The organism is Labrys sedimenti, from assembly GCF_034424805.1.
Classification (GTDB): Bacteria; Pseudomonadota; Alphaproteobacteria; order Rhizobiales; family Labraceae; genus Labrys; species Labrys sedimenti.
Map to the genome: position 1 here is coordinate 1 of NZ_JAXOUF010000019.1, position 55,787 is coordinate 55,787.

General features: G+C 62.3%; 58 protein-coding genes (1 of these 58 running past the window's edge). 29 read left to right on the forward strand and 29 right to left on the reverse strand.

All coding sequences use genetic code 11. From position 1 onward, the window contains the following. Window positions 1-288: 288 nt before the first annotated feature. Complete coding sequence (locus U1R88_RS29240) at window positions 289-1,215, reverse strand: sugar-binding transcriptional regulator (protein ID WP_322434448.1); 927 nt, start codon at window positions 1,213-1,215, stop codon at window positions 289-291. Window positions 1,216-1,445: 230 nt separating this feature from the next. Between U1R88_RS29240 and U1R88_RS29245 the strand changes: the two genes are divergently transcribed. From U1R88_RS29245 to U1R88_RS29255, 3 genes are read left to right on the forward strand one after another with little or no spacing between them, the layout of a single operon-like run. Further along, window positions 1,446-2,360: a tagatose-bisphosphate aldolase gene (locus U1R88_RS29245; protein WP_068290256.1), complete on the forward strand. Its 915-nt coding sequence runs from the start codon at window positions 1,446-1,448 to the stop codon at window positions 2,358-2,360. 14 nt (window positions 2,361-2,374) lie between these two features. Beyond that, on the forward strand, window positions 2,375-3,262 hold the full coding sequence (locus tag U1R88_RS29250) for an ROK family protein (RefSeq protein WP_322434449.1): 888 nt from the start codon (window positions 2,375-2,377) through the stop codon (window positions 3,260-3,262). Next, entirely contained in the window at window positions 3,259-3,789 is a 531-nt protein-coding gene (locus tag U1R88_RS29255) for a P-loop nucleotide/nucleoside kinase family protein (protein ID WP_322434450.1), read from the forward strand. The genes U1R88_RS29250 and U1R88_RS29255 overlap by 4 nt, the downstream gene beginning before the upstream one ends. Before the next feature lie 4 nt (window positions 3,790-3,793). On the opposite strand, the gene U1R88_RS29260 is transcribed toward U1R88_RS29255, so the two are convergent. From U1R88_RS29260 to U1R88_RS29280, 5 genes are all read right to left on the reverse strand, one after another. Continuing rightward, window positions 3,794-4,567, reverse strand: coding sequence for an SDR family NAD(P)-dependent oxidoreductase (locus tag U1R88_RS29260; protein WP_322434451.1), 774 nt, complete (start codon window positions 4,565-4,567; stop codon window positions 3,794-3,796). Window positions 4,568-4,604: 37 nt separating this feature from the next. Further along, the gene (locus U1R88_RS29265; protein ID WP_322434452.1) at window positions 4,605-5,708 is read right to left on the reverse strand and encodes an ABC transporter ATP-binding protein; all 1,104 of its coding nucleotides are present in this window, start codon (window positions 5,706-5,708) and stop codon (window positions 4,605-4,607) included. Window positions 5,709-5,737: 29 nt separating this feature from the next. After that, window positions 5,738-6,562 (reverse strand): carbohydrate ABC transporter permease, encoded by an 825-nt coding sequence (locus tag U1R88_RS29270; protein ID WP_322434453.1) that lies wholly within the window; start codon window positions 6,560-6,562, stop codon window positions 5,738-5,740. A gap of 2 nt (window positions 6,563-6,564) precedes the next feature. Further along, a complete protein-coding gene (locus tag U1R88_RS29275) occupies window positions 6,565-7,446 on the reverse strand; it encodes a carbohydrate ABC transporter permease (protein ID WP_322434454.1) in 882 nt (293 codons plus the stop codon). Between the two features lie 84 nt (window positions 7,447-7,530). Beyond that, window positions 7,531-8,841, reverse strand: coding sequence for an ABC transporter substrate-binding protein (locus U1R88_RS29280; protein WP_322434455.1), 1,311 nt, complete (start codon window positions 8,839-8,841; stop codon window positions 7,531-7,533). A 738-nt stretch (window positions 8,842-9,579) separates the two neighbouring features. On the opposite strand from U1R88_RS29280, the gene U1R88_RS29285 reads away from it, so the two are divergent. Then, window positions 9,580-10,308 carry an SDR family oxidoreductase gene (locus tag U1R88_RS29285; RefSeq protein WP_322434456.1) on the forward strand — a complete coding sequence of 243 codons (729 nt, stop codon included), beginning with the start codon at window positions 9,580-9,582 and terminating at the stop codon, window positions 10,306-10,308. A 271-nt stretch (window positions 10,309-10,579) separates the two neighbouring features. Here the strand turns inward: U1R88_RS29285 and U1R88_RS29290 are convergent, their stop codons facing one another. Beyond that, on the reverse strand, window positions 10,580-11,170 hold the full coding sequence (locus tag U1R88_RS29290; protein ID WP_322434457.1) for an amino acid synthesis family protein: 591 nt from the start codon (window positions 11,168-11,170) through the stop codon (window positions 10,580-10,582). A gap of 193 nt (window positions 11,171-11,363) precedes the next feature. Here U1R88_RS29290 and U1R88_RS29295 point away from each other — a divergent pair, with 193 nt between their 5' ends. The 7 genes from U1R88_RS29295 to U1R88_RS29325 all read left to right on the forward strand — a co-directional run bounded on the left by U1R88_RS29295 (window position 11,364) and on the right by U1R88_RS29325 (window position 18,482). Beyond that, window positions 11,364-13,169, forward strand: a complete 1,806-nt coding sequence (locus tag U1R88_RS29295; protein WP_322434458.1) for a helix-turn-helix domain-containing protein — start codon at window positions 11,364-11,366, stop codon at window positions 13,167-13,169. 109 nt (window positions 13,170-13,278) lie between these two features. Beyond that, window positions 13,279-14,292, forward strand: coding sequence for a flavin reductase (locus tag U1R88_RS29300; RefSeq protein WP_322434459.1), 1,014 nt, complete (start codon window positions 13,279-13,281; stop codon window positions 14,290-14,292). A gap of 4 nt (window positions 14,293-14,296) precedes the next feature. Beyond that, complete coding sequence (locus tag U1R88_RS29305) at window positions 14,297-15,808, forward strand: aldehyde dehydrogenase (protein WP_322434460.1); 1,512 nt, start codon at window positions 14,297-14,299, stop codon at window positions 15,806-15,808. Window positions 15,809-15,857: 49 nt separating this feature from the next. Beyond that, a complete protein-coding gene (locus U1R88_RS29310) occupies window positions 15,858-16,940 on the forward strand; it encodes an LLM class flavin-dependent oxidoreductase (RefSeq protein ID WP_322434461.1) in 1,083 nt (360 codons plus the stop codon). Next, the gene (locus U1R88_RS29315) at window positions 16,940-17,749 is read left to right on the forward strand and encodes an alpha/beta fold hydrolase (protein ID WP_322434462.1); all 810 of its coding nucleotides are present in this window, start codon (window positions 16,940-16,942) and stop codon (window positions 17,747-17,749) included. The genes U1R88_RS29310 and U1R88_RS29315 overlap by 1 nt, the downstream gene beginning before the upstream one ends. Window positions 17,750-17,766: 17 nt before the next feature. Beyond that, window positions 17,767-18,171 carry a carboxymuconolactone decarboxylase family protein gene (locus U1R88_RS29320; protein ID WP_322434463.1) on the forward strand — a complete coding sequence of 135 codons (405 nt, stop codon included), beginning with the start codon at window positions 17,767-17,769 and terminating at the stop codon, window positions 18,169-18,171. Further along, window positions 18,168-18,482, forward strand: a complete 315-nt coding sequence (locus tag U1R88_RS29325; protein WP_322434464.1) for an NIPSNAP family protein — start codon at window positions 18,168-18,170, stop codon at window positions 18,480-18,482. The genes U1R88_RS29320 and U1R88_RS29325 overlap by 4 nt, the downstream gene beginning before the upstream one ends. Window positions 18,483-18,499: 17 nt before the next feature. Here the strand turns inward: U1R88_RS29325 and U1R88_RS29330 are convergent, their stop codons facing one another. Then, entirely contained in the window at window positions 18,500-19,135 is a 636-nt protein-coding gene (locus tag U1R88_RS29330) for a cysteine hydrolase family protein (RefSeq protein WP_322434465.1), read from the reverse strand. Window positions 19,136-19,335: 200 nt separating this feature from the next. Here U1R88_RS29330 and U1R88_RS29335 point away from each other — a divergent pair, with 200 nt between their 5' ends. The 3 genes from U1R88_RS29335 to proX are packed head-to-tail and all read left to right on the forward strand — an operon-like array spanning window position 19,336 to window position 22,563. Beyond that, window positions 19,336-20,532, forward strand: coding sequence for a quaternary amine ABC transporter ATP-binding protein (locus tag U1R88_RS29335; RefSeq protein ID WP_322434466.1), 1,197 nt, complete (start codon window positions 19,336-19,338; stop codon window positions 20,530-20,532). Between the two features lie 4 nt (window positions 20,533-20,536). Continuing rightward, on the forward strand, window positions 20,537-21,529 hold the full coding sequence (locus U1R88_RS29340) for an ABC transporter permease (protein WP_322434467.1): 993 nt from the start codon (window positions 20,537-20,539) through the stop codon (window positions 21,527-21,529). Continuing rightward, the gene (proX, locus tag U1R88_RS29345) at window positions 21,526-22,563 is read left to right on the forward strand and encodes a glycine betaine/L-proline ABC transporter substrate-binding protein ProX (protein WP_322434468.1); all 1,038 of its coding nucleotides are present in this window, start codon (window positions 21,526-21,528) and stop codon (window positions 22,561-22,563) included. Before U1R88_RS29340 ends, proX begins: the two co-directional genes overlap by 4 nt. Window positions 22,564-22,842: 279 nt before the next feature. Here proX and U1R88_RS29350 read toward each other — a convergent pair whose 3' ends face one another. Next, window positions 22,843-23,646, reverse strand: coding sequence for an IclR family transcriptional regulator (locus tag U1R88_RS29350; protein WP_322434469.1), 804 nt, complete (start codon window positions 23,644-23,646; stop codon window positions 22,843-22,845). Window positions 23,647-23,836: 190 nt separating this feature from the next. Between U1R88_RS29350 and U1R88_RS29355 the strand changes: the two genes are divergently transcribed. The 9 genes from U1R88_RS29355 (at window position 23,837) to U1R88_RS29395 (ending at window position 35,412) form a co-directional block, all read left to right on the forward strand. Then, on the forward strand, window positions 23,837-24,859 hold the full coding sequence (locus tag U1R88_RS29355; protein ID WP_322434471.1) for a succinylglutamate desuccinylase/aspartoacylase family protein: 1,023 nt from the start codon (window positions 23,837-23,839) through the stop codon (window positions 24,857-24,859). Next, window positions 24,849-25,787 carry a threonine ammonia-lyase gene (locus U1R88_RS29360; protein ID WP_322434472.1) on the forward strand — a complete coding sequence of 313 codons (939 nt, stop codon included), beginning with the start codon at window positions 24,849-24,851 and terminating at the stop codon, window positions 25,785-25,787. Before U1R88_RS29355 ends, U1R88_RS29360 begins: the two co-directional genes overlap by 11 nt. Before the next feature lie 156 nt (window positions 25,788-25,943). Further along, window positions 25,944-26,969 (forward strand): sugar ABC transporter substrate-binding protein, encoded by a 1,026-nt coding sequence (locus U1R88_RS29365; protein WP_322434473.1) that lies wholly within the window; start codon window positions 25,944-25,946, stop codon window positions 26,967-26,969. 164 nt (window positions 26,970-27,133) lie between these two features. Then, window positions 27,134-29,629 (forward strand): ATP-binding cassette domain-containing protein, encoded by a 2,496-nt coding sequence (locus tag U1R88_RS29370; protein ID WP_322434474.1) that lies wholly within the window; start codon window positions 27,134-27,136, stop codon window positions 29,627-29,629. A 9-nt stretch (window positions 29,630-29,638) separates the two neighbouring features. Further along, window positions 29,639-30,616 carry an ABC transporter permease gene (locus U1R88_RS29375; RefSeq protein ID WP_322434475.1) on the forward strand — a complete coding sequence of 326 codons (978 nt, stop codon included), beginning with the start codon at window positions 29,639-29,641 and terminating at the stop codon, window positions 30,614-30,616. Then, window positions 30,613-31,422: a creatininase family protein gene (locus U1R88_RS29380; protein WP_322434476.1), complete on the forward strand. Its 810-nt coding sequence runs from the start codon at window positions 30,613-30,615 to the stop codon at window positions 31,420-31,422. Before U1R88_RS29375 ends, U1R88_RS29380 begins: the two co-directional genes overlap by 4 nt. Further along, the gene (locus U1R88_RS29385; protein ID WP_322434477.1) at window positions 31,419-32,945 is read left to right on the forward strand and encodes an aldehyde dehydrogenase family protein; all 1,527 of its coding nucleotides are present in this window, start codon (window positions 31,419-31,421) and stop codon (window positions 32,943-32,945) included. Before U1R88_RS29380 ends, U1R88_RS29385 begins: the two co-directional genes overlap by 4 nt. Before the next feature lie 36 nt (window positions 32,946-32,981). Further along, a complete protein-coding gene (locus U1R88_RS29390) occupies window positions 32,982-34,697 on the forward strand; it encodes a GMC family oxidoreductase (RefSeq protein WP_322434478.1) in 1,716 nt (571 codons plus the stop codon). 115 nt (window positions 34,698-34,812) lie between these two features. Beyond that, on the forward strand, window positions 34,813-35,412 hold the full coding sequence (locus tag U1R88_RS29395; RefSeq protein ID WP_322434479.1) for a YidB family protein: 600 nt from the start codon (window positions 34,813-34,815) through the stop codon (window positions 35,410-35,412). Between the two features lie 346 nt (window positions 35,413-35,758). Here the strand turns inward: U1R88_RS29395 and U1R88_RS29400 are convergent, their stop codons facing one another. Beyond that, the gene (locus U1R88_RS29400; protein WP_322434480.1) at window positions 35,759-37,075 is read right to left on the reverse strand and encodes an Nramp family divalent metal transporter; all 1,317 of its coding nucleotides are present in this window, start codon (window positions 37,073-37,075) and stop codon (window positions 35,759-35,761) included. Between the two features lie 287 nt (window positions 37,076-37,362). Here U1R88_RS29400 and U1R88_RS29405 point away from each other — a divergent pair, with 287 nt between their 5' ends. Beyond that, complete coding sequence (locus tag U1R88_RS29405; RefSeq protein WP_322434481.1) at window positions 37,363-37,848, forward strand: YciE/YciF ferroxidase family protein; 486 nt, start codon at window positions 37,363-37,365, stop codon at window positions 37,846-37,848. A 161-nt stretch (window positions 37,849-38,009) separates the two neighbouring features. Here the strand turns inward: U1R88_RS29405 and U1R88_RS29410 are convergent, their stop codons facing one another. From U1R88_RS29410 to treY, 5 genes are all read right to left on the reverse strand, one after another. Beyond that, window positions 38,010-38,258 carry a hypothetical protein gene (locus tag U1R88_RS29410; RefSeq protein ID WP_322434482.1) on the reverse strand — a complete coding sequence of 83 codons (249 nt, stop codon included), beginning with the start codon at window positions 38,256-38,258 and terminating at the stop codon, window positions 38,010-38,012. A gap of 193 nt (window positions 38,259-38,451) precedes the next feature. Further along, window positions 38,452-38,670: a hypothetical protein gene (locus U1R88_RS29415; protein WP_322434483.1), complete on the reverse strand. Its 219-nt coding sequence runs from the start codon at window positions 38,668-38,670 to the stop codon at window positions 38,452-38,454. A 366-nt stretch (window positions 38,671-39,036) separates the two neighbouring features. Continuing rightward, a complete protein-coding gene (locus U1R88_RS29420) occupies window positions 39,037-39,270 on the reverse strand; it encodes a hypothetical protein (RefSeq protein WP_322434484.1) in 234 nt (77 codons plus the stop codon). A 155-nt stretch (window positions 39,271-39,425) separates the two neighbouring features. Then, window positions 39,426-41,234: a malto-oligosyltrehalose trehalohydrolase gene (gene treZ / locus U1R88_RS29425; protein WP_322434485.1), complete on the reverse strand. Its 1,809-nt coding sequence runs from the start codon at window positions 41,232-41,234 to the stop codon at window positions 39,426-39,428. Continuing rightward, window positions 41,231-43,942, reverse strand: a complete 2,712-nt coding sequence (treY, locus tag U1R88_RS29430; RefSeq protein WP_322434486.1) for a malto-oligosyltrehalose synthase — start codon at window positions 43,940-43,942, stop codon at window positions 41,231-41,233. The genes treZ and treY overlap by 4 nt, the downstream gene beginning before the upstream one ends. A 56-nt stretch (window positions 43,943-43,998) precedes the next feature. Here treY and U1R88_RS29435 point away from each other — a divergent pair, with 56 nt between their 5' ends. Together U1R88_RS29435 and U1R88_RS29440 are read left to right on the forward strand one after the other, a co-directional pair. Continuing rightward, window positions 43,999-44,298, forward strand: a complete 300-nt coding sequence (locus U1R88_RS29435; RefSeq protein ID WP_322434487.1) for a hypothetical protein — start codon at window positions 43,999-44,001, stop codon at window positions 44,296-44,298. 77 nt (window positions 44,299-44,375) lie between these two features. Beyond that, on the forward strand, window positions 44,376-44,663 hold the full coding sequence (locus U1R88_RS29440; protein ID WP_322434488.1) for a hypothetical protein: 288 nt from the start codon (window positions 44,376-44,378) through the stop codon (window positions 44,661-44,663). Between the two features lie 1,012 nt (window positions 44,664-45,675). On the opposite strand, the gene U1R88_RS29445 is transcribed toward U1R88_RS29440, so the two are convergent. The 5 genes from U1R88_RS29445 to U1R88_RS29465 all read right to left on the reverse strand — a co-directional run bounded on the left by U1R88_RS29445 (window position 45,676) and on the right by U1R88_RS29465 (window position 48,206). Then, window positions 45,676-45,921 (reverse strand): DUF982 domain-containing protein, encoded by a 246-nt coding sequence (locus tag U1R88_RS29445; protein ID WP_322434489.1) that lies wholly within the window; start codon window positions 45,919-45,921, stop codon window positions 45,676-45,678. A gap of 75 nt (window positions 45,922-45,996) precedes the next feature. Further along, window positions 45,997-46,239 carry a DUF982 domain-containing protein gene (locus U1R88_RS29450; RefSeq protein ID WP_322434490.1) on the reverse strand — a complete coding sequence of 81 codons (243 nt, stop codon included), beginning with the start codon at window positions 46,237-46,239 and terminating at the stop codon, window positions 45,997-45,999. Between the two features lie 60 nt (window positions 46,240-46,299). Beyond that, window positions 46,300-46,527, reverse strand: a complete 228-nt coding sequence (locus tag U1R88_RS29455) for a DUF982 domain-containing protein (protein WP_322434491.1) — start codon at window positions 46,525-46,527, stop codon at window positions 46,300-46,302. Window positions 46,528-46,635: 108 nt separating this feature from the next. Continuing rightward, window positions 46,636-47,610, reverse strand: a complete 975-nt coding sequence (locus U1R88_RS29460) for an ABC transporter ATP-binding protein (RefSeq protein WP_322434492.1) — start codon at window positions 47,608-47,610, stop codon at window positions 46,636-46,638. A gap of 293 nt (window positions 47,611-47,903) precedes the next feature. Then, window positions 47,904-48,206 (reverse strand): YMGG-like glycine zipper-containing protein, encoded by a 303-nt coding sequence (locus tag U1R88_RS29465; RefSeq protein ID WP_322434493.1) that lies wholly within the window; start codon window positions 48,204-48,206, stop codon window positions 47,904-47,906. Window positions 48,207-48,512: 306 nt separating this feature from the next. Between U1R88_RS29465 and U1R88_RS29470 the strand changes: the two genes are divergently transcribed. Beyond that, the gene (locus tag U1R88_RS29470) at window positions 48,513-48,674 is read left to right on the forward strand and encodes a DUF1328 family protein (protein WP_068290184.1); all 162 of its coding nucleotides are present in this window, start codon (window positions 48,513-48,515) and stop codon (window positions 48,672-48,674) included. Between the two features lie 740 nt (window positions 48,675-49,414). After that, the gene (locus U1R88_RS29475) at window positions 49,415-49,648 is read left to right on the forward strand and encodes a cold-shock protein (protein ID WP_322434494.1); all 234 of its coding nucleotides are present in this window, start codon (window positions 49,415-49,417) and stop codon (window positions 49,646-49,648) included. Window positions 49,649-49,681: 33 nt separating this feature from the next. Here the strand turns inward: U1R88_RS29475 and U1R88_RS29480 are convergent, their stop codons facing one another. The 9 genes from U1R88_RS29480 to U1R88_RS29520 all read right to left on the reverse strand — a co-directional run bounded on the left by U1R88_RS29480 (window position 49,682) and on the right by U1R88_RS29520 (window position 55,027). Then, window positions 49,682-50,044 carry a hypothetical protein gene (locus U1R88_RS29480; RefSeq protein ID WP_322434495.1) on the reverse strand — a complete coding sequence of 121 codons (363 nt, stop codon included), beginning with the start codon at window positions 50,042-50,044 and terminating at the stop codon, window positions 49,682-49,684. Between the two features lie 118 nt (window positions 50,045-50,162). Continuing rightward, the gene (locus tag U1R88_RS29485) at window positions 50,163-51,482 is read right to left on the reverse strand and encodes a S41 family peptidase (RefSeq protein ID WP_322434496.1); all 1,320 of its coding nucleotides are present in this window, start codon (window positions 51,480-51,482) and stop codon (window positions 50,163-50,165) included. Between the two features lie 148 nt (window positions 51,483-51,630). After that, complete coding sequence (locus U1R88_RS29490) at window positions 51,631-51,930, reverse strand: hypothetical protein (protein ID WP_322434497.1); 300 nt, start codon at window positions 51,928-51,930, stop codon at window positions 51,631-51,633. 296 nt (window positions 51,931-52,226) lie between these two features. Next, window positions 52,227-52,439 (reverse strand): hypothetical protein, encoded by a 213-nt coding sequence (locus tag U1R88_RS29495; protein WP_068290175.1) that lies wholly within the window; start codon window positions 52,437-52,439, stop codon window positions 52,227-52,229. A 229-nt stretch (window positions 52,440-52,668) separates the two neighbouring features. Then, a complete protein-coding gene (locus tag U1R88_RS29500) occupies window positions 52,669-52,815 on the reverse strand; it encodes a hypothetical protein (protein WP_156771566.1) in 147 nt (48 codons plus the stop codon). A gap of 120 nt (window positions 52,816-52,935) precedes the next feature. Continuing rightward, a complete protein-coding gene (locus tag U1R88_RS29505) occupies window positions 52,936-53,538 on the reverse strand; it encodes a response regulator (protein ID WP_322434498.1) in 603 nt (200 codons plus the stop codon). 196 nt (window positions 53,539-53,734) lie between these two features. Then, on the reverse strand, window positions 53,735-54,124 hold the full coding sequence (locus tag U1R88_RS29510; RefSeq protein WP_322434499.1) for a response regulator: 390 nt from the start codon (window positions 54,122-54,124) through the stop codon (window positions 53,735-53,737). 164 nt (window positions 54,125-54,288) lie between these two features. Then, entirely contained in the window at window positions 54,289-54,726 is a 438-nt protein-coding gene (locus U1R88_RS29515) for a CBS domain-containing protein (RefSeq protein ID WP_068290168.1), read from the reverse strand. A gap of 34 nt (window positions 54,727-54,760) precedes the next feature. Continuing rightward, on the reverse strand, window positions 54,761-55,027 hold the full coding sequence (locus U1R88_RS29520) for a hypothetical protein (RefSeq protein WP_322434500.1): 267 nt from the start codon (window positions 55,025-55,027) through the stop codon (window positions 54,761-54,763). A 256-nt stretch (window positions 55,028-55,283) separates the two neighbouring features. On the opposite strand from U1R88_RS29520, the gene U1R88_RS29525 reads away from it, so the two are divergent. Further along, window positions 55,284-55,787: the beginning of an ROK family protein gene (locus tag U1R88_RS29525; RefSeq protein WP_322434501.1), read on the forward strand. Its footprint extends 576 nt past the window's final position; the window shows 504 of its 1,080 coding nt (coding positions 1-504); the start codon lies at window positions 55,284-55,286; its stop codon lies off the right edge, out of view.

Below are 55,787 nucleotides of genomic sequence, written 5' to 3' on the forward strand. Positions count from 1 at the left end.
TTCAGTAGAGCCTTCCGTCGAATTTCTGGCGTGACGCCTCGTCAGTTTCGGAAGCAATCGCGGCTAGGATAATCGCGATTCCGGACACTGTGGCGTAAGCCTTGGTTGTGGGTCCCCCGCAACCAATTTTCGTCTTCATATAGGAACAGGACCGGAAATCGACCCCGGCGTTCCCTGGACCTGGCGGTGAGAGAAGCGGAACCGATGGCTCTGACCCATCGTCAAGAAAAAAGAATCCGATCTTCCGCTGCAATGGCATCCTTCACGGCTCGAAGGGTTTCGTCGCCTTCATGCTTGCAGTTCGCCAAGGATGGCTTCGGCGGTGGCCACATCTGTCACGACTGCATTGATCAGTTTTGCTCTGACCGCGCCGATGATTGCCTTCGCCTTCGCCGGTGATACGGCTACGCCGATGACGAGTGGCACGGCCCGCATTTGAGCCGGCGAAACGGCGATCAGGCTGTTATTGCCATCCCATGGCAATATGGTGCCGTCTTCGTCGAAATAATGCCGGATGACATCCCCCGCGACATGGGTGAGGGCCCGTTCGCTAGACGTAACGGTGCCGGCATGGATGGGGTCGACGGTATGCGGCAGTCCAACCCCCACCAGCGCAACGTCGATATGGTCCCAAAGGGTAATGAGTTCGTGGACGGCAGGATCGCTCACAAAGGCATCGCGATACTGAGGGGCCGGCAAATAGGGCGCAAAGATGAATTTTGGTTCGCCACCCAGCTGTTCGGCCGCCTGGCGCACGAACTCGTTGATCTGGAAATGTGGCGCCGCTTGCTGGATGCCGCCCGTTGCGGGCACCGTGATCACCCCGGGAATACGCGGCAGGCCGGCGCGGATCACGCCGCGCACGGCTCGGCCCCAGCCGATGGCGAGAACGGAGCCATCCTTCAGCCCCGCTTCCTTGAGAAGTGTTCCGACCGGCTGGGCAAGTGAATCCAGCAAGCCAACTTCAACAGTATCCACCACGGCGGCCTGCTTTAGGCCGAGAGCGTTTATCAAGTCGCGCCTGATCTCATCTGGCGCAACAAAGTCGCGAATCTCGATGCGCACGATCCCTTCCTCGCGCGCTCTCCGAAGCAAGCGGGAGATGGTGGCGGTCGAGAGTTGCAGGCGCCGTGCGATCTCGACTTGAGAGAGATCCGATTCATAGTGCAGGCGCGCCACCAGATGCAGTGTCTTACGCGTGGCCGACCCATCCATGGAAGCATTCTCAGACAGGTTGCAATTCCTTTCAGAAATATGTTACACGTCGCTTTGTGAAACAAGAGGCATCGCGTTCTTTCAGACAGGACACGAGCCGTGCAGCATATTTGCGTCTTGTTCAACGCAAATCGATCAGAGCCGCAGGCCTCTACGTCGTTGCAAGCGTAAGGGCATGGTCAAACATGTCCGGCGCTCGGCCGTGGGCATAGATATTAGGAGAGGGTCTCATGACCAGGATGACGACGTCGGAGCTTCGCGGTTACCAGCAGATCTGCGCCCCCAATGGGATGATGATGGTTATTGCATGCGACCAGCGTGGCGGTATGCGCTCTTTGCTGGCGAGCGACCCGGTCGAACAGGCCAAGATCAGTGACGCGACGCTTGGCGAAACCAAGTCCGACATCGTCCAATATCTGGCGAGTGCTGCCTCCTGCGTGCTGCTCGATCCGATCTGTGCCGTGCCCAAGGTGGTGGATGACGGCGTACTTGCCCGCGATGTGGCCCTCCTGATCGGCCTCGATGCGTCCGGGTTCGACAAGACGCCGGAAGGCTATCGCTTGTCGCGCCTGGTTCCGGGGATCGATGCCCGCCATGTGCGCGCGATGGGGGGCACGGGCGGCAAGATCATGGTGTATCTTCGTGCGGATCGGCCCGAGGCCAATATCCATAACATCGACATTCTGCGCCGTTGCATCGAGGACTTCGCCCGTGAAGATCTCCTGCTGGTGGTTGAATTCCTGACCTATGAACTGCCGGGTGAAAGTCGCGAGGACTATGTCGCCAAAGTGCCGGAACTGGTTCTGGAGGGAACCAGGATCTGTCTGGACTGCGGCTCGAAGGTCTTGAAGCTGCCCTATCCGGGCACGGCGGAAGCTTGTGCTGGCGTTACTCGTCTCGCCGGGGCGGTACCGTGGGCAGTCTTGTCGGCGGGTGTCGATCATTCGACCTTCCTTGGTCAAGTCGAGACGGCCATGAGAAACGGAGCTTCGGGAGTCATTGCCGGTCGTGCCCTGTGGAAGGACTGCATCTCGCTCGACCGCAACGAAACGGCCAACCGCCTCTCGACGATTGCGGTCCCGCGCCTGCGCGAAATTCAGGCTGTGGTCGCTCGCCACGCCGGCAAAGCCGCGCAAGCGGCCTGACGAGCCAGTTTGCCATGCATAAGCCCCCTTTGGCGATCGGCATCGATATTGGCGGGACCAATGTGCGGGCTGCTTGCATCGATGCATCCGGGCTGATCCTGGAGCGCCTCGTTGAAAGGACATTGCGAGATCCGGCGGCGCTGACGTCCCGCCTCATTGCCCTGATCAAGGCCCTCGACAGGCCCGGCATTACAGCGGTTGGCATCGGCGTCCCTGGGCGGGTCGATGCTCGCCGCAATCAGGTGCTCTCGGGCGGATATGTCGACCTGTCTACCATACAGCTTGCCGAAGCGATCGGGCACGAGACCGGCAAAAGCGTCTTCATCGACAATGATTGCAACATGGCGCTTGTCGGCGAGATTGTGGCGGGCGCTGCCCGCGACTGTCGCCATGTGGCGATGCTGACAATTGGCACCGGTATCGGCGGTGCGGTGGTGCTGGACGGGGCCGTGATGCGGGGGCAGCGCAGCGCCGGCCAACTTGGCCATGTGACAGTCGATCTTGGCGGCACCGTCTGCAATTGTGGCCGGATCGGTTGCGTCGAGACCACCAGTTCCGGCACGGCTCTTGGCCGCCATATCGCCGCCGCCGGACTTGCGGTTGGAACGAGCGCGGACGAGATTCTTGCTCTCGCACGCAGCGGAGACGCAAGGGCAACAAGGGTGATCAAGGCCTGGGCGGTGCCGCTCAGGGCTGCGATCGACAGTATTGTCGCCAGCGTGGATCCCGAGCTCTTCTTGCTCGGCGGCGGGTTGGGCGCAACGGCATGCGCGGCATTGGAATGGGCCCCGGCCCTGTCGCCATGGTATCAATGCCCGGTCAGGCCTGCCGTTTTGGGCGATGACGCCGGTGTCATTGGTGCAGCGTTGGCTGGAATGAAGGATGATCTGGTTTCGCCATGAAGAAGGCTATCCTGGTCAATGGCGTGCCGGCGACCGGCAAGAGTAGCGTTGCCCGCTTTATAGCGGACGCCCGCAGATGGCCGATCCTTGCGCTGGATAGCGTGAAGGAGCCTTTTTTTGACCATCTCGGCGTTGGGGATCGCGAATTCAATCGCAAGTTGGGACGAGCGAGCTATCAGGCGATATGGTCGATCGTGAGGGACGCTCCCGATGGCATGATCTTCATCGTCGATGCCTGGTTCGGCTTTCAGCCACGCGATGTGCTGGAGGCCCATCTTGTTCGCGCAGGGGTCGGCAGCACGGCGGAAGTATGGTGCCATGCACCGCCGGAAGTCCTCGTCGAACGCTATCGCCAGCGGCTCAATATGCGCCATGCGGGGCATCCGGGCGAAGCCTTCCTGCCCGAGCTCGATGCGCTTGCCAGGCGGGCGGAGCCATTGCGGCGCGGCCCGATCTTCGATGTCGATACCACGCAGCCGCTCGATCACGAACGGCTGCTTGGCTGGATTGACGAAGTAGTCCGGTGAAGCATCACCAGATCGTGTAGCCGCAGTCCACCACGAGCGTCGTTCCCGTGATCGCACTGGAGGCTTCCGAAGCAAGAAACAGGATGGCCGAGGCGATTTCGTCCGGTCTTGCCACGCGCTTCATCGGCGTCATTTCCATCCAGGTCGGAAAGCGCTCGGGGTCGGTGAAGCTGGTATTCGACATCGGCGTGTCGACATAAGTTGGTGCAACGGAATTCACGCGTACGCCCCGCTCGGCCCATTCACCGCCAAGGGACTTGGATAGATGATGCACGGCCGCTTTGGCTGCGTTGTAGTGAGCTTGGCGCTGGGGCTTGTTGGAGATCAGGCCCGACATCGAGCCCAGCGTGACGATCGAGCCAAAGCCCCGCTCGAGCATCGGCTTGGCGAATTCCCGGCATGACCAGTAGACACCATTGAGATCGACGTCGATGATCCGGTTCCAGATCTCGTCCGGAATGGCTTCGCCGGGCGTATCGGGCCAGGCAATGCCTGCATTGGCGATGAGAATGTCGACCGCGCCATGCTTGGCATTTGCCTCGGCGGCCGCGCGGGCGACCTGGTCCGGCTTGGTCACGTCGAGGATCACGCTGTCGATTCTGTGGCCGGCTGTCGCAAGATGGTCCCGGGCGCTTGCGAGCAATTCCTCATTGTAGTCGGAGATCACCACCTTGGCGCCTGCTTCGAGCAAGGCTTCAGCCGAAGCCAGGCCAATGCCGCGGCCGCCGCCGGTGATGAAAGCCGTCCGGCCCTCGAGCCTGAATTTATCAAGATACATCCGTACATTCCTAACAGGGGCGTGACGACGACCCGCCTCATGCGGCGAGGGGATTTCTTTTCATTGCCGGCAGGGAGGTTCCGTCTTGCCGGAAGAGATGAGCGGCAGCGGGCGGGAAGGCGACTGCGATGCGATCATGCACCTTCGAGCTATCCGCACCTTCGGCCTGAACGATGAAGAGATTGTCCGGCGTGACTTGGACATACAGGAAGGTCTGGCCGCCGAGGCGCTCGACAACCATCACTTCGCCGGAAAGCTGCCCGTCCGATGCTCTCGTCAGATGCTCGGGCCTGACGCCGAGCGTCAGCCTGTCGCCAACGGCAATCCCGCCGCCGGAGGCCGGCGCCGTCAGGGTCGCACCGCCTGGCAGTTCCACGGTGACGCCGTCTCCCGAGATGCCTCGGGCCGTCGCCTCGATGAAGTTCATGGTGGGCGAGCCAATGAAGCCGGCAACGAAGCGGTTGTGCGGATGGTGGTAGAGTTCCAGTGGGGTACCCACCTGCTCGATGACGCCATCGCGCAGCACCACGATCTTGTCGGCCAGCGTCATGGCCTCGACCTGGTCATGCGTCACATAGATCATGGTGACGCCGAGATCCTCGTGCAGGCGTGCCAGTTCGATACGCATCTGCACGCGAAGAGCCGCATCGAGGTTCGAGAGCGGTTCGTCGAACAGGAAGACCCTGGGCTGGCGCACCATGGCGCGGCCGATGGCGACACGCTGGCGCTGACCGCCGGAGAGCTGGCGGGGCTTGCGGTCGAGGAGATGGTCGAGATGCAGGAGGCGGGCCACGGCAAGGACCTTGGCGTCCCGCTCGGCCTTGGCGACGCCGGCAAGGCGCAGCGCAAAGTCCATGTTCTCGCGAACATTCATGTGGGGATAGAGGGCGTAGGTCTGGAAGACCATGGCAAGGCCGCGCTCATCCGGCGGCACGTCGTTGACGCGCGCGCCGTCGATGGACAGGTCGCCGGTGGAGATCTCCTCCAGCCCGGCAATCAGACGGAGCAGGGTTGACTTGCCGCACCCGGACGGCCCGACGAAGACGCAGAATTCCTTGTCGGCGATATGAAGGTCGACGCCCTTGATGACGTCGACGGCGCCGAAGGACTTGCGGATGCCCTTGAGGTGGAGCTCTGCCATGTCGTGTCCTCACAAAGGGAAATAGGGGGTCATTTCACGGCGCCGAAGGTGAGGCCGCGAACAAGCTGGCGCTGCGTCATCCAGCCGAAGATCAGAATTGGCGCCACCGCCAGGGTCGAGGCTGCCGACAGCTTGGCCCAGAACAGGCCTTCAGGGCTGGAGAAGGAGGCGATGAAGGCGGTCAGTGGCCCCGCCTGCGAGGCGGTAAGATTGAGGCTCCAGAACGCCTCGTTCCAGCACAGGATGATCGAGAGAAGAGCGGTTGAAGCAATGCCCGGCAAGGTCAGCGGTAGAAGGAGATGGCGGATTTGCGCGCCGACGCGGGCGCCGTCCATGCGACCGGCCTCGAGGATCTCATGCGGCACGTCCTTGAAGAAGGAATAGAGCATCCACACCACGATGGGCAGGTTCGACAGGGTGAAGAGGATGACGAGACCTATGCGGGTATCGAGCAGGCCGGTGTCGCGAAAGAGCAGGTACATCGGCACCAGCACGCCGACCGCGGGCATCATTTTCGTCGACAGCATCCAGAGCAGGAGGTCCTTGGTCCGACTGGTTGGAAAGAAGGCGGCGGCATAGGCTGCCGGTACGGCGAGGGCGAGGGAAATTGCCGTGGCCCCTAGCGATTCCAGGATGCTGTTGAGCGCGTAGGAGAAATAATTCGCGCGTGCATTGACCTCGGCGAAATTCTCGAGCGTCGGACGGAAGAACAATTCGGGTGGGCCGACGGCGTCGATCTCCGTCTTGAAGGCCGCCAGCAGCATCCAGAAGATCGGGAAGAACATCACGAGCGCCCCGAGCCAGCCGACGATGCCGGCCAGCACCACCCGCCTTCTTGATCCACGCATTGCCATGCTCAGGTCTCCAGGTTGCGGGCGACGGTGCGCACCAGGAAGGCGGCGACGATGTTGGCCAGTACGATGGCGATGACGCCACCGGCGGAGGCGCCACCCACATCCCATTGCAGCAAGGCCTTGAGATAGATGAAGTAGGTCAGATTGGTGGTCGCGTTGCCCGGCCCGCCCGAGGTGGTGACCAGGATTTCGGCGAAGACGGACAGCAGGAAGATCGTCTCGATCATCACCACCACCGAGATCGGTCTCAAAAGATGCGGCAGGACGATGAACCAGAACATCGTGGGGCCCTTGGCCCCGTCCATCCGCGCTGCTTCCATCTGTTCGCGATCGAGCGACTGCATGGCTGTGATGAGGATGAGGGTGGCAAAGGGGATCCACTGCCAGGCCACGATCATGATGACGGACAGCATCGGGACCTGGCTGAACCAGTCCACCACGCCGAGGCCGAGTGATCGCGTGATCCAGGCGAACAACCCGTTGACGGGATGCATCAGCAGGTTTTTCCAGATCAGTGCCGCCACGGTTGGCATGACGAAGAAGGGGGCGATGACCAGGAGGCGGGCGATATTGCGCCCCGGGAACTCGACGTCATAGACGACGGCGAAAAGCACGCCGAAGATCACGGTCAACGCCAGCACCGAGCCGACCAGGATGATCGTGTTGATGATCGAGATCCAAAGCGTCTTGTTCAGCAACAGGAACTTGTAGTTGTTGATACCGGCAAAGCCTGTGATCAGCGGGTTTTGCAGGTTGTAGCGCTGGAAGGAAAACCACAGCGTCATCACCAGCGGGACGATCATCCAGAGCAGCAGGACACTGACTGCCGGAGCCAGGAGAGGGCCGGTGCGCACAGCCCGCCGGCTTGTGGAAGTCTGGAACATGGGCCCTCGTGGTTTTGGTTGAAGGCATGCCGATAGAAGGGCTCCGGGCGGGGAGAACGCCCGGAGCCCTGGCAGGACAGGCGGCTATTGGATGTAGCCGGCCTGCTGCATGGTTTGTGTGACCTCGTCCTGTGCTGCACCCAGGGCGGCATCTTCCGTCTGCTGTCCGGCGAGGACGGACGCGATGGCCTGGCCGACCGAGGTGCCGATGGCCTGGAACTCGGGGATCGCAACGAACTGGATTCCCTTGTACGGAACCGGATCCTTGGTGGCATTCGTGGGATCGGCGGTCAGGATCGCCTTGAGGACCATGCCAGCGAAGGGCGCAGCCTTCTTGTACTCCGGATTGTCGTAGGTCGACTGGCGGGTGCCGGGCGGTGCGGCAACCCAGCCGGCGGTCTCGCCGACCCGCTTCACATACTCCTTGGACGTGGCCCACTTCACGAAGGATTTGGCCGTGTCGAGGTTCTTGGTGGAAGAAGGAACGGCCAACGACCAGGCCCAGAACCAGCCATTGCCTTTTGGCGATACGTTGACGGGAGGTTGAGCGAAGGCCAGGACATCACCGACCTTGGATGTCGCCTTGTTGTAGAGCCGTCCGGCCGCTGACGTCGCATCGACCCAGATCGCACATTTTCCGCTTGCGAACAGGGCCTGGTTCTCGTTGAAGCCATTGGATGTCGCACCGGGCGGGCCGTCACGCTTGAGGAGATCGACATAGAAGCTGATCGCCTTCTTCCACGGATCGGATGTCAGCTGCGGCTTCCACTCCATGTCGAACCAGCGGCCGCCAAAGGTGTTCACGATCGTCGTGATCAGGCCCATGTTTTCGCCCCAGCCGGGTTTGCCGCGAAGGCAAATACCGTACTGCTCCTTCGACTTGTCGGTGAGCTTGTCGGCGAACTGCGCGATCTGGTCCCAGGTCGGCTGCTCGGGCATCGTCAGCCCGGCCTTTTCGAACAGGTCCTTGCGGTAGAGTGTGAAAGAACTCTCCGCATAGAAGGGCAGGGCGTAAAGCTTGCCGTCGACCGACAAGCCATTGCGCAACGGCTCGAAGACATCCTTGTAATCGTAGTCGTCGCCAAGATCGTTCAGCGATGCGAGCCAGCCGGCCTTGCCCCAGATCGGCGTCTCATAGGCACCGATGGTAACGATATCGAATTGGCCAGCCTTGGTGGCGATGTCCGTGGTCACGCGCTGGCGCAGTACGTTTTCTTCCAGCACAACCCAGTTGACCTTGTTGCCTGTCGCTTTCTCCCATTCAGACGACAGCTTTTGCATGATGATCATGTCGTCATTGTTGACGGTTGCAACCGTGATGGTTTCAGCCCGCGCGGCAACACCCGCCAGCAAGAGCGCTGTTAGCGACAGGCCGACCTTGGCCAAGAATCTCATGGGTTCCTCCATTGGCGACAATCTGTTTGATTGTTGTTGTCGTGTGGCGCGCGTCGGGCCTCTCGGTCGGCGTCGGTCGCGCCACTACGATCACGTCCGAGCGTGATGGCCCCGTTTTGGGACATCACGGCTTGCACTGCGTTCGCGGCTGAGCGGTCGCCGTGAACGCAAGGTATGTAACATATTTCCGAAATAAATTGCAACGAACAAGATTCATAAGATCTCCTTCGATGGCGTCCGCGTGACAACCTGGCTCTGACCCGCCACCCGCGCTCTCGGAAAAGCCAACCGAGCGAGCCGATGCTGCCTGTTGGCGTTTGCCCAGCGGGCGGTCAGGGCGGCAACCGGTCTAAATCAACGCTCCAGGCAAGCTCGTGCTTCCCCAACGCAGGTGAGAGGTGTAATGTGTTGCTGAAACAAATTTCATATACTATTTGGACTTTGGAAGGCCTTTTGATCGTCGTCCAGGACCCGTCCCGATGCGGATTGCAGGATCGAATTGATCCGTCACGTAGCTAGGAGCTTCAATTATGAAGGGCTTGGATAAAGAGCGCGCTTTTCGTTGCCGGCGCCAAAATAATTGCAACGGAGTACAATATAGAGTGAATAAAATAGATGCCCTCTTCGACTGAATGTCGAATGTTTCCCTTCGATCTGATCTTCATGAAGTGATGAATTGCATCGGGTAAATGTCCAAAGCTTCTTAAAAATAAACTATATGCTCTCCAGGAGGTAACATTGTCTATTGAACTGCAAGGAAAAACGGCTGTCGTCACTGGTGCTGCTTCGGGCATTGGACTGGCAACATGCGAAGCTCTGATGAAGGCGGGCGTCACAGTGGTCATGGTCGATCGCAACGCCGCAGCGCTGGATGAGTTGGTGGCAAGTTCGAATGGAAAGGCCGTTGCTCAGGTAACCGATCTTCTGGATGCCACCAGCTGTGCTGCGATGATTCCGGAAGTCATTGCCAAAGTTGGCAGGATCGACATCCTCTATTGCAATGCAGGTACCTATATCGGTGGCGATCTGGTGGACACCGATGCATTGACCATCGACAGAATGCTCAATCTGAACGTGAATGCAGTGATGAAGAACGTTCACGCTGTCCTGCCGCATATGATCGAGCAGGGCGGTGGCGATATCATTGTGACGTCGTCCCTGGCGGGGCACTCCGCGATCAAGCACGAGCCGGTCTATTCGGCCTCCAAATGGGCAATCACATGCTTTACCCAGACCGTGCGCCGACAGGTCAACAAGCACGGCATTCGGGTATCGCAGGTTTCGCCAGGGCCGGTGATCTCGGCATTGCTGTCGGATTGGGAACCGGATCGGTTGCAGGCCGCAAAAGACGCCGGTGCGTTGATCGAGCCTTCCGAAGTGGCAGAGGCGGTCGTCTATATACTCAGCCGCCCCCGCAACGTCACAATTCATGACATGATAGTGTTGCCGACAAACGTTGATGCCTAGAGCGTTTTGCGATTTGGCGGAATCGCTAAGAATCGCAAAGACGCGTCGAACCAAAGAGCTAGAGCAAAATAGCGTTTCCGGCTAAACGCGCTTTGCTCTAGGTATCCAAGGCTAGATTTGCGGCAGGGCCCTTTCGGTGGGCCGTGCCGGCACGGCCCCGGGCAGATCTTTCAAACCGGCCAGCAACCGATTGCTTCGATGGACCTGTGAGCTCGACCGGTGACTTGTTGCCGGATCGAGCCGTGGGCCCGAACTCCGCGACATCGCACCTCTACGACTTCGGTGGCGTGATCCCCATCTCCTCCATGTCCTTGAAGCGGTCTCCGATCCGCGGGTGCATGCGGCCGCTGTCGGCGGCGCCGATCGCAATCAGGATCTCGCCGCGGTCCGGCGCGTCGCTGACCGAGAAATTCAGGGTGATGAAGTGCGAGCGCTGGCCCACAATTGTCTTGTGCGTCATGGGCAGGGACACTTGGGCGCCGGCCGGCCCGCGCGTGTTGGTGAAGCTCAGATAGCTGGTCCCTCCGGCCGCTTCACGGAACACGTTGCCGAAGCGCAGCGTATGGATCAGGGCCGAGCCATGCTCGATCTCACCGGCGAGGCCGACGATGGCCGACTTGCCATAGGCCTCGATCCGGTCCTTGGGGCACAATTCGAGCAGGCGAGGGACCAGCACGCCCGCCAGCTTCGGTGCCACGTCGAGGACCACCGGGCGCAGATCCTCCACGAATCCAAGCCCTTCCCAGGGATTCTTGATGATGGCTGCCACCGCGCTCGCCAATATCGGCCTGGGGCCGGTCTTGCCACCCTCGATGAACACCTCTTCGGCGTGGCGAACGATCTTTCGGATTTCCAGACTCATGATATTCCTTCGTCATTCAGATCCGGCCAGAGGGCTTCACACCGAAGCGGCCTGCTTCCGGCATCGCACCGGACACTAGGGGCCTGCTCAAGCGCTCTCCTCCTACGAAGCGTAGGAGGATGCCGTGTTGAAATCCTTCGACAGTGATGATGGGGTCCGCTAGTTGAGCCTCAACGGAACTCGGGAGGGTCTGATGAACGTCATCGATCGGCCGCTGTCGCGCACGCTCAGGGATATCGCCAGCCTGATCAATTCCGGCGGTGATCTCGGCACCACGTTGCTGCATCTCGTCAAGGCAGGGTGCTACAATACCGTCTGGTCCATGGGCGGCGTCATGAGTATCGACGAAGGCAGTGGCGATGCCGTTGTCCTGGCCCGGCATGATCCCAATCGGCTCGGCACTCTCTATCGCGACCGCTGGACCCTCGCCACCAGCCCCTCCCTCATCGCACTGACCACCAACGAGCCCGTGATCATCCGTGATGCGCAGGTGGCATCGGAGTTTCCGGGATATCAGGAGGAGGCCATCGAGCGTGGCTACCATACCGTCGTGGTGCTGCCGCTCGGCTGCCGCGACATGGAAGGACGGGCCATGGTCCTGTCGGTCAAGTCGCGCAGCATCGTCGAGCCGTCGGATGCGGACCTCGCCTTTCTGGAAACGATTGCCCATCTCGGTGCCATCGCCGTCGATCGATCAAACCGGCTGCAGGCCGAGCGCCTCGCCGCTGAACGTCTGCAGAATGTGCTCGCCGCCCATTCTGCCCTGATGCAGAAGGTCCTGTCGGACGGTTCGGTTGCTTCGGCGGCCGCTCTGGTCGAGACCTTCATGCATCATCCCACCGTCGTGGTCGACCTGACGGCAAATCTCGTCGTCACGGGGCGTTCGCCCAAGCCCGAGACATTCGACGACGAACGGTGGCGCGAGGAGGTGAATGCCGGGGTCAATCGCCAGTTCCTGCGTATCGCCCGCGAAGTGGCCGGCAACACACGCTCCGAACATGCCAAGCTTTATCTCAGCGTCTGCGGACAGCATCTCAACCTGCCGGCCATGGTCGAGCCGCTCAGGGTCGATGAAAGAATGGTCGGAGCGCTGGTCGTCTTTTCTCGCGGTGCCGATTTCGGCGATCTCGATCATCTGCTGCTCGAGAGTGCCAAATCGGCCTTGAGCGTGCAGATGATGCGCAGCCATCTACGCTTCCAGACGGAGTCGAAGACGGCCAGCGAACTGTTCGCCGAGATCGTCTCCGGCGACTGGCGCAATCCGGATGATCTGGTTGCTCGCGCCCGCCGCCTCGATATCGACATGGCAGCGCCGGCCAGGCTCATCGCCATCGGTCTGCCCCGCCAAGCCGGCATGGACGACAACGCGTTGGAGGAATTGCATCGCTCCATCGGCAGGCTGGCAGCGCAACAGGGCCAAACCGCCACGGCCGCCAATCTTGACGGCATCATCCTGTGCCGCGTGCCGGGCGGATCACGCGACAGTGAGAACACCGCCAAGCTGCTGGTGCGCAAGGTCATCGATGAAACCCAGTGGCTGCTGGGCTGCAAGCCGATCGTGGTGATCGGCAAGACCTGCAGCGGCCTGCAGGAACATCGGCAGATCTGGCAGGAATGCGCGCGCATGATCCGGCTCGGGATACGGTTCAACCGCACCGGTCTGCTGGCCTCCCAGGATTTTGGCCCCTTCCCGCTGCTGCTCTCGGCCGCCGACACCGACGAGGTTCGCGCATTTCTCAATGTCACCATCGGTGCCGTATCCCGCCATGATGCCGAGCATGGCACCGGATACATCCCGACCCTGGCTGCCTATCTGGAGAGTGGCTGCCGCAGCCAGGCATGCGCGGATGCGATGGGGCTTCACGTGACCACGCTGCGCTACCGCCTCGGCCGCATCCAGGAACTGTTCGGGATCGAGATCGACACGCCCGAGCGGCGGTTCGCGCTGGAACTGGCCCTGCGGCTGAACGAAACCCTGTCGCAGGATGCGCTCGTGTGACCCGCTGCTTCTTCACCTAGGAGGATGAGGGAACTCTCTCCTGCGGAACGCAGGAAGAAGCCCCCGCCTGCCGTCCCTATCCTTTCCGGAAGCTGGAAAGGCAGGGCGCATGGTGACCGCGACTGAACAAGAGCAAAGCCCGATCGATCCCGTCGAATTGCGCAGGGCATTCGGCACTTTCGTGACCGGGGTAACGGTCGTGACGACGCGCGAGGCGGACGGAACGCCGCGCGGCATGACCGCCAACTCCTTCACCTCGGTGTCGCTCGATCCGCCGCTCTTGCTCGTATGCATAGGAAAGAAGGCGAGCAGCTTTCCCGTCTTCAGCGCCGCCGAGCACTTCGCCGTCAACGTGCTGCATGAGCACCAGAAAGATGTCGCGGGCGTCTTCGCATCGAAGTCGACGACCAAATTCGATGCGATCAACCACGACACCGTCCACACCGGCACGCCGGTTCTCACCGATAGCCTCACCTGGTTCGATTGCACCGTTCACGACCGTGTCGATGCGGGCGACCACATCATCCTGATCGGGCATGTGCGCGCTTTCGGCACCAGCCCGGTCGCGCCGCTTGGCTTTTGCCGGGGCAGCTATGTCACGGTCGAGCACCCGATGCCCCAGGGCTGGACACCCTCGCATCGCATGATGATCGGCTATCTCGTCGAGCATGAGGGGCGCATTCTGCTGCGCGATGACGGCAGGGGTGGCTGGGAACTCCCGACGGCCCGGTACCGCAAGCCCGGCAACGAAGTCGCCCTCGACGACAAGGGCGCCGTCGCCCTGCTGACCGAGGAGGCGTTTCTCTATTCGGTGTTCGACGTTGCCGACCGCGAGCCGGGATACATCGTCTACCGGGGTGAATTGGCTGCCACGCTGCGGGCGCTGCCCGAAATGCCCCAGTCGCTGGCGTTCTTTGCTGCGGAAGACCTCCCCTGGGATCACATTCCGGTGCGGCAGATCAGGGCCATGCTGCGCCGCTATCTGCAGGAGCGCAGCGAGGCCCGTTTCGGCATCTATGTCGACTCCAGCGCCGGGGGCCGTGTGGCGATGATCGATGGCGCGCCGCGCCCCTGGCGTGCGCCGAACGGCGTGACCGCCGATACCGTGATCACGAAAGGCTGATACGATGGAACTGACGCTGAAGGCGATCGAAGGGTCGCGCCAGGACCTGTATATCGCAGGCGAGCGCGTGGCGCCGAACTCGGGCCGCTATCTACCAAGCTATGATCCGACCACGGCCGAGCCCTGGTACATGGCCGCCGACGGCAACGCCGAGGATGTCGACGCCGCGGTTCAGGCGGCGAAGAGGGCCTTCAGGGATCCGGCCTGGCGCCGCATCACCCAAACCGAGCGCGGCAGGATGCTGCGCAGGCTCGCCGATCTCATCGCCGAGAACGCCGACGAACTGGCGGCGATCGAGATGCGCGATAATGGCAAGCTGCTCAAGGAAATGCGCGCCCAGATGCGGGCCGCACCCGACACCTATCTCTATTTTGCCGGCATGGCCGACAAGCTGCATGGCGAGACCATCCCGGTCAACAAGCTCGACATGCTGAATTTCACGCTGCGCGAGCCGATCGGTGTGATCGGCATGATCTCGCCCTGGAACTCCCCGCTCATGCTGCTGAGTGGCACTTTGGCGCCATGCCTGGCGATCGGCAACACCATCGTCGCCAAGCCGTCCGAACACACGTCGGCTTCGACACTGGCGCTGGCCGAACTGATCGATCGCGCCGGCTTTCCCCCCGGTGTCTTCAACGTGGTGACCGGCGGCGGAGCCACCGCAGGCGAGGCCCTGACCCTGCACCCCGACGTCGCCAAGATCACCTTCACCGGCAGCACCGCCACGGGACGGCGCATCGCCGCCAATGCCGCGGGCCGGCTTGTTTCCACCCAGATGGAACTCGGGGGCAAATCACCCCATGTCGTGTTCGGCGATGTCGATCTCGACCGCACCGTCAACGGGGTGGTCGCCGGCGTCTTTGCCGCGGCGGGCCAGACCTGCATCGCCGGATCGCGCTGCTTCGTCGAGGCAGGCATCTATGACGAGTTCCTCGAGCGGCTCGTCGAGCGGACGTCGCACATCCGCATCGGTAACCCGGCGACGGAGGACACCGAACTCGGGCCCCTGGCCCTGGAGGCCCAGCTTGCCAAGGTCGAGCAATATGTCGGCTATGGCGTCGCGGATGGGGCCCGCCTGGCGATCGGCGGTCGTCGTCCCCAGGACGAAGCGCTTGCCAAGGGCTGGTACTACGAGCCCACGGTGCTGGCCGAGGCCCGCAACGACATGCGCTTCATGCGCGACGAGATCTTCGGCCCGGTCGTCGGCGTCGTGCCGTTCCGCGACGAAGCCGAACTGATCGCGCTCGCCAACGACACCAATTACGGCCTCGCGGCCGGCATCTGGACCCGCGATATCGACCGGGCCATGCGCTTTGCCCGCAATGTCGATGCCGGCACGGTGTGGATCAACACCTATCGCTCCGCTGCTTACATGTCGCCTTCCGGCGGCTTCAAGGAAAGCGGCTACGGCAAGCGCGGCGGCTTCGAGGTCATGCGCGAGTTCTCCCGTCTGAAGAACGTCGTCCTCGACTATTCCGGCGCCACCCAGGACCCGTTTGTCATTCGCCTGCGCTGACAGCATTCGCGCATCGCCGCGGCCGCATTATCTGAAGAGGTATTTCGCCATGAAGTTTTCCGTCGCCCTGGCCATGGAGCGGTTCAGTCCCGACAAGCCGATGCAGCAGGTGGTCAACGAGACCCTCGAACTCGTGCGCATGGCCGATGCCGGGGGCTTCGAGACGATCTGGTCCGCCGAGCATCACACGATCGAGTTCACGATTGCTCCCAATCCATTCCAGATCCTGACCTGGTGGGGCGCCCATACCGAGCGGATCCGTCTGGGGACTGCCACCGTGGTGGCGCCATACTGGAACCCTCTGCGCCTCGCTGGCGAAGCGGCTCTGTGCGACCATCTGACGGGCGGTAGGCTGGAATTCGGCATTGCTCGCGGCGCCTATCAATACGAGTTCGACCGCATGGCCGGTGGCATACCCCAGCAGGAAGGGGGCGCCTACATGCAGGAGCTCTTGCCGGCGGTGCAAAAGCTATGGGCGGGTGACTATGCCCATGAGGGCAAGTATTACAGGTTCCCGCTTGCGACCTCCGTGCCCAAGCCTTTGCAACAGCCGTCTCCCCCGATCTGGGTGGCTGCGCGTGACCCCGGTACCTTCGACTGGGCGGTGCGCAACGGCTACAACATCCTGTCGACGCCGCTGTCGCGGCCCATGGCTGAGGTCGGCATCCTGGCGGACAAGTTTGGCAAGGCGGTCTCCGACCATCCGAATGTAGCGCGTCCGCGTTTCATGATGCTGCGCCGCAGCTGCGTCTACGCCCGTCCGGAAGACTGGGAAGTGCCGGTGCGCGCCAGCATCGACTATGGCCGCGCTTTCGAGAACCTGTTCCAGAACATCGGCACGGTGACCAACGGCTTCCCCAAGGCCGTGCCCTATGAGACGGTTGCCAATCGCAGCGAATATGACCCGCGGTCGATCCGCGACAACCTCTTGTTCGGCACGCCCGACGAGGTGATCGAGAAGCTGATGGTCTATGAGGCCGCCGGAGTCGACCAGTTCTGTCTCGGCCTTGCGTTCAATCTGCCGATCGAGGTGCAGAAGAAGTCACTCGACCTGTTCATCCGGGAGGTCATGCCGGTTTTCGCAGCGCGCGAACGCGACGCTGCGAAGCAAAAGGCACGGGCAATTGCGTGATGACGAAGCCGGCACCCCCGACGATCGACGCCACGCTCGACATCGATGGCGTCGCCATTCGCTACCGGCTCGAGGGAGAGGGAACACGCCCCCTCGTCCTCGTGCACGGGGTTGGTTCCTATCTGGAGGCCTGGGACGGAGTCGTGGAGCGCCTTGCGCCGCATTTTCGCATCCTGCGCTTCGACCTGCGCGGCCATGGCGGCTCGGCGCGGGTAAAAGGACGCTACGAGATCGATGATTTCGTGCGCGAACTGTTCGCCCTGGCCGACAATGCCGGCTTCGGCAGATTTGCGCTTGCCGGCTTTTCGCTGGGCGGCCTGATCGCCCAGCGCGCCGCGCTGGATCATCCCGGCCGTATCGAGAGCATCATGCTGCTTGCCACCGTTGCCGGTCGCAACGAGGATGAGAAGGAGCGCGTGCTCAACCGCCTGCGCCTGCTCCAGACCAAGGAGCCGGGCGCGCACTATGACAATTCCGTCGGCCGCTGGTTCAGTGACGCGTTCCAGCACGCCAATCCCGACTTGATGGCGAGGCTGCGCCAGCGCAATGCGGCCAATGATCCCGATTGCTATGCGGCGGCCTATCGAGTGCTTGCCGAAAGCGATTTCGGCGATGAGATCGCCGCAATCGCCTGCCCCACGCTGATTGCAACGGGGGAGGAGGACCAGGGCTCCAACCCGCGCATGGCCAGGCTGATGCATGAGCGCATTGCCAACTCGCGGCTGGACATCTTGCCCGGCAAGCGTCATTCGATCCTGATCGAGGCACCGGCCGAGGTCGCTCGGCTGATGCGGAGTTTCCTTTCTTGATGGGTCGGGAGTTGGACATGGACAAGGATCTTCGGGCGCAGGGCGAAAAGGTGCGCCGGACCGTTCTTGGCGACGGCTATGTGGATGCGGCGCGCGCGAATGCCGACGAATTTTCAGCGCCATTCCAGGATGTCCTCAACGAACATTGCTGGGGCCAGTGCTGGACAGACGAGAGTTTGTCATTGGCCCAGCGCAGCTTGCTGAACCTGGGCATGCTGGCGGCGTTGGGCAGGATGCACGAATTCAAGGTGCATTTCCGCGGCGCGATCCGCAACGGTTTGACGGACAAGGAATTACGGGCCGCGCTGATCCAGATTGCGGTTTATTGCGGTGTGCCGGCAGGCGTGGAAGCCTTCCGTGTTGCCCGCGCCGTGCGCCAGGAGATGGAAGCGGAGGCCGGGAAGACACCGGAGGGATCATGATCGTCGAGGAACGCATCTACAAGATCAAGCCGGGCAAGCTCTCGCGCTATCTCCAGCTGGTGCGGGAGGAGGGCCTCGCCATCCAGCAGCCGATCCTCGGCAATCTCATCGGCTACTTCCAGACCGAGATCGGGCCGCTGAATCACGTCGTGCACCTATGGGGCTATCAGGACCTGAACGACCGGGCCGAACGGCGTCGCCGGCTGGCCGCCGATCCCGCCTGGCAGGCTTTCACTACGAAGTTGACCGAGACGATCGATACGTTGGACAATCGTATTCTGGTACCGACCGATTTCTCGCCGCTGCGCTGACCTGAATATTCGAGAGGTTACGCCGTTGTGGGCATTGCAAACGTCTCCAGAACCTCAGCGGTGTTCATGACCCAGCCATAGTTGCGGGCAAAAGCATCGAGTGTTGCTTGCTGGCTCGGCGGATGATTTGACGATACCGCATCGCTGACCAGGACGGTGGGGTATCCGTGGTGCACGGCGTGGCGGGCACTGTCCTCGACGCACATCTCGGTCACGGTTCCCGTAAAGACGAGGCCGTCGACGCCGCGTTCACGCAGCCGGGCGTCCAGATCGGTTTCGTGGAAGGCACTGAAATAGACCTTGTCGATAATCGGCTCGCCGGCCCGAGGCGGCAGTTCATCGATGACGGCTGCGGCATCGCGTGTGCCTTCCACATCGCCATAGCCGCGCTGGAAGCCGGGCACACAGGCCCTGGTTGGCGCATCGAGCAGGCCAAGCCAATCGAGCTTGGCTGCGAGCGGCCTGTAACGCATGTCGGCGACGTAGCGAGTGAAGATCACCGGCTTGCCGCGATTGCGGAAGCCGGCCAGCAAGGCCCGGATCGACGCGATCGTGTCGCGGGCAGCCGGCACTTCCATGGGAGCTCCCACGCGAACGAAGTCGTTTTGCATATCCACGACCACGAGGGCCGGATTGGTCAGCGCCGTGAGCACGCAATTCCTCCCGATGGTGTCCCAAACTAGTTACGATGGTACCGCGCAACCGCGCATGCTGCCTTTCCTAGGATACACAGGCAACCCGCTCCTCCGACGCGATGGAAGACGGTCGTCGGTGCGGGCCCTTTACTGGCTGGAATGGCAGTGCAGCATTGGCCAAAACTTTGCGCAAGGCCTGCAGGGGAACGGAGAAAGACGTGACGGACCGCATAGCGATCAGAAATCTGTACAAGATTTTCGGCAACGCGCCGGATCGTGCCCTGGACCTTTTGAAGTCGGGTGAGACCAAGGAAACGGTGCTGGCCAGAACCGGGCAGGTCGTGGGACTGTGTGATGTGTCGATCTCGGTGCCTGTCGGGTCGATCTACATGATCATGGGCTTGTCCGGTTCGGGCAAGTCGACGCTCGCGCGATGCATCAACCGACTGATCGAGCCGGATGCGGGCACGATCACGATCGATGGCGAGCCGGTAACCGGGACGAGCCAGGCTCGTCTGCGCGAAATCCGCAGAACCCGGGTTTCGATGGTGTTCCAGCACTTCGCGCTCCTGCCCAACCGTACTGTCATCGAGAATGCCGAGTTCGGCCTCAAATTGCGTGGCGTCGGTGCAGGCGAGCGCCGCAAGAAGGCGCTCGAGGTCCTGGATGTCGTCGGGCTCTCGGCCTGGGCCAATCACCTGCCCAAGGCGCTCAGCGGCGGCATGCGCCAGCGTGTCGGTCTGGCGCGAGCACTGGCCACAGAGGCCGACGTGCTGATCATGGACGAGGCCTTCAGCGCCCTCGATCCCCTCATCCGCAGCGAGATGCAGGACGAATTGCTGCGGTTGCAGCGCACGCTCAAGAAAACGATCCTCTTCATCACCCATGACTTCCAGGAGGCCCTCAAACTGGGCAGCCGCGTTGCCATCATGGCCGATGGCATGGTGATGCGCGAAGGAACGCCACAGGACATCGTACTCGATCCAAGACATCCCTATGTTGCGGCGTTCACCCGCGACATCGATCGCGCCCGGCTATTCGACGCCGCCTCCGTCATGGAGCCTTGCCAGCCCCTGACCCTGGCCGCAGGTCATGAAGCGACGGACATGGCTGGGCGCAGCGGCAGCACATTCGTCGTCGACGAGCGTCATCGCATCGCCGGCGTGATCGACAGCAGCCGCATCGGCGATTTGCGTCGTGGCATGGATGTGAGGCAGCTCCTGACGCAGGATTATGAGGCGGTTCGCAATACCGCCCGCCTGGCCGACATTGCCGGCATCTACCGGCCCGATCGGCCCATTGCTGTCGTGGATGACGATGGGCAGTTCCTGGGCCGGGTCGATCCCGTGCGGATTCTCGCTCGCATCGCAACGCCTGCCGCTGCACCCGCGCAGTCCCGGATGACGGGAGCCTGACCCCATGTTCGATGTCCAAAATCTCTACGTCATTCCGCTCGATCAATGGATCCAGGATGGCGTCCGCTGGCTGGCACTGCACTTCCGTCCCTTGTTCCAGACGATCAAATGGCCGGTCGAAACGTTGCTCAACGCGATCAATGGACTGCTGCATCTGATCCCGTTTCCGATCCTGTCCGTGCTGTTTGCGCTGGTTGCATGGCGCGTCGCCTCGCGTGGCGTCGGTATCTTCACGCTCCTTTCGTTCGTGTTCATCGCCTTTATCGGATTGTGGTCCGATGCCATGACGACCCTGTCCCTGATCGCCACCGCGATCGTGATCTGCGTGATCGTCGGCATTCCGTTCGGGGTCCTGTGCGCGCGCAGCGATCGCACCTGGGCGGTCGTTCGTCCCATTCTCGATGTGATGCAGACGACCCCGAGCTTCGTTTATCTCGTGCCCGTTGTCATGCTGTTCGGTGTCGGCACGATTGCAGGCGGCGTCGCCGTGATCGTGGCAGCGGTGCCGCCATTGATCCGCTTCACCAATCTGGGGATCCGCATGGTCGATGCCGAGATGGTCGAGGCCGGCCGGGCGTTCGGTGCCACCGATCGCCAGCTTCTGTGGGAGGTCCAGCTGCCCCTGGCAATGCCGACGATCCTCGGGGGCCTGAACCAGACGGTGCTGACTGCAATGGTGATGTCGGTGATCGTCGCCATGATCGGTGCCGAAGGGCTGGGGCTGGTCGTGCTGCAGGGACTTGGTCGCCTCGATGTCGGCATGGCCGCCGTCGGCGGCATCGCCATCGTGCTGCTCGCCATGGTGCTCGACCGCATGACACAGGGCCTCGCCCGTCAGGACAAGGCGGCCGTGGGGGGAAGCCTGCGGGCGACGTTGTCGAGGCTGTTGCGCCCCATCGCACCGTCCCGGACCCTCCCGCATCCAGCTCACCGACCCGACAATCCGGTTCTGTCTCCAAAAAGGCCGGCAGCATCTCCAGAAGAGGAAACCGTATGATCGTCTTGCGCACCACATGGAAGGGCGTTGCCTGCGCTGCGGCGTTGTTCTCGGCCCTGATTGCCGGACCGGCACTGGCTCAAGGCAGCCCCGGCGAAGGCAAGACCATTCGCTTTGTGTCCTCCGACAGCCTCGGCGCGAACTATATCCAGGATCAGATCCTGATCGCCGGTCTCGAGAAGCTCGGCTATGAGGTCAAACTGTCGACGATGAACATGTCGGCGATCCTGCAGGCCATTTCGCAGGGCGACCTCGACATGACCGGCGACATCAACTGGCCGCAGGCCCAGCCGGCCATCGAGAAGGTTGCAGGCGCCACCGAACTGATCAGTGACGGCACGATCATCGGGGGCGGCATCAATGGCTACATGATCGACAAGAAGACCGCCGAAGCCAACAACATCACCAATTTCTCTCAACTGAAGGATCCCAAGATCGCGGCGCTGTTTGACAGCGACGGCGATGGCAAGGCCAATCTGATCAATTGCGACCCGGCCTGGAAATGTGGTGACGTCGTCGATTTCCAGGTGAAGGAATTCGGCCTGAGCGACACCGTGCGCCCGATCCGTGCAAAGTATGAACCGCTGATTGCCGAGGCGTTCGCCAGGGCCGACCGGGGCGAACCGATCCTGCTCTACACCTGGAGCCCGTCCTGGATCGTCTACCGCCTGAAGCCGGCCAAGGACGTGGTCTGGCTGCCGATACCCTACGACGCCCTGCCGCCGGGCGTGAACAAGCCGAAGACGCATGAGGTGCCGGATGTGGCGGGCTGCGCCGGTGGTCAGAACCCGTGCCGGATGGCTGTAGGCCCCTGGAACTGGCGCACCCTTGCCAACAAGGAATTCCTTGCCGCCAATCCGGCAGTCGGAAAATTCGTTGCGCAGGCAAAGTGGCCGCTGAATACATGGAGCGAGTGGGAGGGGGCGCTGGGCAAGGGTGCCAAGACCAATGCGGACATGAAGAAGATCGCCAGCGAATGGATTGCCGCCAATCAGGGCGAGTTCGACCGTTGGATTAGCGCGGCGACCAAGTGAACCACCTTGCTCGCCGGGAGGGCGCGATTGGTCGCTCCCGGCGGGTTGGCCCGATGCGACCGGCTTGGCCGCGTTCGGTCCTGATCGCGATGCAAGGGAAAAGGGTGGGATCTTCCGCAATCAGTTGGATCGGAAGATCCCGTCATAGTGGCTTCTCGTTGACCCGGAGGGCGAAATACGCCCTTTCGTTGGTTCCACAGGCTCACGCGCGGGCCGAGCCAGCGAGAAGCGCTTCTGCAAGCAACCGATCGCTAAGGCCGACGCGCGAATGGAGCCGCCTCAGATCGGATGCTGAACACTTAGCCGGGGCGAGAGTTTTGCCGAGATGCGATGGCAGGAGGCCTGCAACACCCCAAGCGTGGTTTCGTGCCGGGCCTGGTTGTCGTGGGCATGCCGGTTGACATAGGCGATGATGATGGACGCGGCGGCGAAGCCGTCCGCGCCGAAAACCGGGCAGCATATATCCGTGATGCCGACGAAATCCCGGCTCGAGCGCAGTTCGTGCCCCCGGGCACGAATGGCGGCAAGACTGGCTTCCAGCGCGGCGCGATCGACCGGGACGGCACTGCGCCCCTGGCTTTCCTCGATGATCTTCTTGGCGACGGCAGGCGGCTGAAAGGCGAGCACGACCTGGCCGGAGGTCGAATCCGTCGCAAGGCGTCCATAACCAAGGCGCAGTGTGAAGGACATGTCCTCGCCGCCGGGCACCGCAGCGACGACCACAGTCAGGCCGTGATTGACGACCACCAGATGAGGCGATTGCTGGCATTCCAGCGCGATTGCGGCCAGTTCCGGCATAACCGCCGTCAAGAGGTCCTGCTGGCGCGGCGTATGCAGCCCTAGTTTGAACAGGCGATCGGTCAGGTAGAAGGCATCCGTTTCCGGATCGCGCTCGATATAGCCGCGCTCCTGGAGGGCCACGAGCATGCGAAAGATCTCGTTTTTCGACCGACCCAGCCCGTCCGCGATCTCCTTCATCGTCAATGGCAGCCCAGCTTCCGCCAGCAGTTCCAGAACCTCCAGCCCCTTGGTCAGGGCCGGCGCGGAATAGGCGGGCTTTTCCCGGTCTTCGATGCTGCTCATGCGCGATTCCCTCAATGGGCGCAGACCATAGAGAATTCTCTCGGCTTGTGCCTACGGTTTTATATTCAAACTTGACATCATATATAAAACTATCATCATCTGGCCGAAAGGGGAGAAACCCATGACGGATTTGATGGCTGGGACATCGGAGCCGACCCGCCGAAAGACGGTGAGCCCACGCAGAAATAGTGTGTTTACGACCGTCGACCTGGAGCGGCCCGGCAAGCAGATCGGCTATTTCTGTGTGCCCCAATCTCCCCACGACGATGCCTGGGGCGCGGTCCAGGTGCCGCTGGCCGTCGTTAAGAATGGCAATGGGCCGACGGTCCTCATCGAGGCGGGCAATCACGGCGACGAATATGAAGGCCCCCTGGCGCTCGGCGAATTGCTGCGCGACATCGACCCCACCGAGGTTTCGGGCCGCATCATCGCCATACCCGCCATCAACATCCGGGCCGTCGAAGCGGGAACGCGCACTTCGCCGATCGACGGGCTGAACTTCAACCGCTGCTTTCCAGGTGATTTCGACGGCACGCTCACCAGGCAGATCGCGGCCTATGTCCATGACTGCCTGATGCCGGTCGCCGACTATTTCCTCGACCTGCATTCGGGCGGATCCTCGCTGATGATCCTGCCCAGCGCCATCATCGAGCCGTCGCCGACGCCCGAGGGACACCGGCTCAACATCGAGGCAACGCTCGCCTTCGGCGCGCCGACCGTCGTCATGGTCGACAATCTGGGCGAGACGCGCACGGCGACCGCAGCCGCCAATCTGCAGGGCCTCGTCGTCATCGGCACCGAAATGGCTGGCGGAGGCCTGGTCAGCCAGGACGCCCTCGCCATCTGCCGGCGCGGCATTCGAAACGTCCTCAAACATGCCGGTGTCCTGAAGGGGCAACCCGAACTGCCGCAGGAGGCCAACAAGCGGGTGCTCAAAGTGCCGGGCAGCCGGGGCTACATCCTGGCCGATGATGACGGTGTGTTCGAGCCGATCGGCCAATTGGGCGCGATTGCCAGGAAGGGCGAACTTGCCGGCCGGATCCATTTCCCGCGATCGCCGGCCCGTGAGCCTGTCGAGCTTCGCTACGCCATTGACGGCGTCGTCTTCACCAAGCGCCAGCCGGGGCGGGTCAGGCCGGGCAATTGCTGCTTCGTCATCGCCGACGAATATCCCGAGGCGCTGGCAATGCTGGGGCGGGCCGATGAGCGTTGAGGCGATCAAGGCCGCCGTCGAGCGCGTCAGGCCCCATATCCGCAGGACGCCCGTTGTCAGGCTCGAGCATTGCTCCGACGCCACCATTCCGAGCGCCACTCATCTCAAGCTCGAATGCCTGCAAGTCAGCGGTTCGTTCAAGATCCGCGGCGCCGTCAATCGGGTCAAGTCGCTGTCCGCCGAGGCGATTGCCAAGGGTCTTGTCGCGGCCTCCGGCGGCAATCACGGCCTGGCCACCGCCTATATGGCCCGTCAGAGCGGCGTGCCGGCCACCATCTTCCTGCCGACCAATGCCAGCCCGCTCAAGGAACAGAAGCTTCTCAAGCTGGGTGCCGAGGTGCGCTATGCCGGCGCCGTATGGGACGAGGCTCACCAGGCCGCGGCGGCCCATGCCCGGGAGAGTGGTGCCTTTTACATGCATCCCTTCGCCGACGATGCCATCGTTGCGGGGCAGGGCACCATCGGCGTCGAAATGCTGGAGCAGATTCCGGATGCCGATCTCTACATCATCGCCATCGGCGGCGGCGGCCTCATCGCCGGAGTGTCGCAGGTCGTCAAGGCGATGAAGCCGAAGGCCCGCATCATCGGCGTGGAACCGGTGGGTTCGCCGACCCTCCATGCCTGTTTCGCAGCGGGCCGCGTCGTGCGTCTGCCGCAGGTGACCACGCGGGTCGCCACCATGGCCTGCGGCCGCACGGACGAGAGCATCTACGAGATCGCGCGGCGCCATGTCGATGACATCGTGCTGGTCAGCGACGAAGCGATGCAGCGCGCCGCCGAGCTTCTCTGGTTCGAGTTCGGCGTCGCCGCGGATCTGAGCGGCGCGGCCTCGCTGGCGGCGCTGATGGTCGGTGCGGTCAGGCCAAAGCCCGGTGAGCGCGTTGCCGGACTGGTCTGTGGTGCCGGGGTGGATGGGCTTTCCGCCTGAGGAGGATGTTTGCCGGCGCAACGCTGCGCCGCATCTCAGCCGTCAGGAGCGCCTCGCAAGAAGGCGGCGCACGGCCAAGAAAAGCAAGAAGTACGTACAAACAAGAAGCACGTAAACGTCCAAACCAAAAGCCATCCAGGCAAAGGAGGAGTTCATATGCGTAGCATCTTCAAGACATCGGTGGCGCTGTTCGCATTGGCGCTTGCCATGCCGTCTTTGGCGCAGGCCAAGGACAAGGTCCTCGGCGTCGCCGCCATCGACCTGCAAAACTCCTTCTATGTACGCATGAAGGAAGCGGGTGACGTCGCTGCCAAGGATTATGGCGTGCGCTCCACCTGGCAGAGCGCGGAGGGAAGTCTCGAGAAGGAAGTGGCCATCATCGAGAACTTCATCAACCAGGGCGTCAGCGCCATTCTGGTCGATCCGCTCGACAAGAATGCCCTGGTGCCGGTGATCAAGAAGGCGCTCGCGGCCGGCATTCCCGTTGTCACCATGGGCAACAAGGTGGAGGCGGACGGCAATTATTCCACCCTCTATCCCGACTATGACAACATGGCGATGGTGGCCCGTGCCATCGGTGCCTCGCTCGGCGGGGACGGTGAGATCGCCCTGCTCGTCGGCTCTCGCGGCAATTTCGTGTCCGACACCCGCGAAAAGGGCTTCGTTGAGACCCTGGCCAAGGAATATCCCAAGATCAAGATCGTCGGTGTGGAGCCGACCAATTGGGATGCCGCCAAGGCGACGAACGCCGCACAGACCTGGCTGACGACCTATCCCGACCTCAAGGCGATCGCCTGCATCTCCGACAGCCTGTGCCTGGCGGCGGATTCGGTCGCCAGTTCCATGGGTTCGAACCTGATCTATGGCGGCTATGACGGCGATGCCGAGATGAAGGAACTGATCGACAGCGGCAAGATGGTGCTCGATGTCCTCACCGGCGCCAATCGCGTCGGCTATTGGAACATCGCGGTCGCGACCCGTCTGGCCAATGGCGAGAAGCTGCCGAAGGATCTCTACATGCCGACCTATTTCGTCACCTCCGACGAAACGGCGAAGAAGCTGAAGGCGGCCGGGCTGAACTTCGAGCATATCAACACCGACAAGCAGGCCATCGAGGCCAAGAACTACACCGAGCAACTCGGCCCCAAGGTGTCGGCTTCGGCCATGACGGTCGGAAAATAAACCGGACATCTTCTGCCGGCGCGGCCGATCCGTGCCGGCAGCCGCTTGCCTCTATGCCGCAGCGCGCCTCGCCGCGCCGCAAGTGATGACCGGCCCGATCCCTATTGGGGGAAATCATGTCCCAGCTGAGATTATCGAGCCTTTTCAGGCGGAACGAGCCAGTATTGATCCTCGTCTTCGTGCTGGCGGTCGTGGTGTTCGGCTGGATCGATCCGCGCTTCCTGACGGCTGGCAATTTCGTCAGCATCGCCCAGCAGAGTTCGGTGATTGCCCTGATCGCCTTCGCGATGACCGCCGTCATCATCGCACGGGGCATCGATATTTCGGTGGGCAGCACGCTGGCTTTTGCCGGCGTGGCCGCCGGCCTTGTCCATGCCGCTTCCGGATCGGCCGTGCTCACGCTGGCGGCGGCGATCGGAAGCGGTGCACTTGTCGGGCTCCTCAACGGCATCCTGATCGGGTCTGCCGGCATTTCGCCGTTCATGGCCACGCTCGCCACCATGGCTTTCGCCCGCGGCCTTTCGCTCAGCCTGTCCGGGGCGTCGAGCATCACCATCGCCGATCCGGTCGTGCTCTATGCCGGACGGGAGACGTTCGGGTTGTTGCCGGTGTCCGTCGTCATTGCTCTGGCCGTTCTGCTGGCCTGGTGGTTCGTGCTCAAGCGCACCGTCTATGGGCGCTGGATCTATGCGGTCGGCGGCAATGCCGAGGCTGCCCGCGCCTCGATGGTGCCGGTCGGCTCGGTCCGCATCTCCGTCTATCTCATCGCCGGGGCGACGGCGGGGCTCGGCGCCATCCTGACCGTTGGCCGCCTCGGTTCCGCCCAGCCTTTGGCGGGCACCGGCCTTGAATTCACCGCGATCACCGCTGCCATCGTCGGCGGCACGAAACTGTCGGGCGGCCGGGGCTCGATCTGGGGAACGGCGCTCGGCGCCATGCTGCTCGGGGTGATCAATACCGGCCTGTCCTTCCTGCAGGTGCCGCAGATCGTCATCTACTACATCACCGCGGCGCTGATCCTGGCGGCCGTTCTGGCCAGCCAGCCCGAGAGCGTGACCTCGCTGTTTTCCAGCTTGCGGCGCACGACACCGAAAAGAACCGATGGTGCACTTGCTGTGTCGCCCGCCGGCGCGGGCGGTGCCCACAGCATTGCCCTGCGCGGAATCGGCAAGGTGTTTCCGGGCGTCAAGGCGCTCGACGGCGTGTCTTTTACTGTCTCGTCCGGCGAGGTGGTCGCGCTCGCCGGCGAGAACGGGGCCGGCAAGTCGACCCTGGTGAGATGCATCTCCGGAATCTATCGCCCCGACGAGGGCGAGATCGTCATCGATGGCAAGACCGTCGACTTTCATTCCTCCAACGAGGTACGCGACATCAGTGTCATCCATCAGCATTTCAGCCTATCGCCCGACCTGACAGTGGAGGAGAACCTGTTCGTCGGCCGCGAGCCGCGCACCCGACTGGGCCTGCTCGACCGGGCCCGGATGCGCCGGGAGGCCCAGGCCGTCATGGATGAGTTTTCGCTCGACATTCCGGCCGATGCCGAACTGCGCTCGCTGTCCGTGGGCCGGCAGCAAATGGTGGAGATCGCGCGCGCGGTTCTCTCCGATGCCTGGTTCATGGTGATGGACGAGCCGACCAGTGCGCTCTCCAACCGCGAGCGCGACCAGCTCTACGGGCTGATCGACAGGCTCAAGGCCCGCGGAGCCGGCATCCTCTACATCTCCCACAAGATGGAAGAGATCTTCAATCTGTGTGGCCGAGTCGTCGTCCTGCGCGACGGCAAATTCATTGGCGAGCGCCGCACGGCCGAGACGAACGAGGCCGAGATCGTCTCGATGATGGTGGGACGCGATGTCGGTGATGTCTTCCCCCACCACCAGGCCGATATCGGCGAAAGGGCCATCGAGGTCGAGGCGCTGTCCGACGGCAAGCTGCTCAAATCCGCTTCGCTCAACGTGCATCGCGGCGAGATCGTCGCACTGGCCGGCCTGATGGGCAGCGGACGTTCGGAAGTGCTGCGCCTCATCGCCGGCATGGCTGCGCCGCAGAGCGGGGCGATCACCATCTTCGGCAGGCCCCAGCGGGGAGCGGACCTCAAGGCCGCCAATCGCGCGGGCATCGTCTACATTCCCGAGGACCGCCATCTGGAAGGGTTCGTCGGCACCATGTCGGTCAGCGACAACCTTTCGCTGGCATGGATCCGGGGCCATAGCCGCCTCGGCATTCTTTCCCCGGCCCGGATCGCCGCGCTGGCGCGCGAGCTGATCGGCTCGCTCGGCGTACGCCCGGCACAGTCCGGGAAGGCGACGATCGAGCTTTCCGGCGGCAACCAGCAGAAAGTCGTGATCGGCAAATGGCTGGCGACCAAACCCAGGATCATCCTGCTCGACGAGCCGACGCGCGGCGTCGACGTCGGCGCAAAATCCGAGCTGCACCGCCTCATCGCCGGGCTCAAGCAGGAGGGCGCCGCCATCTTGATGGTGTCGAGCGAACTGCCGGAGGTGCTCGGTGTCGCCGATCGCATCGTGGTCATGCGCCAAGGCCATTCGGTCGGGGAGCTCGCACGCGGGGCGACGGAAGAGCAGGTCATGGCACTGGCATTCGGCGATCGGGCGACGGCCAAGCCGGCCGATCTCCTTGCAAGCGCCCAACAGCGATAGGAGCGGCACATGACGATCGCGATGAGGAAAGGCGTGCTGCCGCGCATTCTCGATCTCTCCCCGCTGATCCTGCTGGCGGGATTGGCCATCGTCTTCGGCTTGCTGGATGCCAGGGTGGTGTCCGGCCAGAGCCTGATCAACATCGTATCGCAAGCCACACCCGTGGCCGTGCTGGCACTCGGCGCGATGATCGTGCTGCTGACGGGCGGCATCGATCTGTCGGCCGGCATCGGCGTCGCCTTTTGCGCCGTGCTGGTCGCGAGCCTGATCGATGCGGGCACGGGGCTTGCCGGTGCGCTGGCGATCGGGCTGTGCGCCATGCTCCTCGTGGGTCTGGCGAACGGCCTGGTGGTCGCGCTCCTGCGCATACCGCCCTTCGTGACGACGCTGGCCTCCATGGTGGCCCTGCAGGGCGCCACGCTGGCCGTCGCCTCCAAGGGCGTGCTGGTGGTTCGCGAGCCCGTGCTCAAATTCGTCGGCGTCGAACGTTCCTTCGGCCTGCCCCACGTCATCTTCGCCACGGTGATCATCGTGCTTCTGGCCATGGTGCTGATGCGCCGCAGCCGCTTCGGCCTGCGCACCTATGCGCTCGGCTCCGATCCGGCTGCGGCGGAACTCGCCGGCATCCCGGTCGTCAGGCACACCGTCCTGGTCTATGCCGCCTCCGGCCTGTTCGCGTTCCTCACGGCCGTCATCATGATCAGCCGCGTGCCGGTGGTCACGCCCAATATCGGCGGCACCTCGCTGCTGCTGGATGCCATCGCCGCTGCCGTCCTTGGCGGGACGAGCATATTCGGCGGCCGCGGCACGGTCTGGGGCGCAGTCATCGGGGCGCTGATCGTCAGTCTTCTCACCACCGCCTTGCGCATTTTCGGGACCGACCCGTCCAGCCTGGAGCTCTACAAGGGCGCGATCATCATGCTGGCCCTGCTGGCCGACGCCGCCATGACCCATGCCAAAACCCGCCTCATGGAGATTGCCCGATGACGACGCCTCTTCCCGGTCGGGACGATCCGGGAGCAACCGCCTTTGCCGCCATGACCAGCCCTGATGCGCGGGCGCTGGTAGCCTCGCAGCCCCTGCGCCCCGTCGCGCTGCTGCCGACCGGCGCCGTCGAGCAGCATGGCCCGCATCTGCCGCTCGGCGTCGACATCTGGCTGGCGAGCGCGGTGGCGCGGGCTGTCGCCGAAGGGCAAGCGGGCATGCGGGTTTGCGAGCCCTTCGCCTATGGATCGTCCCAGCACCACCGCGCCTTTGCCGGCACGATGAGCCTCAGCCCGCAGACCTTCATCGCGGTCCTGGCCGATCTCGGCGAATGCCTGTGGAGCGACGGTTTCCTGCCCGTCATCCTCAACGGGCATGGCGGGAACCGGGCCGCCATCCAGGTCGCAGTGACCACGCTGGGCCAGCGCGGCGTGGTCGCGGCCGGCTTTTCCTATTTCGATCTGATCGCCGACATCGCCGCCGAAACATTGCCGGATGCCGCCGGCGGAACCGGCCATGCCTGCGCGCTTGAAACCTCGCTGATGATGCATGTGCTGCCGCAAACCGTGCGCGAGGACCTTATCCCAGCCGGGACGACACCGCCGAGCTGGCCCGACCCGCACCTCTTCGCCGCCCCCGCCGTCACCGTATGGCGACCCTTCGAGGCGATACGGGACAATGGCGTCATCGGCACGCCATCGCAGGCTTCGCCTGCCGCCGGTGCGCTTCTGTTCGAGGCAGCCGTCAATCGCAGCCGCGAGGCCGTCCTCGCCATCCAATCCAATTATGGTCAAAGGAGTTCACGATGACCGTTCAGTTCAGATCTTCCCTCGAAGGGCCTCATCTGCGCGGCATGGCCATTGTGAACGAGCCCGACACAAGTCTGCGGCTGGGTACAAACCGTATCGGGTCGACCTGGGCAGCCGGCAGTTCGGACCGGTTCTTGAAGGTCGACAGCCCGGCGACCGGCGAAGCGCTGGGCTATCTGGCGCTCTCCACGCGCGGGGATGTCTCCCGGGCGGTGCAGGCGGCGGAGGGCGCGCGCGAAACCATGCGCCGGATGGGCGTCTTCGCCCGGGCGGCTCTTTGCCTGAAGATTGCCGAGGAGATCGAGCGGCGGAGCGATGATCTGGCGCGCCTGCTCTGTCTCGAGCAGGGCAAGCCCTTCCACGCCGAAGCCAAGGCCGAGGTTTCCGGCGCGGCGCTCGGCTTTCGCAATGCCGCCGAGCAGATGAAATGGCTGGAAACCTCAGCATTTGCCGTCGCCGATCCCAACAAGCGCGCCTTCAGCTTCCTGCAGCCCAAGGGCGTCTTTGCCATCATAACGCCCTGGAATTTTCCCCTTGCACTGCCCTGCCTTTATTATCTCGGCCCCGCCATCGCCACCGGTAACACGGTGGTCTGGGTGCCTGCTCCTACCACCTCGCTAATCGCGGTGGCGTTGATGGAATGCTTGATCGAGGCCGGCCTGCCGGATGGCGTGGTCAATCTGGTGCTGGGAGACGGCGCCGAAGTTGGCGATGAGGCGGTGATCCATCCCGGCACCCATGCCGTCGGCTTCACCGGCAGTTCGGCCACGGGCGCGCGGATCGCCAGCCGCGGGGCGGGCAAGCCGCTGCTTCTGGAAATGGGCGGCAATGGCCCCACCATCGTCCTGCCCGATGCCGATATCGACAGGGCTGCCGCCAAGGTCGGCGCCGGCTGTTTTGCCAATGCCGGCCAGATCTGTACCGCGACCGAACGGATCCTCGTGCACAAATCCGTGCATGACCGCTTCATCGACGGCCTCGTCAAGGTGGCCGGTGCCGTGCGCATGGGCGATCCCTTCGATCCGGCGATCACCATGGGCCCGCTGAACAATGCCGCGGGCCTCGACAAGATGCTGAGCCATATGGACGATGCCCTGGCGCGCAAGGCCCAGGTGGTGACCGGCGGCAGGATCGCTGCCGGCATGCCGACAAATCTCTATTTCGAGCCCACGGTGGTGACCGGGCTGGGCCGCGAAAGCCTGCTCAATGTCGAGGAATCCTTCGGTCCCGTGGCGCCGGTGCTGAGCTTCGAGACCGACGAGGAGGCGCTGGAGCTTGCCGCCTCCAGTCCGTTCGGGCTCTCGGCTGCCGTCTTCACCAGCACCATCGCCAAGGCGTTCTTTTATACCGAGAGCCTCAGGGTCGGCATCGTCAACGTCAATGAGAAGAGCTGCTACTGGGAACCCCACATCCCGGCGGGCGGGGCGGCGGGCACGCAAAGCGGCCTGGGCCGGACCGGCGGGCGGCACACGCTCATGGAGATGTGCGACCTCAAGACGATGACGATCGATCTCGCCCGATAGGACGCCAGCCAGGATTTGCAGCAGGAGCATCGTGCCATGACCGTCGCCGAGCCGGACAGGGTGGACTATGTCATTGTCGGTGGCGGGTCGGCGGGCTGCGTGCTTGCAGCCCGGCTGACCGAGAATCCGGCCGTCCGCGTGATTCTTCTGGAGGCGGGCATGGATGCGGCGCGCCCGGAGGACTTTCCCGATCTCGCCTCGCCCTATCCCGGCATTGCCTATTCCAATCCGCGATATACCTGGGATGGCCTCAAGGCATCCTTGCCCTATGGCGGTTCCAACCGGCCGGAAAGCAAGGCTAGCCGCTATGAACAGGCGCGGGTCCTGGGCGGCGGGTCGGCCATCAACGGCATCGGCGCCAATCGCGGCGCCCCGTTCGATTATGACGAATGGCGGGACATGGGCCTGGAGGGCTGGTCGTGGGAGGCCTGCTTTCCCTATTTCAAGAAGCTCGAGCGCGACCTCGATTTCGACAATCATCTTCACGGCAGGAGCGGGCCGTTTCCGATCCGCCGGCGCGGCGAGGAGATCTGGACGCCCTTCACCCGTGCCATGCTGGCGGTCTGCAAGGCGCGCGGCATTGCCTTCCTGCCCGACCAGAACGGCGTATGGGAAGAAGGCACTTTCGAAATGGCCGTCAACATGGACGAACGGCGCCGCCGTGTCAGCACGGCCTGGGCCTATCTGACGCCGCAGGTCAGGGCGCGCCCCAACCTGGAAATCCGCACTCACACCACCGCCTCTCGCATCGTCCTGGCCCATGGCAAGGCCGATGGCGTGATCGCCATGCGAGGAGGCGCCAGCCAGATCGTGCGTGCGAACCGGGTCGTGCTGAGTGCCGGCGCCCTGTCCTCGCCTGCCATCCTCATGCGCTCGGGCGTCGGCCCGGCTCCTCATCTGGGCGATTGCGGCATCCAGGCCCTGCATCACCTGCCTGGTGTCGGCCAGAACCTGATGGAGCATCCCTCGGCCGGCATCGTGCCCTTCCTGAGACCGGCAGCGCGGCAGGGGGGCGTGCCGGACTACCACATTCCCATCGGCTATCGCTTCTCCTCCGGCCTGGAGGGATGTCCGCCGGGCGACATGCACATGAACTTCGTCACCCGCGCAGCCTGGCATGCTGTAGGCCGGCAGCTCGGCTCGGTCTTCTTCTGGGTGAACAAGTCCTATTCGCGTGGCCAGCTCCTGCTCGATCCCGCATCCCCGGACGGCCCGCCGCGCATCGATTTCCGCATGCTCTCCGACAGGCGCGACCTCGTGCGTCTGGCCGATGCCTTCGAGCGTGCCGTGAGCCTGGTGCTCGACCCAACGGTAGAGTCGGTGGTTTCCGGCGTTTATGCCGGCGGCATGTCGGAGATCGGCAAGCGTTTTTCCAAGCCGAGCTCGCCCGGTGCTGTCATCACCGGGATCGGAGCGGTGGGCCTCGATCTGATCGGCCGGCTGCGAGACAAGGTGTTTCCCCACATGCTCTCGAACTTCGACGATCCCCTCAGGCTGGTCGGTAACCGCAGCGAACTCGAGGCCTATATCGCCGAAACCGTCGGCGGCGTCTGGCATCCGTCCGGCACCTGCCGCATGGGTCCCGATGGGGACAGGATGGCGGTGACGGATGCCCTGGGACAGGTTCATGGGTTGCAAGGACTGTTCGTCTGCGATGCGTCGCTGATGCCCACGATTCCCTGTGCGAACACGAACCTTCCGACGATCATGATGGCGGAAAAGATCGCCGATGCTCACAAAGGCTTTGCCTGAAAACATTAACACGCTCCTCCTATAGCCGGAGAAACAGTGGCGTTTCCCGCTCTCGCCTTTGTCGACCGGCCCGACAGGCGTATTCCTGTCTGTGCTCCGTTCTCAGGTGATAGTTGTGACCAATGACGATTGGAAAATCGGCGTTCTATTTTCCAAGAGCGGCGTAACAGCTGCCGCGGAAATAGCCGAAGCAAATGCGACGCTCCTGGCCACCGAAGAAATCAACGCTGCGGGAGGCGTGCCTGGGCGAAGAATTGCGGCACGCAAAGGGCCACTGTCCGGTTTGGAGCGGCCCAGCCGCGACGATCAGTTGGCGGCATGCGGCGAGGCCTTGCATCATAATGTTACCTGGCGTTACCCTGTGACGCGGGGGCTGTTTATGAGCTGTGCTGCCCTTTGCAGGCAGGCTGGAAGTTCGATTTCCGATTTGGTGTCACAGCACTTGCCCGATCTCTTCGGGCAACACGGTATTGATGGCCTGCAGGGACTGACTACTCAGTTGTCGCAAGGCGGGCTGGGCGAAGCAGTTTCGTCGTGGATCGGCAACGGAGAAAATCAGGCGGTCACGGCCGACCAGATTTCCCAGGCCCTGGGTTCGCCCATGGTCGCGTCATTGGCGGAGAAGTTCGGCGTTGATCCGGCCCAGGCGAGCCAGTTCCCTGCCGACCATCTGCCGCAGATCATCTCGACATTCCACGGTAACCGAACGGCCTGAAGGAGCCCGGCCGCTCGATCGAATGGAGCGACGGCCGGGCTTCGCCAGCAGACTGTGAATACCGCTGGCGATTGCTTCCGCCGGGCGCGACGGAAACAAGGAAGACGGTAGGCCGGCCGCGTCACGGAATGAAGCTTGATCTTGTTAAATGTTGTTTCGTCAACTCGGCGATCGAGGCGAAGTAGGATAGGGGCGTGGCGCCCGCGTATCCCCCTCCTGCCCAAGCGCCCGGCCGATATCGCAGCTACGGGCCCCGTTACCGGTGCCACGACCGGGCCGTCGTCGGTGCGGTAGACGGAAGTGCAATGGGGTCCCTGGCCGAGGCAACGGCTTTTCGACGATACGGCTAGTTCAAGAAGACGGACGCGCCCATTCCCGCGGCGCATAGCGCCATGACGCCCGTGGAGAGCCAGCCGAGGCCCCGCAGCCAGCCGCCAATCACCTGGCTGCCCATGATTTTCTCGTCTGTCGACATCAGCATCATGACGACCATGATCGGAACAGCGACGACGCCGTTCACCACAGCGCTCCAAAAAAGGGCCTGGATCGGGTTGATCGGGGCGAAATTCAAGGCCACGCCAAGCATGGTCGCGATCGCTATCGTGGCATAGAAGGCCTTGGCGTCCTTGGGCTTGCGGGCCAGGCCGGTGGGCCAGCGTAGCGCTTCGCCGAGCCCGTAGGCGGCCGATCCGGCAAGCACCGGCACGGCCAGCAGCCCCGTCCCCACAATGCCGATCACGAACAGGAGCTCCGCAAATTTGCCTGCCACGGGCTCCAGAGCCTCGGCCGCCTGTGCTGAACTTCCAATGTCGGTGACGTGATGCACATTGAGCGTGGCGGCCGCCGTCACCATGATCGACAGCGCGATGACGTTGGAAACGCCCATGCCCACCAGCGTATCCCATTCAATCCGTTCATCGGCGTCCTTGGCTTGTTCCGGATTATCCTTCAAAGGCTCGCGCTTGGGCTTTTCCTTCAGGTCTTCCACTTCCTGCGAGGCCTGCCAGAAGAAGAGATACGGGCTGATGGTGGTGCCGAAGATCGCGACAATCGCCATGAGATAGTCGGAGGAAAACTCGATATGCGGTGTAAAAAAACCCTTGGCCAGAGCCGTCCAGTCGATCTTGACGATGAAAAGTGTGGCGACATAGCTTAGCAGGGCCAGACTGAGCCATTTGAGAATACGGACATATTTCTTGTATTGCAGGAACACTTGCGCGATTGCGCATCCGGCTCCGAAGAGCACGACATAGATGAGGGCCGGGCCCCCGATGACGAGTTTGACGGCGTCACCCATCGCGCCGATATCGGCCCCGATATTGATGACGTTGGCGGTCACCAGCAGGCAAACGCCCATATAGACCAGCCAATTGGGATAATATTTGCGCAGATTACCGGCTATGCCTCGTCCCGTGGTCCTGCCGAGACGGGCGCTGATCATCTGGATGGCACTCATGAGGGGATAGGAAAACAGCAAGGTCCAGCTCACGCCATACGCGAATTGCGCACCCACCTGCGAATAAGTCGCAATTCCACTGGGATCGTCGTCGGACGCGCCGGTGATTAGACCCGGGCCGAGAACTTTGAGTATGCGAGGCTTGCTTGGCTCGACAGCCGGGCTGCGTTCAGCTCTTGGATCGAGGTCCCCCTCTGTCCCGCTCATTGTTTCGCCTTGCTGCTGAATGTTCTTGTTGTTGCTCTGGCAGTGTCGGGCGCCGATATGGAAGGCTGCACGTCAACCCGGCGCTGGATCGATATGGCGCGATCCCATCGCTATGCCAGCCTATGAACTCGCTCCGAGGCCTTCGGTTCCGCCAGCGGCCCCGTCCGTTCCTGCAACGGCCCGCCGATGGGGAGGCTGGCGGCAGTATTTTTGCGTGGAACGCATTGCAGGCATCGCAGTTCTGGTCGGTGCCGCGCGGTCGGCTCGGATTGCCTCAGGAGGAACCAATGGCAAAGGAATTGCAGGACCTGTTCGTCGAGACGCTGAAGGACATCTACTATGCTGAAAAGCAGATCTTGCGCGCTTTGCCCAAGATGGCGCGGGAGGCCCAGACGCCGGAGCTGAAGAAGGCCTTCGAGACCCATCGGGAGGAAACCGAGGGACATGTCGATCGTCTGCAGGATATTTTCGAGCAACTCGGAAAGCCTGCACGGGGAAAAACCTGTGATGCGATCCTCGGCATTATCGACGAAGGCAAGGAGGTTATGGAGGAGTTCAAAGGCGCTCCGGCGCTGGACGCCGGTCTCACCGCAGCTGCGCAAGCCGTCGAACATTATGAGATCTCGCGCTATGGCACGCTGAAGACCTGGGCCCAGCAGTTGGGCATGCAGGATATTGCAAAACTCCTCGATCAGACGCTCCAGGAAGAGATCAAGACCGATCAGCTTCTCACCAAGCTCTCGCTGGCAGGCGTCAACAAGAAGGCCGCCTGATCGGCAAACCGGTTGCGCTTGCACGATGCAGCTTCATGGGCGCCGGCCTCAGGCCGGAGCCTCGTTGCTGAGTTGAGCATCGCCCTCGATGCTGATGACGGCTCCAATATCTCATCGCCGGTTTCCGCTAGGAACAGGGCGGTCGCTCTCGCCTATCGGAGCTAGATCTGAGACTGCGAGACCTGGGTTTCGATCCGAGCCCGGATTTGCTCGGCACTGCCATGGACGACCACGAAGTGCTCCCTGTCGAAGTACAGAGTCGAACTGTCGCACTCATTGCCTTCGATATAGCAGATGCGGGTCACATTCACTTCGATCGGGTGTCGATCGAAACTTCGTTCGAATGTGCAGAATATCGGGATTGAGGCCTCCGCCCCTTCAGGGCCAGTCGTCTCCTGCACCGTGTCCATTCCTACCATCCCACACAAAAGCGAGCGCAACGATGGCTCTTCCAGTGCGGAAATTTAGCAATGGTGTTTTCGGGATCAAGATCGCCTGAAACTCCACGGTTAAAAAATTGCCCGCTGTGCACAGGGCAGCGAGCGGGCAAATGGGAGCGGGGGACTCATGCGGGCTTCTTGCCGGCGGTATCGTTCCTTGTTTTCAGGCCGCGACATCCGCCGACGGAGTTCTCGACGCGCATGTTTCGATGTGCCTGCGGGTCTCCGTGAGGGTACCCCTGACGACCACGAATTCGTCTCTCCTGAAATACATGGTGGTCGTGCCGTCGTCATTGCCTTCCAGATACAGGATGAGATTCACGTTCACCTCAATCTGGTGGCGATCGAAGCTGCGTTCGAAAATGCAGAAAATCGGTTTCACCGGTCCTGCTCCTTTTGGGTTAGCAGGCCCTGTACTAGGACCGTGGGCCCGATGCCCACTGCATGTCGCTTCTCGCGTTCGCGAGCGCCCTCTGCGCTTTCTCCTCTTGGAAAAGAATAGCCCGCCTGCCTATCAGGCAGCGGGCGAGTTGGGCTGTCTAAAGTCGACAAGGAGTCAACCGATGAGCGCAGGGATAGTTCCTGACGTTCGTCTCGCTCATTGTAACCCTTGCTCGGAGATGCCTTCTTCATCCCCAAAAGCCCCGCCGCCGTCTGGAGCAGATTTCTGGGCCTGTTTGGTCACGCCCGAAAATGGCAGGCGGTGGCGGTCGAAGTGATCTGGGGACGATAGGGCCCGCCCGTTGTGCTACCTCTCCGCCTGCAGCGCCGTTCTGCCGGCCTCGGTGATCTCCCAGTAATTGGCCGATGGCCGGGGTTTGATGGCTACGAAGCCCAGGATGCGCAGGCGCCAAAGGGTCCGCTGCGACCGAACGCCTTCGGGCATTTGTCCGATCGGCACGCCCCCAGGCGTCATCGTGACTTCGACACCCGCCTCGAGCGCGGCCAGTGCACGGATCTGGGCAGGGGATAGCTTCGCCATCTGAGCATCGCCGTGCTGGCACATGAGCGCCGATCCAAGCCCTCGGGATGCAGCCTCGATAGGCTTGAGACGTGCATCCTACATGAGATCGGGGCGATGTGGGAGGAATTGCCTCCCGGCTGCGTTGGGGGCGCTGCTGGCTCCGTCGAGATACACTATGCCGACGGCCCCTTCGGCGTTTCAAGCGTCCAAATCGTAGTCCAGGCGCCGAGCGTTGCGCCCTCCCATTGACCTTCCGTCCAGACCGGCTGGCCCTCTATGGCTGTCTCCACCGGTTTCGGCGTGTCGCTGAGGTTGAGAGCGAGGCGGAGTACCGCTTTGCTCGTGCTGCGCCAATCGACGCAGACGATCCCATTCTCGCCGACCTTGTATCGACCGGCCTGCAGGAAGGTCGGCATGAGCGGCACGATCTTCATGGCTCGAACCGATAGGATCCGCCGGTACCAGTCCAGCATTTCTGCATGCAGAGACCTCTCCCGCTCCAGCCACAGCAATTTGGCCGAGCGGAAGGTCTGTTCACTGACGGGATCGGGGATGGCTTCGCGCGCCTGCGGATCGGCATAATCGGGAAAGCGCGAAAATTCCTCGCGCCGTCCCTTGCGCACGGCATCGGCCAGCTCGCCCTCCACGTCGCAGAAGAATGTGAAAGGCGTAGAGGCGGCCCACTCCTCACCCTGGAACACCATGGGAATTTGCGGGGCCAGGAGATAGGCCGCCGCAGCGGCCCGGACGGCCTGGAGCGGATGATGGTGATGGATACGGTCTCCCAAAGCGCGATTGCCGATCTGGTCATGGTTCTGCAGGAAGACGACGAAGGCATCCGGCGGCAAATGAGCCGAGGGTTGCCCGCGGCTGCTGCCGCGATAGGCCATCGTCTCGCCCTGGAAGGCAAAGCCCTGCGCCAAGGCGCGGCCGAGCAATTCAGGCCGGTGGGCATAATCCCGGTAATATCCGGCATCCTCGCCGGTTACGGCCACATGCAGGGCGTGATGGACATCGTCATTCCATTGCGCGGTGAAAGCCGGTGTTCCATCCGCTTGCCGGGCGAGCCATTCGGCGCTGTTTTCCTCGTTCTCCAGCACGAGATGGACAGGGCGATCGTCGATAACGGCGCCGACCGCGGCGCGGATCTCGGCAAGGAGATGGCGTTCCCCAGCGTCGCGTATCTCGTGCACGGCATCGAAACGCAATCCATCGAGGCGGAACTCCTTCAGCCAATAGAGCACGTTCTCGGTGGTGAAGGCCCGGATTTCCGCCGATCCCTCGTCATCATAGTTGACGGCGGGACCCCATGGCGTCCGGTGGCGTTCGGTAAAGACGGGAGCATAGAGCGGCAGATAATTACCCTCGGCGCCATAGTGATTATAGACGACATCGAGCAGCACCGAGAGGCCGAGGCCATGCGCTTCGTCGATGAAGGCCTTCAGTTGCTCCGGCCGGCCATAGGCTGCGTCCGGCGCGAAGGGAAGGACGCCGTCATAGCCCCAGTTGCGTTTGCCTGGAAAATCGGCCACCGGCATGAGCTGGATGGCGGTCACTCCCAGCTCCTTGAGATAGCCGAGCCGCCGCGCCGCGCCGGCGAAGGTTCCTTCCGGCGTGAAGGTCCCGATATGAAGTTCGTAAAGCACCGTTTCGTGCCAGGCGCGTCCCTGCCAGTCCGTGTTGCGCCAGCGATAGGCGGCCGGGTCGACCAGCTCGCTCGGACCATGGACGTCCTCGGGCTGGAAGCGGCTGGCTGGATCCGGCACCCCCATGCCGTCCTCCAACACGAAGCGATATCGAGCTCCAAAGTCGGCGGCCACCGGCAGGCAATGCCAGCCGCCGTGGTCCTGCATCGAATAGGTTTTCTGTCCTAACTGCAAGCCGACCCGGCGCTGCCTGGGCGCCCAAAGGCGAAACAACACCTTGCCGTCGCGCAGAACGGGGCCGAAGCGTGGTTCGTAGCGGGCTGGCGGCATGATCATGGCTGCGAGTGCCGGATTGCGGGCGGTGTCTGCGGCACCAGGACGGCGGCGGGCAGCTCTGCCAGCAAGATCGCAAGATCGATGCCTTCCTTGCCGGGGGTGATCTGGCGTCCGGACAGGATATCGGCATAGACGGGGCAATGATGGGCGAGGGGTAGAAAGCCATCGATGGGACCGCGGCCGGGAAACCGGGCGGCCACGACGACCAGGGCGCAGTCGCCATGCTGCCGCGCGAAGGCGATGAAGCGATCGCTTGCCATCTCGATCGGCCGATAGTCTCCTGCGGCAAACAAGGCTTCGTGCCGGCGGCGCAACTCGAGCAGCTTGGCGATGGCGGCCAATTTGGCGCTCCCGTCGAGAAGGGTGTCTCGCGCGATTGGCCGAGACTTGTCCAGGCTCTCTTTGCGCCAGGCCCAGTCGACGGGGCGGCGGTTGTCCGGATCGACCAGGCTGAAATCGTAGGCCTCGGCGCCCTGGTAGATATCGGGCACGCCGGGAACGGTGAATTTCAGCACGGTTTGCGTAAGGCTGTTGGCCGCACCGAGTTCGATGATGCGCTTTTCGAAACCGATGAAATCGGCAAGGAATTCCCGATTTGCGAAAGCGGCCGCAATCGAGTCGTGCAGGGATTTTTCGTAGCTCTCGTCGGGGGCGGGCCAATTGGTGTGAACCTTGGCCTCGCGTGCCGATTTGAGCATGGCCAGCTGGATGCGTTCCCGGAACCGCTCCAACGGCTCGAGGTCGGCAGGTACGAGGTCCGTGGGCCAGGCGCCGACGAGCAACTGGAAGAACAGGAAGAGGTCGTTGCCATCAGGCCCGGCCTCACTTCCCCCCAGCATGGCACGCCAGCGGGCGGTGGCCTCGGCGAAGTCCGTGGGGATCTCGCTGAGAACGGCAAGGCGTGCGCGGCAATCTTCGCCGCGTTTGGTGTCATGCGTCGACGTCGCAAGCAGGGCGCCTGCATGGCGGGCGAGATTGGCGGCATGGAAAGCCTCGACGCCTGCGCCGAGACGGCCGGGATGACCGCCGACCTCGTTGGCGGCAATGAAGCGGTTGTAGCGATAGAAGGCGGTATCCTCGACCCCCTTGGCCATGATCGGCCCGGTATATTGCTGGAACCGCATGGCAAAACGCAGGACGTCCTGCCGGCTGAAGCCGCTGCCGGGCCGTGCGACGGCTTTGCCGCTGAGCAGCGAAAACAGGAAGTCGAACACCGAATGGTCTATCCCACGCCCTGAGCGCCGGGCCTGGGTGAAGGCCGTTTCGAGCTCCTGGATGTCGGCAGGGCTGGCACCCTCCGTAGAGACATAGGTTCGATAGACCCGAAACCCGGCGACGATTTCCCTAAGGGCACGCTGCAGGACATTGCGGGTAAAATCGGCGGTGCGCGGATTGGAGCGCGCGATGCGGGCTGCTTCGCGAGCCAGTCCGCCGAGCTCGCCGGCCATTTCGTCTTCCATGATGGCCAGCTTGCACTCGCGGCTGATCGCCTTGAAGCTGCGCCGCTCGCCGGAAAAGCGGCGATAGAGTTCATCGAGCTGTGCCTGGCCGTTCGGGTCGACCAGCAGATTGGTGAGGAGGTTGGCGAATTCGTAGCCGGTCGTACCGTCGGCGTGCCAATCCTCGCGTAGTTCCTCGCTTTCTGCGAGGATCTTCTCGACGACCAGGTAGATTGGCCGCGGCGCTTTTTTGCGCAAGCGCCGGCAATATGTCTTCGGATCCAGCAGGCCATCGATATGGTCGATGCGCAATCCGTCCAGCACACCCTCGGCGATCAACTCGAAGACTAGGCGATGGGCGTGGTCGAACAACTCCTCATGTTCGATGCGCAAGCCGGCAAGATCGCTGATATTGAAGAAGCGGCGGTAATTGATATCGTCGGCGGCCACACGGAAATGGGCTACGCGCCAATGCTGGTCGGCGATCAGCCGGTCGAGCCGTTTCCAGCTTTCCAGCTCTCCGGCCATGCCGGCGAAATGCGCCAGACGCTCCGCGACGGCCTGCGCCACCTCTGGCTCTGCTGCGACCAAAGCGGCGAGATCGGCCTTGAGTTGTCCGGCCCTGCGCTGTTCATGCGGGTGGAACCCTTCCAGATGGGAGAAGGCATCGCTCAGTTTTTCGAGCTCGGCGTGGTCGCTCCCAAGGACGCGGCCATAATGTCCGGGATGGATGGGAAGCTTGTGGGCGCCGTGAGCCCAGATGGCGATCTCCCCGGCCGCGGCATCGAAGCATAGCTCAAGACCGCCGCCGGCAAGCACTGCGCCGTACTGGTCGCCGAGAACGGGGACCAGTACCTTGCCCCTGAGATGCGAAGGCTCGGGCTGCCAGTCGATGTCGAACCAGCCGGCATAGGCCGACTCCTGGCCCCATTCGAGCACGTCGAGCCAATAGGGATTGTCGGCACCGTTAACGCCCATATGGTTGGGGACGAAATCGAGGATCAGGCCCAGGCCGTTGGCACGTAGGGCCCGCGTCATCAGATCGAAATCCTCCTTCGTCCCGAGATCAGGATTGAGGGCCGAGTGATCGACGATATCGTAGCCATGGCTGCTCCCCGGCCTCGCTTTCAGGAACGGGGAGGCATAGACGTGGCTCACGCCCAATTGGGCGAGATAGGCGGCTATGGCTTCGACCGCAGCAAAATTGAAGCAGGCGTTCAGTTGCAAACGATAGGTCGCCCGCGGCGGCGGGCAATCGGCCTTTGACATGGAGCATTCCCGATCGCGTCGTTTCCTGGAACCAGCGGCGACGCTGAAAGTTTCGCGTGGCATGGCTGCAGATGAATGTCGCGACTGGATCTTTCGTGCCGTTCGCGGGTTCGATTACTCGGGAGGGCAGCACGATGACCTCGATATTTGATTACGATCCTGAAGAAATCGTCAGTTTCGAAGGCCATGACATCAGCTTGAAGGAAGCCGTGATGCGGTATCGGCGGGCCAGGGCCCACCCGGACCAGTTCACGGACTTTTCGGCTGTTCGGGATCCCGGCAAGACACCTCAGGTCTTCGACGTCGAACACTTCGACGCGTTGATGACGCGGCCCGAGTTTGAGGACTCGGCCTGAGTGCAATGCAGCAGGAACCATACTACTCGCAGCGGTATCGCTTGAAGACTTTCGCGGCACCTGAAGGAACAGCACCCATGGTTTCCGACATTCCCGAGCCTCTTGCGGTAGGGAGCATCGTTACATTCTCCCCCGCCCCTGGCCATAGCCAGCCTGACTTCTACGAGGGTGCTCCGATAACGCTGGTGCCAGGGGTCGGAGAGCCACTGATCGGTCGTATTCTCGCTCACACCGCAGAAGAAGTGGCGGTTGCCGCGGCTGGCGCCCAGCTGGTGCTGACCCCTGTCGCAGCGACGTTGGATGAGAATGGAAGTCTCGAATATAAAGGGGCCTGGACGGTTCGATCGACAATGCCGCTGGACTGAGGCCGTCGGCTCCAGAGCCAATCGGGCTGCTCGGCGATGGGGTATTGCCGACGAGGCGGCCCAGCCAGCGTTCCCCCTGGAGAAAGCTCCGCCGGGCCGTGTGTTTCATCCATTTTTGCGGGAACAGTCGTGGTCCGTCATGGTTTGGAAGGAGCGAGGTCGTGGATGCCTTGTATCGCCCAATGACCGGCCTCGCAGTGTAGAGTCCGGCGGTCCGGTTCCTCGTTGCCGACCTTCCCCCAGGTCCGAGAGCCGGGCCGTTGCACGAGCAGGGAACAAACAATCGAGACACCTGTTTGGAAGGTGCGAGACGACCGATGCGAAAGCATTCGGCGTATCGTTCGGCTGATGGTGAGATCAGTCGAGGCGGCTCGGCCAATGTCGATCACACCGACCTCGGCGGCCGAGCCGCTCAGATCCGGGAGGCTTTCATCCGGCCTGGTTTCGAAGGCAGCGGGCAGAAGACAGGAAGCTACCCGCTGCCTTCGAAATGGCGTCGGCATGATCCCGGCGCGTCGGACCGCTGTCAGAGAACATGCATCCGATCAGCTCCACCCTTCCTTCTCTTGGCGGGGCGCGGAGGAGGATCCAGGACAGGTCTATCGTCTGCCTGTGCAGGATAGTCGACCTTTGGTCGTACGATCGGTGTTTCGTCTGGCGAAACCTCCTCGACGTCGCGGCCTTTCTTCCTGGTCCCGCTGGGCGGATCTTCGAGTGGTTTCCGGTGCTTCGAATAGGCCATCCGAACCTCCTTCACGGCATTACGCGCATATCGTCTTCCTTGCAGGCCCGGTCAGGGGCGCTTTCGGTCATACCTGGTTGGGATCGACCAGAGGGGGCATCTCCGGCGGGTTGGGTACATCCGGCGCGATCGGTGTGTTCCCCGGCGGCGGCGGCACGATGGGCACTTCATTCGGGGGTTTCGGGTTTGGCTCCGGCATGGGCGGAGGGCTTTCCGTCGGAGCTGGAGTCCCAGGCTTCGGTTCTTTCGGATCGGGCATCGTACTCTCCCTCATTGCATGACATGCATGCCGGATTCTTCACAGGCTTCGATAAAAGCCCTGCGGGCGTGATCGGCCGGGAGCGATCCGGCCAAGGCATCGAGACAAGCGCGTCTGGCAAGCAGATGTTTGTCTCCGCCTTCGGTTGGCCAATGATTCAGCAGGAAGTCGGAGGCTTCCTCGCATGAGGCAACCACTCGGAACTGACCTGTGCCGATCTCGAATTTCACGGGGCTGCTCCAGATTTTCATGGCCATGGCACACCTCCGAAACCCAAACATCGCCAGTGCACGACGGTTCCTGCAGCCGTGGCCTCGGCTTTTCCTCTCCGATCATCCGACCACGTGCATTTCAAGTTGCAGACAGGCCTCGATGAACACGGCCCGGGCATCTTCGGCCTCCGCTCCTTCAAGGGCCTCCAGGAACCCCTGACGTCCTGCAGCCGGTTCGCCATTGGAATCGATGGGCCAATGCTTGAGCAGAAAGATGACAGCTTCATCCGTCGAGCCGACTATGCGGTAATCACCAATATAGGTCTGGAGCTCGACCGGGCGCTGCCAAGCGCGGTTGTACATGTCGACCCTCCGGTTAACCGAACTGCGGCGGGGACATTTCGTTCCGATGGAAGGGCGTGATCATGTGAGGATCACCCCGGCTTCCTCCGCGGCGAGCAGGAAAGCCGCCCTGGCGTCTTCGGGATCGCGCCTGCCTTCGATTGCCTCGAGGCAGACGCGCTTGGCGAAGTCATACCGCTCGCCGCTGTCGACGGGCCAATTGTTGAGCAGATAGTCGGCGGCCTCGCTTGCGTCGCCGATGGTGATGCCGTCGATATTGATCGGATGGGTGAACGTTGTAGATGTCATCTCCTACCTCCTTGCGAGAAACACGAGGGGAGGGCGATGGTTCCGGTGCGGGCTGTCGAATGGCTCGTTGGCCAGGAAGACCGGCCTCATTATTCGGATGCGTGGCCATCATTCCTGCGGTTGCGAAAGAGAGCTCGGCCGCTTGAGACTGTCTGCTTTTGTGCCGGCATTGCGCAACGCACTGGCAATCAGGTGATAGCGGGCCTGGATCACCCGATAATCGCGATACCAGTTCACCAGGTCACTCCAGGGATCGTTGATCTTTGCAAGCCCGGCGACGAAGGCGACGACGGTTCCGATCTCCGTCCGACCCTGAACGACGAAGTAGCCGCCAATTCCCAGGATGACCGCCGTCCCCAGGGAGTTGAGCCAGTTCATCGTGAAGCTGAGCACGAATTTGAGCCTGAAGATGCTCATGTTCAGGCGGAATACCTGGTCGACGCGCCTGGATTGGGAATGATTGGTCGTTTCGTCGCGTTGGAGCGTGTCGACCAGCATCACGCTGATCTTGCGCAGCACCCAGATGCGAGCCCCCACCCGCCGGTTGATCGCCCCCTGCATCAGCGGGACGAGGAAACATTGCGGCAGAAACACAAGCACGCCGACGAGGGCCATCAATGGCTGGAGATAGATGAGATAGCCGAACACCGACAGCAAGATGCCGATCTGGAGGATCGGGTCTGAAAGGCTCGCGCCGACAAAGCCGCCGATCGGATCGACTTCGGCGACGACCATGGCGATTTCGACGCCGCCGGCCTTGCCCGAGGGCAGTTTGGAGTCGGGACGCTGCGCAACATGTGAGATCTCGTTTCGGAGCCATCGCACGGCCGACTCGCCGATCCAATTGCGATAGAGATTGAGGCCGATCTTGATCAGGCCCTGCAGAAACGTCAGGGCGGCGAATATCATCGCCAGTATCAGCACGTTATGGATATCTCCGCCCTTCACGGCGGCGTTGACCAGGCGCCGCTGCATCTCGAGCGGCACGGTATCCGCAACGAACAGCAAAATGGCGCACAGGGCGATCCAGATCTGGTGCCGGCCCGAGACCCAGATGATGAACCCGACCAGGGTCGGCGGCATTTGAGCATTCGGGGAGGTATGCGGGCTCTCATGCGGGCCGGCCTGTGCCGTAACTCTCCTGTAGATCAATGCCAAGAATCGTCGAAGCAATGCTTTGCGACCCAGACTGTTGCGTCTTTCAACGTTACCGGAATGCACGCTATTGATCGGCATCGAGGCCAGACGATCTGCCGGCGCGCATCCGGGAAATGGCTCGTGATCGAGACCTTCCAATCCGGCCGGAGCACGGGGCACGGCGCGCGGTGGCTGGACGCGTCGCAATCCGGCGCTGGGAGCAGCTCCGGACCACGGCATCAGTAATAGGCCGTGCATACACGGTTGCCATACTCATCATACCCGATCCGTGCGCATGCGCGGCCGCCGCTGGGCGGTGTCGTAGCGGCGCCCACCGCCGCCCCTCCGACGGCACCGATGGCACCACCGATAAGCGCACCGCGGCCGGGATGCCGGTTCGAGACGGCAGCACCCACGGCTGCGCCACCGACGCCGCCTATAACCGCTCCGCCAGCGGCGCGATCGCCCGGATTGTCACTCGCGCAGGCTGCGACGGAGATCGCCATACCGGCCGCCGCAAATATTCTAAGCAAATCAGCCATGATCGTTATCCCTGGTTGCAACAATGCAAAAACTGCGCAGCCGGCGGATCGTTCCGCTTTCGAATTTGCGAGGTCACGCGTCTGGAGTGTCAGGGATGGTTTCTGATCGAGGAGAGCAGGCAAATCGGAGCCCCATCTGGGGTGGGAGAGTATTTCCGAGCTGAAATACTTGGATGTGCAAATCCCGTCAGCATTCGATCGGTTGAACTCAAGTCAGCTGTCAGGATTGGTCCGGTCTCGTCGCCGGGCGCGGGAACAAAGGCCGGCCGTCAAGGTTCGATAGCGCCACATCAAGGAGGTGCCACCATGCTTCACTGGATCCTCATTCTGTTGATCATTGCCGCTGCGGCGAGCCTGTTGGGAATGCCAGCGCTCGCAGGAGCGGCCGCGACGGGAGCCCGGGTGTTGATCGGAATCGCCCTGATCGTGTTCCTGCTGGTGCTGCTGGGTGTTCTCACCGTTGCCTAGGCCCGACATGGTCAATGGGCGTCGGCAAGATCGACTGGCGAGGACGAGGGGCTTGCCCTCTCCGTGACGGGCGACGATCGCTCTGCCGATGCCGGCGAGGCAGCGAAGGTTCTGCTTAGGCCGAGGTTCTGTCCGGCATATACGATTTGAGTGTAGGGAGCGTGAATGAACGCGGCCGGCGGCTCATGTGGCCATCGAGCAGCGCTGGAAGAACAGGCCGGTGCGAATGGATTCCGTTGGCCGCCCAGCCTCAGTGCCGCTTGAAATACTGGATCTCGCGTTCGTGCTTCTGGGCGGCTTCTTTCGATTGAAACGTCCCGAGATTGCGCCTCTTGCCCGTCTTGGGATCCGCCTTTCGCGAGTAGATGCGGTATTCTCCTGATTTCAATTTTCGGATCATCGTTCGAATTCTCCTTTGTATCGAAGATTCCGATCCATTGGCCGATCCCTACCACATGAATGATGGCCGAACGGCCCGACCCGGGGGATCTCGGGTCGATCTGTAGGAGCCGAGCCGCCGCGACCAACGCTTGGGTCGGCCGAACGAAGCCTGAACGTCTGGCGTTCCGTGCCTCGCATCTTCCCAACCCGGTTTGAGCCAGATCGTTCCATGCGGTGCTTCTCGGCATCCCTGGCTTGTCCACCAATCGATCGCTGGCCCGTCCGCACGCGGATCGGAACGAATGTCCTCGGCTTGCGTTCAAATTTGATGTGGCGTTCCCGCCATGGAGGGATTGGAAATGATCACCGGCAGCCTGAAATGGTTCAATTACGACAAGGGCTATGGCTTCATCGCGCCCGATGACGGCAGCGTCGATGCTTTCGTGCATATCAGGGAACTCGAACGCAGCGGCATCAGTACGGTGCGTGAGGGCCAGAGAATGGGCTATGAACTGGTGGTCGATTCCAAGACCGGCAAGTCAAAGGCCGGCAATCTCAAGATCCTGCCGTCCGAGGGAATTGCAGGATCTTGAGCGCGCCTTGCCAAATCAAGGGGCCGGGACGGTTTACGAGGCGATGACCAGCGTGACCTCGTCCGTGTCATCGAACGTCATCGCGATCACCGAGGATGGCGCCGATCCATAGTCTTCGAGTGCGGCTTGCAGGCGGGGCGTATCGGCGATGACCTGTCTCATATGCTGCAGTTCGCTCGGGCCTGTTTCGGCAATCTGCTGTTTGGCCGCGATCCGCTGCGGAATCGAGAGTTCGTCGAGGGTTGACACCGTGACGGCCCGGATCTCCCCGGGAGCATGCTCGATAACGCCGTCGTTGGGTGTATCCGCCGGGTTGGTCGCGGGCTGGGCCAAGCCAGTGGCAATGCCCGAAGCCAGGACGATCGCTGCGAATGTTGCGGACATGAGCTTGCGCATGATGTCTCCTTTCCGCGATGTGGTCAGGGATCATCACAGGTAAGCCTCGCACGGAAAGGGTTCGATCGTTTGCCGCTCGGGTGGCAATTTTGTGGGATCGACACCCTGTCCCGAACGGTCAGCGGCGTGCCGCTCCGCCGGCTGGAAAGGATGGGTCCTTGCGGACGCCATGGAGCAATTCAACCGCGGCATTGAGCTGCATATCCTCCTTCTCGTCGTCGGGAACATAGGCAGACGAGCCGCCCTGCTCGGTATCGCCTTGGTTATCGAGATGACCCTTGAGGCCGGCTTCGCCGCCAACGGCATCCTGCTTGTTCGGATTGGCTGGAAGGGTCTGCTTCACCACGATTTCCGGATCGATGCCCTTGGCCTGGATGGATCGGCCCGACGGCGTGTAGTAGCGGGCAGTCGTCAGGACCAGGGCGCCGTTGTCGCCAAGCGGAAAGACGGTCTGAACCGATCCCTTGCCGAAGGAGCGCGTGCCCAAAATCGTCGCGCGGCGATGGTCCTGCCATGCGCCTGCCACGATCTCGGCAGCGGAGGCCGAACCTCCATTGACGAGCACGATGATGGGCTTGGTATGGACGAGCCCGCCTCCCGTCGCGCTATAGCGCAGAGAATCGTCGGGACCTCGTCCGCGCGTGGAGACGATTTCGCCCCGCCCGATCAGGGCACCCGCCACCTCGACGGCCTGGCTTAGCAGGCCGCCAGGATTGTTGCGCAGGTCGATGACGAAACCGGCAAGGTTGCGGCCTCCCTTGTCCACCCCAGCCTCCATCATGGCCTTGAGGAAGTCGTCGAACGTATTCCCGCTGAATTGGGCAATACGGATATAGGCGATGTCGCCGCCGATCTTCCTGGCGCGCACGGAAGACAGCTTGATGGTATCGCGGACAAGCTTGACGTCCACGGGCTGTGCATCGCCCCCACGGCGCACCGTGAGCGTGACCGTGCTGTTCTCCGGCCCCCGCATCTTCCGGCTGGCTTGCTGCAGGGGCATGCCCTGCGTGGACTTGCCGTCGATGGCCGTGATCATGTCGCCGGACAGAAGGCCAGCCTTTGCTGCAGGCGTGTCGTCGATGGCGGAAACGACCTTGAGCCGATCACCCTCCAGGGTTACCTCGAGGCCAATTCCCGAAAATGCTCCGGAAGTCTGGGCCTGCATGTCCTGGAAACCAGCGGCATCGACATAGCGTGAGTGCGGATCGAGGCCGGAGACCATGCCGCTGATGGCAGCGGCGACGAGCTTGGCGTCGTCGGGCTCGGTCACATAGCTGGAGCGTACCTGTTCATAGACGTCACCAAAGCGATTGAGCTCTCGATAGGCATCGCTGGCAGAGGCGTTGGCGTGGCCGAGCAGGTCGGAATGCGTGACAGCGAATGCGGTTGCCGCGCCCATTGCGATGCCGCTCAGTAACAGGGAAACTTTGCCATACATTGCACACCTCTTCCCTGAAATGCGAAGGCTACGCTTCGCAAGTAGTCGAGTGTAAACAGCGGTGCGGATGACGTCGGCCTGCTGCGCCGGCCTATTGAGAAATCCGCGCCGCGCTTATCTCGCCGGCTCGCGGCCGAGACGCTTCGCGTCAGGCCGCCTTGCTCAGCATGACCACGGTATCGGTCTCTTGCGGCAGTTGCGGCACCAGGCTGGAATGATATTCGTCGCGCCAATGGGCCAGTCTCACCAGCCGGGCCACCTCCATCTTCTGGGCGCCATCCTTGTCCGACACCATCGGCTCGACGATGTTGAGCCCCTCATCATCGACAAAGAATGTATGCTCCCCGAACAGTCGGGCGAACTGGCTGTATACGGGATGGTTTTCGGCGACGGGTTCGGCCCTGATCTGATTCAGTGTTCGCGTGATGTGCGTGGGCGACAGCTTCATTGGAAGAACTCCCATGCTGCAGCCACCGTAAAGGCGACCAATCGGATGTCTGCCGACGACCTGGGAAGGTCATAACGCCGTTGCCACCCTCAAGGCGCGGATCCCATTCCATGGGCCGGGACTCACAAGCTGTCTTGCTATACTGCCATATCAATCCGACCACATTCTGGCCGCTGGAAGGCCATTGCATGAAGGAGGCTCGTCGGGTGATTTTTAGCCAGGGGATAGACAGGATGGTCGAGGCTTGAGCTCTGCACTTCAGGGGGAGAGGGGAGGGCGAGCGGATTTCCCGGTCTCTAGTCGGCCTTCTTGGCGTCTCTCAGGGCCTTTTGGAGCTTGAAGGCAAGTTCAAGCAGGCGCTGGGGAATGGGTTCGCGCTCGACTCGGGCCAGAATGCGCGCCACTTCCTTGTCTGCGGATCTGGCCTTGTCGCTTTTCTGATCGTTGTCCACTGAACTGCTCGTCTCGCCGTTGGTCGGAGGCAATCTGCACGCGCCAAGGAAGATCAAGACGCATTTTCCTCGCCCGCCCGCCGACAGACTAGGAGGTTTGTGCCGGGAAGTCACTTGCAAAGGTCCTGTCCCATTTATTGCCCGCGCATGCGGCGGGGGCGGGGAATTGCTATGGCCTTGCTAACCACCCTCGCACTACAATGTTCCAGGAGAGGCGGTGTTCCAGGGGAGCAGACCGCATCAAGGGCAGACGGAAGGCAAACGCTGATGCGCCAGTGTCAGTGGCTCAGTCGGACGGCCCCTTAATTTTTACGCCCTGGTTTCCGATGGTAATCTGCACAGTATTCTTATTCTGCTCATGGTAGATATAGGCGCCAATGCCGGCTACCGCCACGATTGCGACAATCAGCAGTAAGAGGATGTTGCGGCTCATATTTTCTTCCGATGCAGTTGACCATGAAACATCAACGCGTCTTCGTCCGATCCGGTTCCGCCGTGTTCGTGGACGGCAGGGTCGGGTAGGAAAATTGCGAGAGAAACTCGGGCGCACCATTCAGTCGAGCAACTGGCGGCCGACGGCCTTGAAGGTCCTGTCCATGAGGTCACAAAGCCATGGGAGTGTATCGCGGTCCGGCGGCTTGCGGTCTGCAAGATCGATGGCGGCCAGCAGCGTTTGCTCGACCAGTCGGTCAGCAGCGGCCCTGCCGTCAAGATAGTGGCGGGCCCTGAGCCTGAGTTCGGGGAGAAGCCCCGCGATGTCGGCGCTCGGGTCCCCGTCAATGTCCTTGATGTCGTCCTGCGTCCTGCGGTGTGCCACGAACAGGGTTTCAAGCAGGGCGTGACGGCCACCCGACTTGCGAACATTGTCGACATGCCTGAGATGGGTGGGAATGACGTCTTCGTCGTAGCTGCTGAAGAAGACGAAAGGGATGCCCAATGCGAGCAGGCGGTCAGCGATCGGAAAGACCATCTTGCCATTGATGTTGACGTCGAGAATGGCTGCGTTGGCCGAGTTCACATGGCATTGCGCAGCCTCGATCGTCGACGCCGGTCCGAGGATTACCGCCCCCTTCTCTTCGAAATAGTCAGCCAGATCGCCTGCGAGCAATATCTCGTCCTCGACGATAAGGAGACGCATGCCCTGGAGTTGCTGCATGAATCGTCACTCGTTTTGAGCCGGCTCGGTTGAATGCGGATGCTGTATCTTCCGTCCCGGTGAATCTTCACGCTCGAACGGATTGTCACTCCGCTTTCATCTCACCCGGCACTTCTGTGTAACGATGCAAACTTGCACATGTTCCCTGCCGCGATTGGGGCGGTTTGCGATGTCTGCGGGCCAATAGGGAAGATCGCTACTCCCTGGTCAGGCGCGCAAGGGTTTCGAGCAAGATCTGATGCTGAACTGGTTTGACCAGAACCGGCGCTTCGGGAACCTTCTGCCGCAAGGTCTCGGGAAGCACTTTGCCCGTGCAGAAGGCGATGGGAATGTTGCGCGCTGCGAGCAGGTCGACGACTGGCTCGCTCGTGTCCCTGCCGAGGCTGATATCCAGAACAGCCGCCGTGAGGGGTTGCAGGCTGGCGGTCTCCAAAGCGGAGGCCAGGGTCAGGCAGGGGCCGGCAACCCGGGCTCCGGCTGATACCAGCATGTCTTCGATATCGAGAGCGATGATGATTTCGTCGTCGGCGACCAGGATCGTTTGGCCCTGGAGGATGGCGTCGGCGGGAATCTCGGTCTTGGTCATGGTACTTTCCTTCCGCGTGACCAGCAGGGATTCGCTCAGATTCCTGTGCCCCGACGAAGAAGACAATTCGAAAATGGTGCAGCTGCCTGGACGGAGCGTATGAGGAATCTCCTGATGCGCCGCCGGCTTGGGGAAGCCGACGGCAGGGAAGCGAGAAGGAAAATCTAGAACGTTGCCTGGCTGTGCTCGCCGCCTGGCCGGGCAATTTCACCGAGGGCGGCTCCTGCCTTGTCGGGCGCTCTGGAGCGGGCGAGATCGCTCAGAGAGACGATGCCGACCAGGCGCTTGTCGCGATTGACGACGGGAAGCCTGCGGACCTGGATCTCGCCCAGATTATCAAGAACATCTTCTATCTCCTCGTCATCGAAACAATATTTGACATCCTCTGTCATGACATCGCGAACCGGCGTATCCGCGCTTCGGCCTGCGGCGACGCCGCGCACGGCAATATCGCGATCCGTGATCATGCCCACCAGCCGGTCTTCGTGAGCAACAGGAATCATGCCGATATCGAGGCCCAGCATGAGCTGGGCTGCCTTCTGGATCGTCTCGTCCGGCGTGGCGACACAAACTTCGGCCGTCATGGCTTGCCTGATAATCATCACATCCTCCTTTGCCTTTGAACGCCCGGCGGCGTCACCTCGCCTTGCCGACGGGGCTGTCGAATTCGGCGCGCTGGCGCGCAGGTTCGGATCCGCTCGCCAGGGCTTCGGTATCTTCGGGGCCTTCGAGGAATTGCACGGATATGGTGACGTCCCGGCGTTCCTTGAGATCCAGGGAGGCCGCAGCGACCGCGGTTTCGAAAGCCGCTTCCGGCAGTTCATAACCGCCGCCGCGCTTGCCGTCATGCTCGATGACCCAGCCATCGGTACTGCTCGTGATGCGATAGGATGCTTGAGGCATCGTCGATCTCCCTGTCGGATCGGTTGCAAACAGGCGAGCCGCGGGCCCATCGTGTCGGTCTCGATGGCTTACGGCCCGTTGCGATGCCTGTTCGCCTACCGAACGACACCCGTGGAAGAGGGTTCCAACGGCCGCGAGCCATTTTTGCGGGCCGCTGGAATACCGGTGGACCTCGTGGCAGGTCTTGGCGGAACCTTCGGCGGTACGAATGGTTGTCGCCAGCAGCAGTGTTCGCAGGGGATCGGCGGGTTCGGGAATGAACGAGCAGGCGGGGTGGCAATTTCTCAATCATGGTGGCGAGGTGCTGCCGTCCGTCCACGTCGACGGCTATAATATCGGCCTGCGCGACAAGGAGGGTTTTGTCGGCGACAAGGCCAATACGGGCGCCTTTCTCGAAAAGCTGGAGGAATTGCGCCTGCTCTACCGCAAGGCCGGCAACGATCCCCTGGGCGAGGAAGCCACCGAGGAAATCAAGCGCAAGCAGATCGACGAAATGTTGACCGGCGACGATCTGAACGCCGCCGCGCTGGTGCACGGCGCGCTGGAGGAGTTTGCGCGGTCTCTTTCCGGCGTCATCCGCCGTTTCCTGCGAACCGCCTCCTGGCAGCGCACCGAGCGGATCGTCATCGGCGGAGGTTTTCGGGAAAGTCGTGTGGGACGGCTGGCGATTGCACGGACCCAGGCCCTGCTCAGCGGAGAAGGGGTCAAGGTGGAAGTGGTGCCGATCACCCATCACCCCGACGAAGCGGGGCTGATCGGC

Bases quoted from the DNA above. Each gene is read 5' to 3' on its own strand.
- U1R88_RS29240 (WP_322434448.1), bottom strand. From the start codon at position 1,215: ATGGATGGGTCGGCCACGCGTAAGACACTGCATCTGGTGGCGCGCCTG.
- U1R88_RS29245 (WP_068290256.1), top strand. From the start codon at position 1,446: ATGACCAGGATGACGACGTCGGAGCTTCGCGGTTACCAGCAGATCTGC.
- U1R88_RS29250 (WP_322434449.1), top strand. From the start codon at position 2,375: ATGCATAAGCCCCCTTTGGCGATCGGCATCGATATTGGCGGGACCAAT.
- U1R88_RS29255 (WP_322434450.1), top strand. From the start codon at position 3,259: ATGAAGAAGGCTATCCTGGTCAATGGCGTGCCGGCGACCGGCAAGAGT.
- U1R88_RS29260 (WP_322434451.1), bottom strand. From the start codon at position 4,567: ATGTATCTTGATAAATTCAGGCTCGAGGGCCGGACGGCTTTCATCACC.
- U1R88_RS29265 (WP_322434452.1), bottom strand. From the start codon at position 5,708: ATGGCAGAGCTCCACCTCAAGGGCATCCGCAAGTCCTTCGGCGCCGTC.
- U1R88_RS29270 (WP_322434453.1), bottom strand. From the start codon at position 6,562: ATGGCAATGCGTGGATCAAGAAGGCGGGTGGTGCTGGCCGGCATCGTC.
- U1R88_RS29275 (WP_322434454.1), bottom strand. From the start codon at position 7,446: ATGTTCCAGACTTCCACAAGCCGGCGGGCTGTGCGCACCGGCCCTCTC.
- U1R88_RS29280 (WP_322434455.1), bottom strand. From the start codon at position 8,841: ATGAGATTCTTGGCCAAGGTCGGCCTGTCGCTAACAGCGCTCTTGCTG.
- U1R88_RS29290 (WP_322434457.1), bottom strand. From the start codon at position 11,170: ATGAGTCTGGAAATCCGAAAGATCGTTCGCCACGCCGAAGAGGTGTTC.
- U1R88_RS29295 (WP_322434458.1), top strand. From the start codon at position 11,364: ATGAACGTCATCGATCGGCCGCTGTCGCGCACGCTCAGGGATATCGCC.
- U1R88_RS29300 (WP_322434459.1), top strand. From the start codon at position 13,279: ATGGTGACCGCGACTGAACAAGAGCAAAGCCCGATCGATCCCGTCGAA.
- U1R88_RS29305 (WP_322434460.1), top strand. From the start codon at position 14,297: ATGGAACTGACGCTGAAGGCGATCGAAGGGTCGCGCCAGGACCTGTAT.
- U1R88_RS29310 (WP_322434461.1), top strand. From the start codon at position 15,858: ATGAAGTTTTCCGTCGCCCTGGCCATGGAGCGGTTCAGTCCCGACAAG.
- U1R88_RS29315 (WP_322434462.1), top strand. From the start codon at position 16,940: ATGACGAAGCCGGCACCCCCGACGATCGACGCCACGCTCGACATCGAT.
- U1R88_RS29320 (WP_322434463.1), top strand. From the start codon at position 17,767: ATGGACAAGGATCTTCGGGCGCAGGGCGAAAAGGTGCGCCGGACCGTT.
- U1R88_RS29325 (WP_322434464.1), top strand. From the start codon at position 18,168: ATGATCGTCGAGGAACGCATCTACAAGATCAAGCCGGGCAAGCTCTCG.
- U1R88_RS29340 (WP_322434467.1), top strand. From the start codon at position 20,537: ATGTTCGATGTCCAAAATCTCTACGTCATTCCGCTCGATCAATGGATC.
- proX (WP_322434468.1), top strand. From the start codon at position 21,526: ATGATCGTCTTGCGCACCACATGGAAGGGCGTTGCCTGCGCTGCGGCG.
- U1R88_RS29350 (WP_322434469.1), bottom strand. From the start codon at position 23,646: ATGAGCAGCATCGAAGACCGGGAAAAGCCCGCCTATTCCGCGCCGGCC.
- U1R88_RS29360 (WP_322434472.1), top strand. From the start codon at position 24,849: ATGAGCGTTGAGGCGATCAAGGCCGCCGTCGAGCGCGTCAGGCCCCAT.
- U1R88_RS29365 (WP_322434473.1), top strand. From the start codon at position 25,944: ATGCGTAGCATCTTCAAGACATCGGTGGCGCTGTTCGCATTGGCGCTT.
- U1R88_RS29375 (WP_322434475.1), top strand. From the start codon at position 29,639: ATGACGATCGCGATGAGGAAAGGCGTGCTGCCGCGCATTCTCGATCTC.
- U1R88_RS29380 (WP_322434476.1), top strand. From the start codon at position 30,613: ATGACGACGCCTCTTCCCGGTCGGGACGATCCGGGAGCAACCGCCTTT.
- U1R88_RS29385 (WP_322434477.1), top strand. From the start codon at position 31,419: ATGACCGTTCAGTTCAGATCTTCCCTCGAAGGGCCTCATCTGCGCGGC.
- U1R88_RS29390 (WP_322434478.1), top strand. From the start codon at position 32,982: ATGACCGTCGCCGAGCCGGACAGGGTGGACTATGTCATTGTCGGTGGC.
- U1R88_RS29400 (WP_322434480.1), bottom strand. From the start codon at position 37,075: ATGAGCGGGACAGAGGGGGACCTCGATCCAAGAGCTGAACGCAGCCCG.
- U1R88_RS29405 (WP_322434481.1), top strand. From the start codon at position 37,363: ATGGCAAAGGAATTGCAGGACCTGTTCGTCGAGACGCTGAAGGACATC.
- U1R88_RS29410 (WP_322434482.1), bottom strand. From the start codon at position 38,258: ATGGACACGGTGCAGGAGACGACTGGCCCTGAAGGGGCGGAGGCCTCA.
- U1R88_RS29420 (WP_322434484.1), bottom strand. From the start codon at position 39,270: ATGGCGAAGCTATCCCCTGCCCAGATCCGTGCACTGGCCGCGCTCGAG.
- treZ (WP_322434485.1), bottom strand. From the start codon at position 41,234: ATGATCATGCCGCCAGCCCGCTACGAACCACGCTTCGGCCCCGTTCTG.
- treY (WP_322434486.1), bottom strand. From the start codon at position 43,942: ATGTCAAAGGCCGATTGCCCGCCGCCGCGGGCGACCTATCGTTTGCAA.
- U1R88_RS29440 (WP_322434488.1), top strand. From the start codon at position 44,376: ATGGTTTCCGACATTCCCGAGCCTCTTGCGGTAGGGAGCATCGTTACA.
- U1R88_RS29445 (WP_322434489.1), bottom strand. From the start codon at position 45,921: ATGGCCATGAAAATCTGGAGCAGCCCCGTGAAATTCGAGATCGGCACA.
- U1R88_RS29450 (WP_322434490.1), bottom strand. From the start codon at position 46,239: ATGTACAACCGCGCTTGGCAGCGCCCGGTCGAGCTCCAGACCTATATT.
- U1R88_RS29455 (WP_322434491.1), bottom strand. From the start codon at position 46,527: ATGACATCTACAACGTTCACCCATCCGATCAATATCGACGGCATCACC.
- U1R88_RS29460 (WP_322434492.1), bottom strand. From the start codon at position 47,610: ATGCCGCCGACCCTGGTCGGGTTCATCATCTGGGTCTCGGGCCGGCAC.
- U1R88_RS29465 (WP_322434493.1), bottom strand. From the start codon at position 48,206: ATGGCTGATTTGCTTAGAATATTTGCGGCGGCCGGTATGGCGATCTCC.
- U1R88_RS29470 (WP_068290184.1), top strand. From the start codon at position 48,513: ATGCTTCACTGGATCCTCATTCTGTTGATCATTGCCGCTGCGGCGAGC.
- U1R88_RS29475 (WP_322434494.1), top strand. From the start codon at position 49,415: ATGATCACCGGCAGCCTGAAATGGTTCAATTACGACAAGGGCTATGGC.
- U1R88_RS29480 (WP_322434495.1), bottom strand. From the start codon at position 50,044: ATGCGCAAGCTCATGTCCGCAACATTCGCAGCGATCGTCCTGGCTTCG.
- U1R88_RS29485 (WP_322434496.1), bottom strand. From the start codon at position 51,482: ATGTATGGCAAAGTTTCCCTGTTACTGAGCGGCATCGCAATGGGCGCG.
- U1R88_RS29490 (WP_322434497.1), bottom strand. From the start codon at position 51,930: ATGAAGCTGTCGCCCACGCACATCACGCGAACACTGAATCAGATCAGG.
- U1R88_RS29500 (WP_156771566.1), bottom strand. From the start codon at position 52,815: ATGAGCCGCAACATCCTCTTACTGCTGATTGTCGCAATCGTGGCGGTA.
- U1R88_RS29505 (WP_322434498.1), bottom strand. From the start codon at position 53,538: ATGCAGCAACTCCAGGGCATGCGTCTCCTTATCGTCGAGGACGAGATA.
- U1R88_RS29510 (WP_322434499.1), bottom strand. From the start codon at position 54,124: ATGACCAAGACCGAGATTCCCGCCGACGCCATCCTCCAGGGCCAAACG.
- U1R88_RS29515 (WP_068290168.1), bottom strand. From the start codon at position 54,726: ATGATTATCAGGCAAGCCATGACGGCCGAAGTTTGTGTCGCCACGCCG.
- U1R88_RS29520 (WP_322434500.1), bottom strand. From the start codon at position 55,027: ATGCCTCAAGCATCCTATCGCATCACGAGCAGTACCGATGGCTGGGTC.